This window comes from Shewanella sp. 4_MG-2023, from assembly GCF_030548015.1.
GTDB lineage: Bacteria > Pseudomonadota > Gammaproteobacteria > Enterobacterales > Shewanellaceae > Shewanella.
The window spans coordinates 115,344-173,014 of record NZ_JAUORL010000004.1 but is presented as its reverse complement, the minus strand read 5'-3'; the positions used below and the strand labels follow the sequence as shown (position 1 = coordinate 173,014).

Annotated in this window: 49 protein-coding genes, 1 tRNA gene and 1 other RNA gene (2 of these 51 cut by a window edge); 24 read left to right on the top strand and 27 right to left on the bottom strand. The window is 41.9% G+C overall.

All coding sequences use genetic code 11. The annotated features are described in order from the left end of the window. A protein-coding gene (gene purF, locus Q4546_RS03600; protein WP_102476956.1) for an amidophosphoribosyltransferase crosses the window boundary here: on the top strand, positions 1-565 show its final stretch. Its footprint begins 947 nt before the window's first position; 565 of the gene's 1,512 nt are visible here — the last part of the coding sequence; its start codon lies beyond the left edge, outside the window; it ends in the stop codon at positions 563-565. 171 nt (positions 566-736) lie between these two features. Here the strand turns inward: purF and Q4546_RS03595 are convergent, their stop codons facing one another. Continuing rightward, on the bottom strand, positions 737-2,698 hold the full coding sequence (locus Q4546_RS03595; RefSeq protein ID WP_303445696.1) for a hypothetical protein: 1,962 nt from the start codon (positions 2,696-2,698) through the stop codon (positions 737-739). 403 nt (positions 2,699-3,101) lie between these two features. Here Q4546_RS03595 and Q4546_RS03590 point away from each other — a divergent pair, with 403 nt between their 5' ends. Next, positions 3,102-5,087 carry a DNA topoisomerase III gene (locus Q4546_RS03590; protein ID WP_303445695.1) on the top strand — a complete coding sequence of 662 codons (1,986 nt, stop codon included), beginning with the start codon at positions 3,102-3,104 and terminating at the stop codon, positions 5,085-5,087. Between the two features lie 284 nt (positions 5,088-5,371). On the opposite strand, the gene Q4546_RS03585 is transcribed toward Q4546_RS03590, so the two are convergent. Next, positions 5,372-6,670, bottom strand: a complete 1,299-nt coding sequence (locus tag Q4546_RS03585; protein ID WP_102437441.1) for an alpha/beta fold hydrolase — start codon at positions 6,668-6,670, stop codon at positions 5,372-5,374. A 269-nt stretch (positions 6,671-6,939) separates the two neighbouring features. On the opposite strand from Q4546_RS03585, the gene Q4546_RS03580 reads away from it, so the two are divergent. From Q4546_RS03580 to Q4546_RS03535, 10 genes are all read left to right on the top strand, one after another. Beyond that, positions 6,940-7,584 carry an MBL fold metallo-hydrolase gene (locus Q4546_RS03580; RefSeq protein WP_303445694.1) on the top strand — a complete coding sequence of 215 codons (645 nt, stop codon included), beginning with the start codon at positions 6,940-6,942 and terminating at the stop codon, positions 7,582-7,584. 342 nt (positions 7,585-7,926) lie between these two features. Beyond that, positions 7,927-8,970: an XdhC family protein gene (locus Q4546_RS03575; protein WP_303410783.1), complete on the top strand. Its 1,044-nt coding sequence runs from the start codon at positions 7,927-7,929 to the stop codon at positions 8,968-8,970. Beyond that, positions 8,970-9,602 (top strand): nucleotidyltransferase family protein, encoded by a 633-nt coding sequence (locus Q4546_RS03570; RefSeq protein ID WP_102476963.1) that lies wholly within the window; start codon positions 8,970-8,972, stop codon positions 9,600-9,602. Before Q4546_RS03575 ends, Q4546_RS03570 begins: the two co-directional genes overlap by 1 nt. Before the next feature lie 3 nt (positions 9,603-9,605). Next, positions 9,606-10,070: a (2Fe-2S)-binding protein gene (locus tag Q4546_RS03565; protein WP_076537112.1), complete on the top strand. Its 465-nt coding sequence runs from the start codon at positions 9,606-9,608 to the stop codon at positions 10,068-10,070. Positions 10,071-10,072: 2 nt separating this feature from the next. Further along, entirely contained in the window at positions 10,073-12,316 is a 2,244-nt protein-coding gene (locus tag Q4546_RS03560) for a molybdopterin cofactor-binding domain-containing protein (RefSeq protein WP_303445693.1), read from the top strand. 295 nt (positions 12,317-12,611) lie between these two features. Continuing rightward, entirely contained in the window at positions 12,612-14,132 is a 1,521-nt protein-coding gene (locus tag Q4546_RS03555; protein ID WP_303445692.1) for a pepsin-like aspartic protease, read from the top strand. Then, positions 14,129-14,695: a GNAT family N-acetyltransferase gene (locus Q4546_RS03550; RefSeq protein WP_303445691.1), complete on the top strand. Its 567-nt coding sequence runs from the start codon at positions 14,129-14,131 to the stop codon at positions 14,693-14,695. The genes Q4546_RS03555 and Q4546_RS03550 overlap by 4 nt, the downstream gene beginning before the upstream one ends. A 68-nt stretch (positions 14,696-14,763) precedes the next feature. Further along, a complete protein-coding gene (locus Q4546_RS03545) occupies positions 14,764-15,564 on the top strand; it encodes an SAM-dependent methyltransferase (RefSeq protein ID WP_303445690.1) in 801 nt (266 codons plus the stop codon). 48 nt (positions 15,565-15,612) lie between these two features. Beyond that, positions 15,613-15,903: a hypothetical protein gene (locus Q4546_RS03540; protein WP_303445689.1), complete on the top strand. Its 291-nt coding sequence runs from the start codon at positions 15,613-15,615 to the stop codon at positions 15,901-15,903. Positions 15,904-15,953: 50 nt separating this feature from the next. Continuing rightward, entirely contained in the window at positions 15,954-17,675 is a 1,722-nt protein-coding gene (locus Q4546_RS03535) for a GGDEF domain-containing protein (RefSeq protein ID WP_303445688.1), read from the top strand. A gap of 145 nt (positions 17,676-17,820) precedes the next feature. Here the strand turns inward: Q4546_RS03535 and xthA are convergent, their stop codons facing one another. From xthA to Q4546_RS03490, 9 genes are all read right to left on the bottom strand, one after another. Next, positions 17,821-18,630, bottom strand: a complete 810-nt coding sequence (gene xthA, locus Q4546_RS03530; RefSeq protein WP_102476971.1) for an exodeoxyribonuclease III — start codon at positions 18,628-18,630, stop codon at positions 17,821-17,823. Then, a complete protein-coding gene (locus Q4546_RS03525) occupies positions 18,630-18,929 on the bottom strand; it encodes a YciI family protein (protein WP_102437429.1) in 300 nt (99 codons plus the stop codon). The genes xthA and Q4546_RS03525 overlap by 1 nt, the downstream gene beginning before the upstream one ends. A gap of 18 nt (positions 18,930-18,947) precedes the next feature. Then, the gene (locus Q4546_RS03520; protein WP_076537104.1) at positions 18,948-19,493 is read right to left on the bottom strand and encodes a septation protein A; all 546 of its coding nucleotides are present in this window, start codon (positions 19,491-19,493) and stop codon (positions 18,948-18,950) included. 295 nt (positions 19,494-19,788) lie between these two features. Continuing rightward, positions 19,789-20,619: a tryptophan synthase subunit alpha gene (trpA, locus tag Q4546_RS03515; RefSeq protein ID WP_198590468.1), complete on the bottom strand. Its 831-nt coding sequence runs from the start codon at positions 20,617-20,619 to the stop codon at positions 19,789-19,791. A 4-nt stretch (positions 20,620-20,623) separates the two neighbouring features. Beyond that, complete coding sequence (trpB, locus tag Q4546_RS03510) at positions 20,624-21,829, bottom strand: tryptophan synthase subunit beta (protein ID WP_102437427.1); 1,206 nt, start codon at positions 21,827-21,829, stop codon at positions 20,624-20,626. A gap of 73 nt (positions 21,830-21,902) precedes the next feature. Next, complete coding sequence (gene trpCF, locus Q4546_RS03505) at positions 21,903-23,354, bottom strand: bifunctional indole-3-glycerol-phosphate synthase TrpC/phosphoribosylanthranilate isomerase TrpF (protein WP_102437426.1); 1,452 nt, start codon at positions 23,352-23,354, stop codon at positions 21,903-21,905. Next, positions 23,354-24,394: an anthranilate phosphoribosyltransferase gene (gene trpD / locus Q4546_RS03500; protein ID WP_102437425.1), complete on the bottom strand. Its 1,041-nt coding sequence runs from the start codon at positions 24,392-24,394 to the stop codon at positions 23,354-23,356. The genes trpCF and trpD overlap by 1 nt, the downstream gene beginning before the upstream one ends. After that, positions 24,394-25,029: an aminodeoxychorismate/anthranilate synthase component II gene (locus Q4546_RS03495; RefSeq protein ID WP_102437589.1), complete on the bottom strand. Its 636-nt coding sequence runs from the start codon at positions 25,027-25,029 to the stop codon at positions 24,394-24,396. The genes trpD and Q4546_RS03495 overlap by 1 nt, the downstream gene beginning before the upstream one ends. A 38-nt stretch (positions 25,030-25,067) precedes the next feature. Continuing rightward, positions 25,068-26,618 carry an anthranilate synthase component 1 gene (locus Q4546_RS03490; protein WP_303445687.1) on the bottom strand — a complete coding sequence of 517 codons (1,551 nt, stop codon included), beginning with the start codon at positions 26,616-26,618 and terminating at the stop codon, positions 25,068-25,070. A gap of 475 nt (positions 26,619-27,093) precedes the next feature. Between Q4546_RS03490 and Q4546_RS03485 the strand changes: the two genes are divergently transcribed. The 8 genes from Q4546_RS03485 (at position 27,094) to Q4546_RS03450 (ending at position 32,906) form a co-directional block, all read left to right on the top strand. Continuing rightward, positions 27,094-27,954 (top strand): PHP domain-containing protein, encoded by an 861-nt coding sequence (locus Q4546_RS03485; protein ID WP_102437423.1) that lies wholly within the window; start codon positions 27,094-27,096, stop codon positions 27,952-27,954. Beyond that, on the top strand, positions 27,951-28,571 hold the full coding sequence (locus Q4546_RS03480; protein ID WP_076537094.1) for an L-threonylcarbamoyladenylate synthase: 621 nt from the start codon (positions 27,951-27,953) through the stop codon (positions 28,569-28,571). Before Q4546_RS03485 ends, Q4546_RS03480 begins: the two co-directional genes overlap by 4 nt. A gap of 241 nt (positions 28,572-28,812) precedes the next feature. Then, on the top strand, positions 28,813-29,601 hold the full coding sequence (locus Q4546_RS03475; protein ID WP_076537092.1) for a ScpA family protein: 789 nt from the start codon (positions 28,813-28,815) through the stop codon (positions 29,599-29,601). Between the two features lie 33 nt (positions 29,602-29,634). After that, positions 29,635-30,222, top strand: coding sequence for an SMC-Scp complex subunit ScpB (gene scpB, locus Q4546_RS03470; protein ID WP_102437419.1), 588 nt, complete (start codon positions 29,635-29,637; stop codon positions 30,220-30,222). Then, complete coding sequence (gene rluB, locus Q4546_RS03465) at positions 30,223-31,095, top strand: 23S rRNA pseudouridine(2605) synthase RluB (RefSeq protein WP_076537086.1); 873 nt, start codon at positions 30,223-30,225, stop codon at positions 31,093-31,095. A gap of 244 nt (positions 31,096-31,339) precedes the next feature. After that, complete coding sequence (locus tag Q4546_RS03460) at positions 31,340-31,675, top strand: hypothetical protein (RefSeq protein WP_102437417.1); 336 nt, start codon at positions 31,340-31,342, stop codon at positions 31,673-31,675. A 132-nt stretch (positions 31,676-31,807) separates the two neighbouring features. Beyond that, positions 31,808-31,898 (top strand) — tRNA-Ser (locus Q4546_RS03455). Positions 31,899-31,985: 87 nt separating this feature from the next. Next, entirely contained in the window at positions 31,986-32,906 is a 921-nt protein-coding gene (locus Q4546_RS03450) for a hypothetical protein (protein WP_303445686.1), read from the top strand. A gap of 393 nt (positions 32,907-33,299) precedes the next feature. On the opposite strand, the gene Q4546_RS03445 is transcribed toward Q4546_RS03450, so the two are convergent. The 3 genes from Q4546_RS03445 to Q4546_RS03435 form a co-directional block, all read right to left on the bottom strand. After that, positions 33,300-34,424 carry a dipeptidase gene (locus Q4546_RS03445; RefSeq protein WP_102436120.1) on the bottom strand — a complete coding sequence of 375 codons (1,125 nt, stop codon included), beginning with the start codon at positions 34,422-34,424 and terminating at the stop codon, positions 33,300-33,302. Positions 34,425-34,848: 424 nt separating this feature from the next. Beyond that, positions 34,849-35,328, bottom strand: coding sequence for a VOC family protein (locus Q4546_RS03440; RefSeq protein ID WP_303445685.1), 480 nt, complete (start codon positions 35,326-35,328; stop codon positions 34,849-34,851). A gap of 242 nt (positions 35,329-35,570) precedes the next feature. Next, positions 35,571-36,005 (bottom strand): SirB2 family protein, encoded by a 435-nt coding sequence (locus tag Q4546_RS03435; RefSeq protein WP_277869077.1) that lies wholly within the window; start codon positions 36,003-36,005, stop codon positions 35,571-35,573. Positions 36,006-36,682: 677 nt separating this feature from the next. Between Q4546_RS03435 and Q4546_RS03430 the strand changes: the two genes are divergently transcribed. The 3 genes from Q4546_RS03430 to secF all read left to right on the top strand — a co-directional run bounded on the left by Q4546_RS03430 (position 36,683) and on the right by secF (position 40,011). Beyond that, positions 36,683-37,168 (top strand): hypothetical protein, encoded by a 486-nt coding sequence (locus Q4546_RS03430; RefSeq protein ID WP_303445684.1) that lies wholly within the window; start codon positions 36,683-36,685, stop codon positions 37,166-37,168. Positions 37,169-37,312: 144 nt separating this feature from the next. Then, positions 37,313-39,106, top strand: a complete 1,794-nt coding sequence (gene secD, locus Q4546_RS03425; RefSeq protein WP_303445683.1) for a protein translocase subunit SecD — start codon at positions 37,313-37,315, stop codon at positions 39,104-39,106. Beyond that, entirely contained in the window at positions 39,106-40,011 is a 906-nt protein-coding gene (secF, locus tag Q4546_RS03420; protein WP_102436110.1) for a protein translocase subunit SecF, read from the top strand. The genes secD and secF overlap by 1 nt, the downstream gene beginning before the upstream one ends. Before the next feature lie 117 nt (positions 40,012-40,128). On the opposite strand, the gene panP is transcribed toward secF, so the two are convergent. The 7 genes from panP to Q4546_RS03385 all read right to left on the bottom strand — a co-directional run bounded on the left by panP (position 40,129) and on the right by Q4546_RS03385 (position 51,783). Then, positions 40,129-41,778: a pyridoxal-dependent aspartate 1-decarboxylase PanP gene (gene panP, locus Q4546_RS03415; RefSeq protein WP_102476376.1), complete on the bottom strand. Its 1,650-nt coding sequence runs from the start codon at positions 41,776-41,778 to the stop codon at positions 40,129-40,131. A gap of 132 nt (positions 41,779-41,910) precedes the next feature. Beyond that, a complete protein-coding gene (locus Q4546_RS03410) occupies positions 41,911-43,071 on the bottom strand; it encodes a glycerate kinase (RefSeq protein WP_303445682.1) in 1,161 nt (386 codons plus the stop codon). Positions 43,072-43,355: 284 nt separating this feature from the next. After that, positions 43,356-43,931: a hypothetical protein gene (locus Q4546_RS03405; RefSeq protein WP_303445681.1), complete on the bottom strand. Its 576-nt coding sequence runs from the start codon at positions 43,929-43,931 to the stop codon at positions 43,356-43,358. Positions 43,932-44,136: 205 nt separating this feature from the next. Further along, a complete protein-coding gene (locus tag Q4546_RS03400; RefSeq protein WP_303445680.1) occupies positions 44,137-46,224 on the bottom strand; it encodes an MtrB/PioB family decaheme-associated outer membrane protein in 2,088 nt (695 codons plus the stop codon). Between the two features lie 12 nt (positions 46,225-46,236). Beyond that, entirely contained in the window at positions 46,237-47,226 is a 990-nt protein-coding gene (locus Q4546_RS03395) for a DmsE family decaheme c-type cytochrome (RefSeq protein ID WP_303445679.1), read from the bottom strand. Between the two features lie 82 nt (positions 47,227-47,308). Then, positions 47,309-49,342, bottom strand: a complete 2,034-nt coding sequence (locus Q4546_RS03390) for an OmcA/MtrC family decaheme c-type cytochrome (RefSeq protein WP_303445678.1) — start codon at positions 49,340-49,342, stop codon at positions 47,309-47,311. Positions 49,343-49,590: 248 nt separating this feature from the next. Continuing rightward, on the bottom strand, positions 49,591-51,783 hold the full coding sequence (locus tag Q4546_RS03385) for an OmcA/MtrC family decaheme c-type cytochrome (RefSeq protein ID WP_303445677.1): 2,193 nt from the start codon (positions 51,781-51,783) through the stop codon (positions 49,591-49,593). An 806-nt stretch (positions 51,784-52,589) separates the two neighbouring features. Here Q4546_RS03385 and ffs point away from each other — a divergent pair. After that, positions 52,590-52,686: signal recognition particle sRNA small type (gene ffs, locus Q4546_RS03380), an RNA gene on the top strand. Positions 52,687-52,802: 116 nt separating this feature from the next. On the opposite strand, the gene Q4546_RS03375 is transcribed toward ffs, so the two are convergent. The 6 genes in view from Q4546_RS03375 to dinG are tightly spaced (at most 55 nt apart) and all read right to left on the bottom strand, a layout consistent with a single transcriptional unit that may run on beyond the window. Then, on the bottom strand, positions 52,803-53,126 hold the full coding sequence (locus Q4546_RS03375) for a late competence development ComFB family protein (RefSeq protein ID WP_303445676.1): 324 nt from the start codon (positions 53,124-53,126) through the stop codon (positions 52,803-52,805). Between the two features lie 55 nt (positions 53,127-53,181). Further along, positions 53,182-54,087: a histone deacetylase gene (locus tag Q4546_RS03370; RefSeq protein WP_102436092.1), complete on the bottom strand. Its 906-nt coding sequence runs from the start codon at positions 54,085-54,087 to the stop codon at positions 53,182-53,184. Beyond that, a complete protein-coding gene (locus Q4546_RS03365) occupies positions 54,087-54,815 on the bottom strand; it encodes a DUF2057 domain-containing protein (protein ID WP_102476368.1) in 729 nt (242 codons plus the stop codon). The genes Q4546_RS03370 and Q4546_RS03365 overlap by 1 nt, the downstream gene beginning before the upstream one ends. Positions 54,816-54,824: 9 nt before the next feature. Then, on the bottom strand, positions 54,825-55,490 hold the full coding sequence (locus tag Q4546_RS03360) for a primosomal replication protein (RefSeq protein WP_102436088.1): 666 nt from the start codon (positions 55,488-55,490) through the stop codon (positions 54,825-54,827). Beyond that, positions 55,487-56,260, bottom strand: a complete 774-nt coding sequence (locus Q4546_RS03355) for a TSUP family transporter (protein ID WP_102436086.1) — start codon at positions 56,258-56,260, stop codon at positions 55,487-55,489. Before Q4546_RS03355 ends, Q4546_RS03360 begins: the two co-directional genes overlap by 4 nt. A gap of 8 nt (positions 56,261-56,268) precedes the next feature. Next, positions 56,269-57,671: the 3' portion of an ATP-dependent DNA helicase DinG gene (dinG, locus tag Q4546_RS03350; protein ID WP_102436084.1), read on the bottom strand. 673 nt of this gene lie beyond the right edge of the window; the window shows 1,403 of its 2,076 coding nt (coding positions 674-2,076); its start codon lies beyond the right edge, outside the window — the gene reads right to left on this strand; its stop codon occupies positions 56,269-56,271.

The following is a 57,671-nucleotide window of genomic DNA, read 5'->3' as shown; positions in this document are numbered from 1 at the left end:
GCCATATCGCCAAGGTTTTGTTAAAAACCGCTATATTGGCCGTACTTTTATTATGCCGGGTCAGCAAGAGCGTAAGAAATCTGTTCGCCGTAAGCTAAACGCGATTAAAACTGAGTTTACTGGTAAGAACGTATTGTTAGTTGACGACTCAATTGTTCGTGGTACCACCTCTGAGCAAATCATTGAAATGGCTCGTGAAGCTGGGGCTAAGAAAGTGTATTTTGCTTCAGCAGCACCTGAAATTCGCTTCCCGAATGTCTACGGTATTGATATGCCAACCACCAATGAGTTGATTGCTCATGGCCGTGATGCTGATGAAATCGCTAAAATCATCGGCGCCGATGGGATTATCTTCCAAGACTTATCAGACTTGGTTGAAGCCGTTGGAATGGAAAATCCAGAAATTAAGCGCTTTGAAACCTCAGTATTTGATGGTCATTACATCACTAACGATGTTGACCAGGCGTACTTGGATCACCTGACTCAACTGCGAAATGATGATGCCAAAGCCAATAATAAAGACATTGGTACTAACTTAGAAATGCATAACGTTTGTCATCCTTAAACGATACTTTCTAAGTAACTGATTAAAGCCAGCTAGCCGCTGGCTTTTTTGTTTTTCTTTTCCTTCAGTAATCGAAACTAGTACTACAGATAAAAAAATGCCTGAATCACTTCAGGCATTTTGCTCGGTTTATTGATGATGAGTCACTATCAAATTACTAATATAAATATATTAATAATTATGAGCTTCTGCTAGTCGTGCAGGGGAGTGACACACAGAACATGATTCAGTGATAGGCGCTGGGTCAAATACGGCAAAGTCGCCACTTTCACCCGTGTGCGTATCAGCTTCTGGAGTGATAGCCACATTGAAATCACCACCTTGTTGTATCATGTGATTTTTCGCAGCATCACCAGTATGACAAGTGGCACAGTTAGCAGAAATCGCCGTGATACCGTAAACACTGCTTTCATCCATACCGTTTAACACAACTGCTGGTGCTACATCTTCAAGGTCAATCATACCAGTGTGACAAGCTTGACAATCAACCGGCATGTTTCTGTCGGTTGTTGGCATGTCATTTAGACCACGGTCTTGCTTGTATGCTCCAAAGTGCATGTTGTGAACCAATGGTCCCCACGCCATCGCGTAGTCTCCTATAGTTCCATCTTCCTGTGTTTTACCTGGAGCCCAGTTATAAGCAGAGTGACATTGCGCACAGCCGTCGCCACCTAAGTCAAAACCACCACGTTGACCACCATGACCTTGTAACCCTTCAGTGTGACAAGTTAGACACTTCATGCCATCAGAGGTTGTACGACGGACATCTTTGATGTTCGATACTGATATAGGTGCACTTGCCCCATTTTCAGCTCCCCAACGAGCAGTGTAGGTAATGCGACCATCTACACCACCGAATAACACTTCACCTTCTACATAGGGTAGCGCGTGTTCGATGATATAAATTACCTCACCATTTTCACCAGCCATAGCGTCCACTGAACGTGCCACATGACCTTCGTCACGGCCTGGAAGCACTGCTTCGCCATTCTTAACTACTGTTGCCCAGCCACGTGGAGATGCATCGGTAATAGCTAGAATATCAACTGGCTTACCTTCGCTATCCGTAGCGGTTGCAGTTACTTCAATCGCAGTTTTATCTTCGCTACGAACAACTGAAAATACTTCAAACTTGTAACGGTTTAATGCTTCATCACGCGCCTTACCATTTTCATGATCATGTTGGAACGAATTGTGACAGGTTGCACAATCAAGGTCAGTAAAGTTACTGTGATTAACAGCTAAATCTTTATCTGCATCTTGTAAATCAGCATGACAAGTTGCACAGCCATTGAGTGACGCAGTAAATACCACATCGTCAATGTGACAAGTTGAACAACGGTATTTATCCATTGAATAACTTGTACCCAATGAAGCGTGGCCAGAAGATATTTTACCGCCTTCACCATCAGCTAATTTGCCATGCCCTAGCATTGCCATGGTGTTTTGAGCCCAGCCGCCATCTTTTTGTTCAGTTTGAGTGTGACAAACTAGACATGCTTCAACAATAATAACTTCTTGGTCATTGTCTAATGCATGGTGATGCTGATGCCAGCCCCAAGTTGCGTTGCCTGTAGCATCTTCAAACTCACCGTGACAGGCGACACATTTAGCATCATCTGTGGTGCTCACTTGTGCATAATGATCGTTCTTAGTAAACATCACACGCTTAGTACGTGGCATACCATTTTCGCCATTACCTGGTCGAATATAGCCAGTACCAATTGATTCAGATGTCGCAGCTTCATGTGGCATAGATAAGTTGTAGATACCGTCACCAGCATGGGTCAAGGTACCTGGTGCGTTATCATCACCCGCAACCCAAGTCACATCAACAGTGTCAGCAAGTAAACCTGCTTCATTTTTGATTGTTGACATTAACTGGACTTTATCTAAATCTTCTACTGGAACCCCATCTTGGTTCTCAACCGAAAATTCAACATTAACTAAGCCATCGGCATATTGCCATTCCATCACTTTTGCTACTGCTGATGTGGTCACTACTGGTGGTACCCAAGGTGCACCGGGGTCACCAGGTAGACCATCGTTTCCATCTTTACCATCATTACAAGCACTCATCCCCAGTGCAGTAGCCACAAGTAAAGCAACACGACATTTGCTCATTAATTTCATCTCATACTCCAAAATGTTTTTCTTACCTCTTAATGGGTAATTGGAGCGTAATGTAAAGATTGCTTGGCAACTGTTGACTAGATCACAAACTAGGGGTATTACTAGTTTAATTGTTTATATTCAATAGTTTGAATATAAACCTCCTAGCTGAACATTCTGAATTAAAGCTTAATCTCCCGATGTGTTTTTGCATTAAGATCACAAATTAAAGTAAATTTTTATTGGTTGTTTTTGGTTAAATTTAGCGCCTTATAAGCGTGGTTTTTAATGCTTTGGCCTAGTGTTTTGAGTAGCAGCTCATCATTCTAAGAAACCTGCCATTGCATTAACAGTTGCACTTATTTTTGCTATTCGCTAAATTACACTGTAATTTCATACAGTGTTTTAAAAGTCTAATAAATCTATGATCCTCTATATTGCTGAAAAACCCAGTCTAGGCCGTGCAATTGCCGATGTATTACCAAAGCCGCATAAAAAAGGTGATGGTTTTATCATGAGCGCCAATGGGGATTGCGTGTCTTGGTGTATAGGGCATTTGTTAGAGCAAGCAGAACCTGATGTCTATGATCCCGCTTTTAAATCATGGCAATTAGCCCATTTACCCATAGTGCCGAGTAAATGGCAGTTAAAACCTAAAACTAATACGCGCTCACAGTTGAGCATCTTAAAAAAGCTCATCAAACAAGCATCGAGTTTAGTTAATGCTGGCGATCCTGATAGAGAAGGGCAGCTGCTGGTGGATGAAGTCATTTCCTATGCAGGTGTAAAGGCCGACAAGATTGCTCAAACCCAGCGTTTACTTATTAGCGATCTTAACCCTTCGGCGGTAAAACGCGCCTTAGGGCAATTGCGCACTAATAAAGAGTTTGTCCCCTTATCTACCTCAGCCTTAGCCCGCAGCCGCGCAGATTGGCTATATGGCATGAATATGACCCGCGCTTATACCATTCAAGGCAAAAAAGTAGGTTATCAGGGAGTATTGTCTGTTGGTCGAGTGCAAACCCCGGTACTGGGGTTAGTGGTAAGGCGAGATGAAGAAATTGCCAATTTTCAGCCCAAAGCTTTTTATGAAGTATTGGCGCATTTACTGACCGATAACCAAGAAGGCTTTTCGGCTAAGTGGAAACCCAGTGAAGCATGTCAGCCATATATGGATGAAGAGGGGCGAGTGCTCGCCAAAGGCTTAGCAGAAAATGTGGTGGGGCGGATAACTAACAAGCCAGCTGAAGTGACCAAACTTGAATCAAAAAATAAGCGTCAGAACCCCCCATTGCCTTATAGTTTATCCAGCCTGCAAATCGATGCCGCCAAACGCTTTGGTATGAGTGCCAAAGAGGTGCTTGATACCTGTCAGAGTTTATATGAAAGGCATAAATTAATTACGTATCCGCGCTCAGATAGTCGCTATTTACCTGCAGAGCAACATGGCCTTGCACCCCAAGTTATTCGCGCAGTATTAAGTAATGATGCAGGCTTAATCGCTAAAGCGGATACACCCAATGCCAAGCTCAAGTCCAAAGCTTGGAATGACAGTAAAGTTGATGCTCACCACGCGATAATTCCCACTGAAAAAAACACTAATTTGGCAAACTTATCAGCCAAAGAGTCGCAGTTATATTCTCATATTGCACGGCAGTATTTAGCCCAGTTTTACCCCGCCTATATTTATGATGAAACCCAAGTTGAAGTGACCATTGCGGGTGGCTTATTTACCACTAAAGCTAAGCAAGAGTTATCGTTAGGTTGGAAATGTTTGTTTGCGAAAATGCAGGGTAAAGATAATGCAGATGGCAGTGATGACGAAAATTTAGCGACCTTACCGCCACTGAAAAAAGGTCAACAACTCCATTGTGAGCGTGGCGAATTGCTTGAAAAAACCACTCAAGCGCCAAAACACTTTACTGATGCGACTTTGCTTGGCGCCATGACAGGGATCAATCGCTATGTCACTAACCCTGAAGTGAAGAAGATCCTAAAAGACACCGATGGCTTGGGCACCGAGGCAACCCGAGCAGGCATTATTGAATTACTGTTTAATCGCGGTTACTTATTAAGGCAGGGTAAATCAATCATTGCCACCCCAGTTGGCGTTGGCTTGATCCATTCATTACCAGAAACAGCCACCACACCGGATATGACTGCGCTGTGGGAAAGTAGCCTTGATGCCATAAGTCAAAAGCAGCTTAGGTATGATGCCTTTATGGAGCCATTGTTAGCGCAATTACAGCAACTGATTGAGCAAGCTTCAAATCAATTACCTACAGCTCTTGAGGGGATTAAAGGGCCTGGCTATAAAAAACGCCGCTCCAGTAGTGGCTATAAACGCAAAGGTGCAGCAAGTAAAACCTCTACGGCTAAAACTTCCCGTAAGCGCAGCTCGAGTAAATAAGCCGATAAAAGAGAGTTTGTATGAATAAATCATGGGATACAGGTATTGCATCGCTCGCACTCGATTGTTCTTAAAGGGAATAGCGGAATTTCAGGCAAAAAAAATGAGTAAACCGAATCAGGGTTTACTCATAAAAATTCACTAGTTCACAACATAAAGGGCGGAACAGGTTAGATTATGGCCGAACTTACTTAACTGAAAATTAATTTAATCTGTCGACGTGCTGTGGAGTGTGATCGACTTCAATATTAATCAATTTAAAACTGAACATTAAATTACATTTGTTATCGAATGCTATCCTTTCGGCTCAATGAAATGAGTTTATCTAAAATATGCTCACCATCCATACGAATGCCATTATGCTCATATTCTGATGTTAGCCAATAGCTGAGGTTATTCACTAGCTGCGCAGTTTCAAGGCTGTAATTCATATCAACATACATATCTTCACTGTAAATAGCCGCAGTGACCGGGACGGTGTTTTGCAGTAACACGTCCACATCGTATAAATTGCTCCAATCTGATTTTTGCGCAATTAATTCTGCCACCTCTTTGAGAGGCTTTAACTGATTAAATTGTTCAAAGAACCATGGATAAATCATTTCGCCAGTAAACAGTAAGCGCTGCCCTTGTTGATAATTGAATTTAGGGAACTGCTCTCTGACTCTATGGGCTGACCAATTAGCCCCTTGTTGATGAAACTGCTGGCAATAGATCGATTCATGCAATAACGCGAAAATTGGGTTGGTGTTGTAATCCAAAAATTGACTAAATTGATGCAAAAATAGCGGGTTTATTGTGCGACCTTGGGCAGTATCGATCATGGCTTGCTCAAGTAAGTAATAGAGGGCTTCAGGGCCTTGCTCCATACCTATATTAACCCCGAGCAGCTGTAGCATCTCAACGGTGAGTTTTTCGCCTGTGGCAAGGTAAACGTCATTATCAGCAATATAGTCAGCCAGTTCTGCTGTTAATGACTCAGCATCTTTGAAACGATGATAAAAATCAGCGTTTTTGGCAAGTACCCGTTTATAGGTTGCTTGATAGACGTCATCTGCTTGACGGGTTAATGATGGAATACCACCTGTGATAAAGGCTTCAGTTAGTGCTTGTGGCGCTGCGCTTAAATAGCGTAAAACACAAAAGCCGCCAAAACTTTGGCCTAAAATACTCCATGGCTGATTATTTGCTAATTGAGCTCTAATTACTTCAGCATCTCGAACAATGTTATCGGCTCTAAAGTGGCACACATAATCGGCTTGTTCTTGCGCGGTTAAATGCGCCAGTGTGGCGCTATTTAGTAAGCTTGAAAGACCGGTGCCGCGCTGATCAAGCAACAGCACTCGATATTCTTTTAGGGCGCGTTTTATCCAGCCACTATTCTCAACAGGGCGCACTGCACCAAAGCCCGGTCCACCTTGAAAATACACTAAATAGGGTAAGGATAAATCTTGGTTTTCTGTACTGACGATTTCCCGAACAAAAATTGATAATTGCTCACCTTCGGGCTGCTGATAATCTAATGGAACGCTAAAAAAGTGTTTTGTGGAAACGATCCCAGAAAGAATACTGTCAATTTGCATGGTGTGCCTGTGAAAATAGGATTCAGAAAGGTAGTATTGTATGAAGGTTAGTCCTTGGTCACAATGAAAATATGATGCTAATTAAATGAAGTGGTGATGTTAAATTATTCATTTGTTTGGGCAGCGATGCAAGCTCAGTAAAAATGCTTGTGTTCAAACCAACTAATTGGTTTTATTTTTTGATTCTTATAGATAGATCAAACATTTTATTAAGCTTTAACGCATAATAACTTGGTCGCGATAATTTTCTCAATTTGAGGATAGAAGTAATGAAGTACCAAATCATTCCAGTCACCCCGTTTCAACAAAATTGTAGTGTTATTTGGTGTGAAAAAACCAAACTGGCAGCCGTTGTCGATCCCGGTGGTGACATTGAACGTATTACTACTGAAGTTAATAAGTTAGGTCTGAGCTTAGAAAAAATCTTATTAACCCATGGTCATATTGATCATGTTGGCGGCGCGAAAACACTGGCTAATCAGCTTAATATTCCTATCATTGGCCCACATATCGCTGACCAATTTTGGCTACAAGGGCTAGCAAAGCAAAGCCAGAACTTTGGTTTTGCGCATGTTGACTCGTTTGAGCCTAGCCAATATTTAAATGAAGGCGATGAAGTGACCATTGGCGAAGAGCGTTTATCGGTGGTGCATTGTCCCGGTCATACTCCAGGACATGTGGTGTTTCACTCTAATAAATCAAACCTTGTATGGGTTGGTGATGTGCTATTTAGAAGCTCCATTGGCCGCACTGATTTTCCGCAATCGGACCATCAACAACTAATCCACTCAATTACACAAAAATTATGGCCTTTAGGGGAAAAAGTAACCTTTATACCCGGTCATGGTCCTATGTCGACTTTTGAAGAAGAGCGTCAGCATAATCCATTTGTTGCTGATCAATTATTGGGCTAGGCTCAAGCGTATTCATTTAGCTGCTGGGAATATTGCCCGGTGGCTTACGCAGCAAGCTAGCAGTGTAAAGTAAAATACACTGCTAGCTAAATTGGCATAAACCGTTACATTTTATCTTGCACCAGCTTCACATCCCTTAAACCAGCGACTAGCCTGACTTGCTGGTTCAAACATAGTTATTACTGCCCTTAAATTAATACAGTTAATACTTTGGTAAGTGCCATAAGGCTTTGCATTGTTTAGCGGCTTTGCTAGCTTATAGTCACTTAAAGCACTTATGCTGCTTTGATTAATTACTGCTGAGCGGTGTTTTCATATCAATCAGCATGCTGGCAGGGACTCATGGCACATCATTTATTATCATTGTTAGACACTTGGGCTGAAAAACCGCAACAAGACTGGACTTTAGCAGTCATCACTTCTGTTGAAGGTTCTTCATACCGCAAACCTGGCGCCATTATGTTGTTTGACCCTTTGGGGAAAACCTTAGGCATGTTAAGTGGTGGCTGCTTGGAAGCAGACTTACGTCGTCACGCACAAAAGTCCATACAAACCCAGCAAGTTCAGCAATTAACCTATGACGCCACTGATGAAAATGACACCAGTTACCAACTAGGTTGTGGTGGTTTGGTCAACATTATGATGGTGCCGCTATTAGGTGATAATCATTACCTCGGCTTAGCCGAGTTACATCACCAGCTGACGCTAGGTAAAAAAGGCTCGTACCAATTATCGATAGTTGAGCATCATAGCTATGCTGGCCAAGTCGTAGGTAAGTTCGTTGCTGATGACATAGCTTACAAGCAAACTGCAGCAGACATTATTACTGGTATTGTTACTGACGTGAGTTCTGACAATAACCTCAACTTGTTACGTATCCCAGTCAGAAGCCCATTTCATTTAGGGGTGTTTGGTGGCGGGTTGGATGCACAGCCTTTGGTGGCTATGGCGCAGCAGCTTGACTGGCAAGTCAGCGTATTTGATAGTCGCTCTGCGTATGCAAGAGGCTATGATTTTCCAGATGCTAAGATTTGTAAAAAACCACTAACGCAGATAGATTTGTTAGAAATACAACACCTTGATGCGGCCGTAGTTATGAATCATAACTTGGATATGGACGCTGCAGCATTAAGCCTATTGCAAGGAACAAACCTCGCTTATATCGCGCTTTTAGGGCCAACTCATCGAAGAGATAAGGTGTTGCAAAAATGTCAGCTTTCAACTGATGATTTTAGTGGCTTTTTCTCAGCCCCTGCAGGGCTGGCATTAGGCGGAGAGCTACCAAGTTCTGTGGCCTTAAGTATCTTGTCTCAATGCCACGGGGTATTACATCACGGACTTAAGCGGCAAGGTGAGTTAAGTAATCTTGATAAGGTCATGCTTTGATGAATTTATTTTCTACTCCCCCTAATGTGGTCTCCGTGATGTTAGCCGCAGGGGGTAGTACTCGCTTTAATGGGGCAAAACTTGCCGCAACGTTAAGCGCTGATAATAACGCGCAAAGCTTAATTCAACAGAGTTATGCAATATTGAGTAAGGCGACAACCGAGTTAGATCTATCGCCACCAGTTTTGGTACTTGGCGGCCATAAAGACCTACTTAGTCCATTACTCGCCAATGACATTGAGATATTAACCAATCAAAACTGGCAATCAGGTTTGGCAAGTTCAGTGGCTATGGCGGCAAGTTATGCCCAATCACAACAGGCTGATGCATTACTACTGACATTAGCAGATCAAGTTGCCATCTCTCATTCAGATTATTTAAGCCTGTATGGGCTTTTTTGCCAATTTGGTAAAACCACTGCGGCTTATTACCAGCAAAGCCCCGGTGTACCAGCCATCTTTCTCGCCAGTGACTTTGAAGCATTACAGCAACTTGAAGGCGACAGTGGTGCGAAAAAAATATTAACACGACATTTAGAACAGCAACAATTGACTGTTTTGCCATTAGCGCAAGCGGCAATTGATATTGATACTCAAACCGATCTCAAGCAGTGGTTGGTCAACAAGGAGTAAGTTATGACACAACAAACACAAACGTTGCAGGTAAATGGCAAAAATTTTAGCCTTGATGCCGACCCGAATATGCCCATTTTATGGGCGCTGCGCGATATCTTAGGCTTAACTGGGACTAAGTTTGGTTGCGGCGCTGGCTTATGCGGCGCTTGCACTGTTCACCTTGATGGCAAACCGGTTAGAGGCTGCCTGACCAGTATTAAGCAAGCTGCAGGTAAGCAAATTACCACCATTGAAGGCCTTGAAGCTGACAAGTTAAAAGCTGCTTGGGTTGAACATAACGTACCGCAATGCGGTTATTGCCAAGCTGGGCAGTTAATGTCGGCGGCGGCATTATTAACCACGACAGCCAATCCCACAGAAGCACAAATTGATAAAGCGATGACCGGTAATATTTGTCGTTGCGGCACCTATCCACGTATTAAGGCAGCTATTTTTACTGCCGCTAACAGCAAAGCGGAGGCGTAATTATGACTACCTTTACCGCAGTAGAAAATATGAGTCGCCGTGGGGTGTTGAAGTTATTTGGCGCCGTAGGAGGTGGGTTAGCCCTTGGAGCATCTGGGCTTGCTTGGAGCCCGATGGCCATGGCAGAAGGCAAACAAGCGCAGCTAAACTTGTTTATTGCCATTGGTGAAGACAATAAAGTGTATTTGACCTGTCACCGCTCTGAAATGGGCCAAGGGATCAGAACGGGTATTCCTCAAGTATTAGCAGATGAGTTAGAAGCTGACTGGGAACAAATCGTCGTCGTGCAAGGCCTCGCTAACGAAGAGTTTGGCAGTCAAAATACCGATGGCAGTCGCAGTATTCGTAAGCATTATCAGCGAATGCGTCAAATGGGCGCTACTGCCCGAGTCATGCTTGAGCAAGCTGCTGCGAATGAGTGGAAAGTAGCGCCATCGCAAGTGTATGCCAAGGCGGGTAAAGTCCATGATAAGTCCTCCTCAAAGTCGTTAAGCTTTGGCGATTTAGCGCTAGCAGCAAGTGTATTAACTATGCCAGCACTTGATAGTGTGCCTTTAAAGCCTGCTTCAAAATTTACCCACATTGGTAAATCTCCAGCGATTGTGGATATGGACGACATGATCAGCGGTAAAGCGGTGTTTGGTTATGATATTAACGTTGAAGGCATGGTTTACGCCTCAATCACCCGGCCACCGGTTTTAGGCAGCGATGTTGCATCTATTGATGACAGCGCAGCAAGGGCGGTTGCAGGAGTGCTAGATGTTATTCAAATTCCTATTGCCAAAGGCGCGCCGTTATTTCAAGCCCTTGGCGGGGTAGCTGTTATTGCGAGTAACACCTGGAGCGCAATTCAAGGTCGTAAAGCATTAAAAGTAACTTGGACCGAATCAGCTAATAGCAGTTATGACTCTGATGCAGATTTAGCTCAGCTAGTGACTCGGGTTGGTCAACCTGGACAAGTTATTCGCCAATTGGGTGACAGTGTTACTGATTGGAATAAAGACAATAGCTTATCAGCGGTGTACACAGTGCCGTATCTCACCCATGCGATGATGGAGCCACCTGTAGCGGTCGCTTCAGTTACCAAAGAAGGTTGCGAGCTGTGGGCATCAACTCAAACGCCCCAAAGCACTCAGAAAAATGTTGCCGGCACTTTAGGGCTTAAAGACGAGCAAGTTAAAGTGAATGTCACCCTACTTGGTGGTGGTTTTGGACGTAAATCTAAGCCCGATTTTAGTGTAGAAGCGGCGATATTATCTAAGCAACTGAATAAACCAGTAAAAGTCAGCTGGAGCCGTGAAGATGAAATTCAAAATGGCTATTACCATGCAATTAGCGCTCAGTATTATCAAGCTAAGTTAGATAGCAACAAAGTGCCGCAGGCGTTACTGGCTCGCAGTGGTTTCCCGTCTATTAGTTCAACCTTTGCTGAAGGCGTTGATATGCCATCGGCTGGCGAATTGGACTTGGGCTTTTCTGATATGCCGTTTAATTTACCTCAAATTCAATTAGAGTCAGTGAAAGCCACGGCTCACTCTCGTATCGGTTGGATGCGCTCTGTGTGTAATATTCAACACGGTTTTGGTATCGGTAGCTTTGTCGATGAACTGGCGGTCAATGCTGGTAAACCTTGCATTGCAATGTGGCGTGAGCTGCTCGGTACGCCACGCTATGAAAAGCTTGAGAACCAAATCGTCAAATACGGTAACTATGGTGAAACCTTAGATGATTTTCCCATCGATATTGGTCGTTTTCTTGGTGTTATCGATGCGGTAGAAAAAGCGATGGCGAAACACCCTAAAGTCAAAGACGGTCAAGGCTGGGGTTTTGCAGTGCATCGTAGTTTTGTCAGCTACGTGGCGGTTGCGACATTAGTTGAAGTTAACGGCGATAACCTCAAGGTCTTAAAGAGTATCGCCGCCATTGATGCGGGTACAGTGGTTAACCCTGATAGAGCGCACTCTCAAACAGAAGGTGCGGTTATATTTGGTTTAAGCCTCGCGATGATGGGCGAGATTAGCTACAAAGACGGTAAAGTGGAGCAATCAAACTTCCATAACTATCGGTTATTACGAATGGGGCAATCACCTGAAATTGAAACCATTGTCGTGGCATCAAGCGAAAAACCCGCTGGTGTGGGTGAGCCCGGTGTGCCGCCTGTGGCGCCAAGTTTAACCAATGCGATTTTTGCTGCTACCGGTAAGCGCTATCGTGATTTACCACTGAATAAAGTGTTAAAAATGTAACTTTAGCCAGCAAGTTTAAACGCCCAAATTGGTGATAGAATTTGGGCGTTTTTTTGTAAGTATTTTTAATAACAAAGTATAAATAACACTGAAATTTGCAAGACCAGCACAGGCTTTATTGAAGTGAGCACATATTCGATTTAGAAGGTCAACAGTGACGCTTTTTGTAAAAAGGGGCCATGCTAATGTTTTGGCTAAGAGTTAATTAAAACAAGTAAGGTAATTTTATTTAATATAAGCTAAAGCTAAATTATCGATTTTAAAAGTAAATCTCAACAGCACAGGACTGCGACACATGACAGCAACACATCCATTGGCCTTACCTCTCATCAATATTTATGCAAAAGGCGGTTACACAGTAAAGTTACATATTGGCAGTCAACAAACGGAAGTGAACTTAATTGTTGATTCAGGTAGTAGCACATTAGTTGTCGGTCAAGTCGCTTATCACCCCGAAGATGATACAGATTTAACGGCCACCAGTTTTGCTCAGGAAGTGACTTACGGTATCGGTGGTTGGGACGGGCCTGTCATAAATACGAATGTCACCATAGGCAATGATACATTTTCATTTACTTTGAATCCGTGTCCTGTAGCAGTGGTGTCTTCGCTGGCACAACGCAAAACATTTGGCGAAGCCAATGGTATTTTAGGCCTAGCTTACTATCAACTGAATTCAAGCTATGACCTGCATGATTATTTAGTTGAACGTAATGTTTCCCCGCCAGTTACCTATCCTTGGCCATTTTCAGAAGAGGATTCAGTTTGCCCAAATGAGACTCATCACCACACTGATGAACATCAGCACTTTAGTAGCAATGATTTAACCCGCTTTAAGGCTTTTTTAAAAACTCAACCAGAGCAGGATATTTTGCCGTATTTTACCCAGTTAGAAACTCAAGGATTATGTGCAAACAAGTTCGCTTTTTACTCTCAACGATCCAGTGTGCATGTGGCGAGTGCAACGCCATCAAAAGCATCACTTGCTGCAGATCCTTTAAATCAGGGCTGGTTAATTCTTGGTGGTGGTAAAGAGCAAACACACTTATATCAAGGTCAATTCAAGCACATAAAGGTTGAACATAACGTGCACTATAATGTCACCTTAGTTGGGATTAAAGTGGGTGACTTTGCGCAAATTAATGCCGCCGATCTTAAACCTGAGTTTGCCTACTACTTAACCAATGCAATTATCGATACCGGCACTAGCGGTATCATGTTAACGGATGTGTTATTCGAGGGGTTAAAGCAGAACTTACACACGCTGACTCAAACTGTAGCGGCGTCCACACCAAACAAACACATTGGCATTCCACAGGATTTTTTAAGCTTAATTGCGCCTTTTACCGATCTTGCAGCGCAAGAAGTAGGGATCGATGCCGAATTACTGGATTTAACGCAGTGGCCAGATATTGAGTTTATTTTTGCGGGTCATTCTGAGTGTGATGGTCATGGCGGTGCGCCAGCTTCTCATACTCACTCTCAAACTCAAACTCATACTCAAACCAATAGTCACCAACCAGAACCCATCACATTAACTTGCAAGCCCCATGATTACTGGCAACTTAATAGTCCTTTACAAGGTAAAGCGTGTTTCAAAATTATTGGCAAGTTACCTCAGTGGGGTAATCAGTCATTAATTGGCTTACCGCTACTCAACAATTACTACGTTATTTTTGATCGGGAGGAGCATAAAACTGGAGTGATACGCTTTGCTGAGCAAGCCCCGTTTGAATCAAAATTAGTGCAAGGGGTCGCCAATCATTATGCGCAATTATTAACCGGTGCTTCTAAATCAGCAGGTGCAGTTAAATGAATTACCGCTTTAATACTCAGCGCCTGTCGATGCGATTAATACAGCAAGGCGATTTTGACATATTTGTGCAGCTTTATTCCGACCCTAAGACAATGCGAAAAATATGTGCCCCTTTTGAGCCGCAGCAAATCAAGCAATTTTTCGAAACTGCCATTCAAAATAACCTTACTTCAATAAAACAATCTTGGGTTTGGGTCATCGAACACAATAACCAAGCAATCGGTTTACAAAGCTTATTCGCACAAAACAATCAATCGAACCACGCTGATATTGGCATTATGTTATTAAGACAATATAACGGTAAATTACTTGCTGAAGAGGCGACTGTCGGGTTAATTAACTTTGGTTTTAGCACTGTTAAATTCGAACGAATTTACGCTCAATATGACAGTAGCAATTATGCAACCCATAGAAGTACCCAAAAATTGGGGTTTATTATCGAACAGCCAAAAGCTGTTAGCGCAGATAAAAAAAGCACTAAAGATAAAACCCAATACATCAGTAGTTATGTCACCGCAGAAATTTGGCAGAAATCACTGCCAAATCATATTAATACCTGTTAAATTGTTATCATCAAGGTAACATTGAAGTAACATTAGCTGTAATTATTAAGGCGTGAGAATACACTCCAATGAATGGATCTTTAGTTTGCGTAGGGTTAGGAATGACGCTAGGGGCGCATATTTGCCCTATTAGCAAGAGCCATATTGATAAAGCCGACGTGGTATTTTCTGGTGTCTCTAACGGTATTGTCGAGTTATGGCTTAAAGAAATGCACCCCGATGTCCGAAGCCTACAAGTCTTCTACGATAAAGGAAAGTCTCGCCACATTACCTATAAACAAATGGTTGATGCCATGCTCGCACAAGTCAGAGCGGGTAAAAAAGTCGTTGGCGCTTTTTACGGCCACCCAGGCGTATTCGCTCAAGCTCCCCATGTTGCAATCGAACAGGCAAAACAAGAGGGGTTTGATGCCAAGATGATCCCTGGCATTTCTGCTGAAGACTGTTTATATGCGGATTTAGGCATAGATCCGGGTCGTGTTGGTTGTCAGCATTTTGAAGCAAGTCAATTTATGTTCTATCAACGTAAAATTGATGCATCTGCTTACCTCGTATTATGGCAGGTGGGCGTTGCTGGGGATAAGTCTTTACAGCGACTTGAGACAGGACAAGCCCATAAGCAACTGTTAGTTGAACTGTTACTTGAAACATACCCCGCAGACCATTCGGTAATATTATATGAAGCGGCAGTGTTACCGATTGATAAGGTTCGCCAACAACGCATCCCAGTTAACGAATTAGCCCAAGTTGCTATTCATCAACATACCACATTGGTGATCCCGCCTTCAGAAAGTATGAAAGTTAATACCAAATTACAAACCCGACTGCTTGAGCTAGAAGCTCAATTAAGTCACCACCAAGCAAGCTAAATTGTAAATATAAGCTGGATTTACAAGACATCATTTTAAGGAGAAAACATGTCAAACATTATTCAATTACTCGAGCGTATGGGCCAAGATGCGGACTTACAAAATCCACTTTCATTAGCGGATGCGATTTCAACCTCTAACTTAACTCCCGAGTTAAAACTGGCTTTATCAAATAATGACATTACTAGCTTAGAAAAACAGCTCGATATTTGCCCTGATATTGTTTGTTTAATGGTCCCGGCTGAAAGTGACAAGCCGACAGAGGATGACAAACCTGCTGATGAAAGCCAGCCAAAAGATACAGATAACACCATTTCAAATATCAAACTGTCAGCTTAAATAGCTATCAGCATAACTTACAGGCGAAAATAAAAATGGATCTAAAGTTGATGAAAAAGTTTGTTTTTATTTTCGCGCTATTTATTTCAACATCGCTAAACGCAAATTACATCGATGATTTGTTGGTTAAGGCTGATAATCTACGCAGTAGTCACCCAGAAACGTTTCAGACAATATTATCAGAACTAGAACAAGCACAGCTGTCTCAGCAACAACAAGACCATTATCAATACTTGCTGGCTTATCAAAAATCATTTAAAGGTGACTTTAAAGGCGCGATAGCGCTTTATACCGATATTGTTGATAACGCTGAAACATCCACGTCGATTAGATTTCGGGCAACGATATCACTGGTTAACATCTATGCTATATCGAAAGATTGGAATCAAGGCCTAAAGCATCTGCTCATTAGCCAAAGCTTATTGCCCGATATTGTAGATAACGAAAATAAACAACGTGGATTACTCATTAATGCCATTTTTTATAATCAAATTGGTCAATATGAGCTAGGTGAAGAATATGCCAGTAAGCTATCTGATTACGTCACAAAAGGCCGTAATCACTGCATGGCGGCGCAGCTTTCATTAGAAGCTAAATCTAAGCTCAATTTACTTGACTACGACAGTCCACTTTTTAATGATGCCATTGAGTCTTGCGAGCAGGCCCAAGAGCCTGTGGTGCTGAGCGCGATTTATACCTCTAAGGCTTCATTATTAATTAAGCAAAATCAGCATCAACAAGCGTTAGCACTCTTGCAGCAACATCAATCGATGATTGAGCAAACCCAGTACACCCCCATTTTATCTTATTTCTATAGCTTCCTTGCTCAAGCCTATTTCGACTTAGGTGAAAACCAGCAGGCTAAAAAAATGGCTTTAAAGACATTAACTTATACTGAAACTTTAGGCAGTTCAGAACCAGAAGTGATTGCTAATAAAATATTGTATAGCCTTGCTGAACAAGCGAATAACCCCATTGAGGCGCTTAAATATTATCAACAATTTGCCGAAGCGGATAAGGCTTACTTGAATGATATAAAAGCCAAACACTTAGCTTATCAACTCGCAAAACATCGAGCTGCCGAGCAACAAAATAATATTGAGTTTTTACGCCAACAAAACAATTTATTATTGCTAAAACAAAAGATTGATACCGTTGAATCAGAAAATAACCGTTTATTTATCGCACTGCTCATTTTGTGTGTCACCGTATTACTAGGGATGATTTTCAGAACCAAATCGACGCAAAAGAAACTGCGTCATCTAGCGCAAAATGATGGCCTAACCGGATTGTTTAATCGTCGCTATTTCACTCAACGTGCCACTATTGCGATTGCCAGATGTAATAACCTCAAGCAGTCAGGCAGCTGTATATTGTTTGACTTAGATAGGTTCAAAAACATCAATGACAGTTATGGGCATAAAACAGGGGACTGGGTATTAAAAATGGTCGCTTCAGAGTGCAAAGAAATAGTCCGTAATAAAGATATTTTTGCCCGTGTTGGCGGTGAAGAGTTTTGTTTGTTTTTGCCCAACTGCAGCATAAGCGATGCATTAGCCATAGCTGAAACCTACCGAGCCAAACTTAATGCAATCATCACTGATGAAACAGGGTTTAATTTTGAGATAAGTGGCAGCTTTGGGGTGAGTGACTTCAGCACTTCTGGTACCTCATTAGATAAACTGATTGCTGATGCTGACCATGCCATGTATCAAGCTAAGAAATCTGGCCGAAACAAAGTTTGTGCATCAACTGAAACTTATGCTGATTAATCTAGGCATCAATAAAGCCACCTTGGTCATTTAAAGCGAGGCAGTTATCAAAAAGCCTAACTACTATATACTCAAGGTGTAGTTAGGCTTTTTAGGACAAGACATAGGAATGCCAACCTTAAGGTTTTACATTCGCATCAGAAAACTAGTCTGAAAAAGTACTCCAAATCGGGGCGTGATCTGATGGTTTTTCAATAGCGCGTAAATCGTAATCTACGTCTGATTCAGTCAGCCTTGGCAACATAGATTTGGTCACCATCACCACATCAATACGTAAACCGCGGTTATCAACAAAGCCCTTACTGCGATAATCAAACCAAGAATAACGCTCAGTGCGATCTGGGTGTAATTCACGGAAACTATCAACAAAGCCCCAGTCTTTTAATGTCGCTAACCATTCACGTTCTTCAGGTTGAAAACTGCACTTACCGCTTTTAAGCCAACGCTTGGCGTTCACTTCACCAATACCAATATCTAAATCAATCGGTGAAATATTAATATCACCAATAATCGCGATATCTTCATCTGGGGTGTGGTTATCGGCAAGGTGTTGCATTAAGTCTTGGTAGAATTTGCGTTTAGCAGGGTATTTAGTCTCATGGCTGATGTTCTCCCCTTGTGGGAAATAGCCATTTATCACCGTTAGAATACGGCCATTAGCTTGAGTAAACTTACCCATGATCATCCGGCGTTGGGCATCTTCTGCATCGCTACTAAAACCTTTAATGACTTCAACAGGTTCAGCTTTTGACAGCATAGCCACACCGTAATGGGCTTTACCACCGTGATAATGTACGTGATAACCCATTGCTTCAACGTCAGCGACTGGAAATGCTTCATCGTGGACTTTGGTTTCTTGCAGGCCAATAACATCAGGCTGGTGGCTGTCGATTAACGCTTGCAGCTGATGCAAACGTGCTCGAATACCATTAATGTTAAATGAGACTATTTTCATTAAACCAGTACTCTTTTAAATGGCTTAACGATAACTTTTTCATAAACGCCCGCTGCAATATACGGGTCTTCATCTGCCCAAGCTTGTGCAGCGACTAATGACTCAAAATCAGCAACTACTAACGAACCGGTAAAGCCTGCTTCACCAGGATTTTCGTTATCAATAGCAGGATGAGGGCCTGCAACAAGCAAACGACCTTCGCCAGCCAATGCTTCTAGGCGCGCTAAATGAGCAGGGCGGACAGCCATGCGCTTTTCTAAACTGTTTTCAACATCTTGTGACGAAATCATGTACCACATAAGTAAGTTTCCTTAAGTTTATTTTGCTTGTTCAGACTCATCATGTTCCATATGTTTATACAGATACACAACGGTAATAACAGTATTGACCAGTGTTAATGCACTTAAGCCAAAGACTTTAAAGTTGACCCAGGTTTCTAGCGGCAAACTGAAGGCAACATAGATATTAGCCAAACCACAGGCAACAAAGAAGGTAACCCAATACCAAGTGACGTTGGCCCAAATGTTATCAGCACACTTCATTTCTTTGCCAAGCATGCTTTTTAAAATTGGCTTGCCAATTAACTGGCTGACAAGTAATGCGATGGCGAAGAAGGCATAGACTATGGTGACTTTCCATTTAATGAATGCGTCATCATGGAACACTAAGGTTAAGGTGCCGAAAAAGGTCACCATGGCAAAGGTGATTAAATGCATTTTTTCGACTTGTTTATAGAGCAAATAAGTCACGATAAGCTGCACGGCTGTGGCAGCAATTAGCGCACCTGTTGCAGTATAAATATCATAAAATTTATAGACGGTAAAAAAGATAACCAATGGCAGAAAATCAAGCAGTTGTTTCATTAGATGCAATAACCTAAAAGTAAGTGTTAGCAGTCCGTTTGCTAAAGGAAAATAATGGCTCAAAGTGTAGCAGTTACCGCAGCTGATCTGAAGTTGATTCGCCGTCGTTCGGCTGAACTTGGGGAAATTTTGATAAGTTTTTATTGATCGTTGAGGATCGGTATTGGCGCTGTGTATGTTTGGCCCCATTAATATAAAAAAATGCCGCAATCCTATTGGATTACGGCATATTTAGTTTCAATGTTTTGCTTTAATTAACGTCAGCTTATGTCCGTTGACTTGTAAACTTACTCAATTAGCCCTTATGCGTCGCCGCTTTCATATTACGGGTAAATTCAGCTAACTGTTGTAGCAATGCCGCTTCATCGTGCTGGTTTCGCTCAATGATTTTCACTACAGCAGAACCTGAAATTGCGCCAGCAGCGCCAGCGTTAATAGCTTCACTGACTTGGCTTGGCTCAGCAATACCAAAACCTAATAATGGTGGCGGTGCATTATATTCAGCCAGTTTAGCGAGTATTTGATCAATGGGCTGGCCAGCTTTTGACTCTGTTCCTGTTACCCCAGCACGAGATAACAAATAGGTATAGCCTTGACCTTCAACGCTGACCATTTTTAAGGTGTCGCTATCAGCATTAGGCGGGGCGATAAAAATTGGTGAGATCCCGTGTTTTTTAGCAGCTTCACTAAAGGGAGCTGACTCTTCAACGGGCACGTCCGCAATTAGCACAGAATCAACACCGGCTTGTTGCACTTTGCTATAAAACGCATCAATGCCATTAGTAAACACAAGGTTTGCGTATAACAATAAGCCAATAGGCATATCTGGGTATAACTCACGCACTTGGGTGAGCAGCGCAAAGCAATCAGCCACTGTGGTGCCAGAGTCTAGGGCACGTAAGTTTGCGCCTTGGATCACAGGGCCATCTGCTAATGGATCTGAAAACGGAAAGCCTAACTCTAATGCGTCAGCGCCGTTATCCACTAGGGTTTTAATGATGTTAAGTGATACTTCAACCGATGGATCGCCTAAGGTCACAAAAGGCACAAAAGCGCCTTGTTTTTTAGCGGCTAATTCAGCGAAAGCAGCTTGATAACGATTGGTATTATTTACAGACATGTTGATTTCCTTATTTCGCAGCATCAGCTGAAGCACGTTGTTCTAGAATGTCAGAGACGGTGAAAATATCTTTATCACCACGGCCCGAAAGGTTAACCACTAAAATGGTTTCTTTGGTTGCCTCTTTTGCTAATCGTACGGCATAAGCGATCGCGTGAGCTGACTCTAATGCTGGGATAATCCCTTCAGTGCGAGCCAATAACTGGAAACACTCTAAGGCTTCATCATCGGTTGCTGACTCATATCGAGCGCGGCCAATTGAATTTAAATAAGCATGCTGTGGACCAACAGATGGGAAATCAAGACCTGCTGACACTGAGTATGATTCTTCAATTTGGCCATCGCTATTTTGCATTAGCGGCGCTTTCATCCCAAAGAAAATACCAGTTTTACCGTGCTTTAACGGCGCGCCGTGCATTGGGGTATCAATGCCTTTACCTGCCGGCTCAACGCCAATAAGCTCAACGTCTTTTTCATCAATAAAGTCAGCGAACATGCCAATGGCGTTTGAACCTCCACCGACACAGGCAATCACGGCATCTGGTAAACGGCCTTCTTTTTTAAGAATTTGCTGTTTAGTTTCTTCACCAATCATGCGCTGAAATTCACGTACAATTGTCGGAAATGGATGCGGCCCAGCAGCTGTGCCTAATAAGTAATGTGCTTTGTCATAACTTGCAGACCAGTCACGCATGGCTTCATTACAAGCATCTTTAAGGGTACCTGAGCCTGAGGTGACAGGGATAACTTCTGCGCCCATTAACTTCATTCTAAATACGTTAGGTGATTGACGCTCAACGTCTTTAGCGCCCATGTAAACTTTACATTTAAGCCCTAATAACGCACAGGCTAATGCCGATGCAACGCCATGTTGGCCTGCTCCGGTTTCTGCAATAATTTCTTTTTTACCCATACGTTTTGCCAGTAATGCCTGACCTAATACTTGGTTAGTTTTATGGGCGCCGCCGTGGAGTAAGTCTTCACGCTTTAGGTAAATTTTTACCATTGGGTTAGGGCTTAAATTACGGGTTAATGTCAGCGCAGTTGGGCGGCCAGCATAGTTTTTCAGTAAATCAGTAAACTCTTTTTGAAACTCAGGATCTTCTTGAGCATCAACAAAGGCAGTTTCTAGTTGCTTAAGAGCAGGGACTAGAATTTGTGGCACATACATGCCGCCATATTCACCAAAATAAGGGTCTAACTTAAGCTTTGTCATGGGTATTCCTTAATGATTCTGTTTAATTTTGTTGTTTAGCAGGCGCTTTGCCATTCAGTCTTGCCTAATGGCACTAATTCTTTCTAATGGCGTTAAAGGCTAAATTAATTTTGTGTGCATCTTTAATTCCGGGCGCAGATTCAACCCCTGAATTAACATCTAAGCCATAAAAGCCTTGCTGGTTGGCTTCAAATATATTTTCGGGTGTCAGCCCACCTGCAAGCATGGCGTTATCTCGTTCAGTCGCTGTTATAACTGATGAATCGAGTAACCCTTGCCAGTTAAATGTCTCGCCGGTGCCGCCAAATCCAGCACTATTTTTACTATCGAATAAGTATCGGCCACAGCCTTGTGCTTTATCGCCAACGGTATTGGTGCTGCTGTCTACGCTCACCGCTTTCCAAATTTGGCAATCAAGCTTGGCGCTTGCGAGTAATTGTTTTAGCTCGCTTATGTCGGCGCTGGTTTCATTACCGTGTAATTGCACTACCTTTAAACCAACAGCCTTGACGGTTGCAACGATTTCAGCATTGGCTTGATTGACAAATACGCCGACAAAATGAAGTCCAATGCCTGCTTGCTGGCTTTGGTTAACAAGGTCTGCCGCGTGTTCAACGCTGACATGACGTGGCGATTTTGAATGAAAGATTAATCCGCCAAATACCGCGCCCGCTTGAGCTACCACGCTAATGTCTTCAAAACGGGTTAAACCACACACCTTATTATTGCCAAAAATGAGCTGACGACAGGCTAAATCAATATCATCTTGGGCCATAATTGAGCTGCCAACAAGGTAGCCATCAACCAGTGGATTTAATCGCTTAACTTGTTGGTTGGTGTAAATGCCAGACTCACTAATAATAACTCGGTCAGCTGGAATTTGCGGCGCTAAGGCTTCTGTCATGGCAAGGTCGGTACTTAAGTCACGCAAGTTACGGTTATTAATACCGATAATAGCGGCATTAAGTTCAATTGCTCGGTCTAACTCTTGTTGATTACTGACTTCAGTTAAGGCATCTAAATTGTATTTTGCGGCTTCAGCGGCTAAAAGCTTGTATTGCTCATCATCAAGTACTGACAACATTAATAGCACTGCATCGGCGCCTTGATGAGCCGCAAGCTTGATTTGGTATGGGTCAACAAAGAAGTCTTTGCATAAAATAGGTTGGCTAACGCGAGCGCGTACTAACGGAATATAGTCGATATCGCCTTGGAAAAACTGCTCATCGGTTAATACTGAAATACCGGCGGCATATTTGACGTAAATGTCGGCAATGGCTTCAACATCAAACACAGGGCGAATGAGGCCTTTAGAAGGGCTGGCTTTTTTACATTCAAAAATATAACCGGCATTGGGTGCCTTAAGCGCATCAAACAAACTACGGTCTGAAATTTTTGGCTGTAAGCTGGCTTCAGGGTAGCGCAATTTTAATGAGGCAATATGCGCTACTTTGGTATCAACAATCTTGGTTAATACGTTTGATTCTTTATCCGCTGTATTAGCGCCAGAGTTAGTGGTAGTCATTATTTCGCATCCTCTTGTTGGCTTGCTGCAGCGAGTTGGGTTAATACTTCATAAGCTTTACCACTGTTGATGGTTTCAAGTGCTAACGCTGTGCCTTGCTGTACCGTGTCACACACACCGCTGACATAAAGCGCACAGCCGGCATTAATGGCGACAGCGTCACGATGAGCAGGTTGGCCTTCACCTTTTAAAATTGCTTGGGTGATAAGGGCATTGTCACTTGGCTCACCACCTTCTAGTGCTTTAATTTCTGCAGGCTCAACACCTAAGTCTTGTGGGGTTAATTTATAAAAACGAATTTTGCCATCATTAAGCTCAGCTACTTGGGTTTCGCCATGTAACGCAACTTCATCTAAACCGCTGCCATACACCACCATTGCACGTTTCACGCCTAAGGCATTAAGCACATTGACAATCGGCGCGATTAGTTTCGGTGAATACACCCCAAGTAACATGGCTTCAGGTTTTGCTGGATTAATCAGCGGGCCTAGAATATTAAAAATGGTGCGAGTTTTAAGGGCTTGCCTTACAGGCACAGCATGTCTTACACCGGCATGGTAATGGGGCGCAAACAAGAAACATAAACCAAAATCATCAACACATTTACTGGCAGATTCAGGGCTCATGGTTAAGGCTATGCCGCAGTGCGATAGCACATCAGATGCGCCCGATTTACTCGATACGCCGCGATTACCATGTTTAGTGACTTTTGCTCCTGCAGCTGCAGCAACAAAAGACGCGGTAGTAGAGATATTAATGGTGTTATGGCCATCGCCACCTGTGCCAACAATATCGACTACGCCTTGGCTTAACGACGATGCGCTTCGTGGGAAAGGTTTAGCCGCTCGACGCAGCGCATCTGCAGCACCTGTTATTTCATCAATGGTTTCGCCGCGCATTTTTAGCGCCACTAACATGCCCGCCATGGCGACGGGATCCATTTCGCCAGCAACAATAGCACTAAATAATTGCGCACTTTGGCCGCGAGTAAGGGCATTACCTTGGTATAGCGAGTCTAAAAGTGGTTGTAGCTCAGCCATTACAGGGCTCCTTTAACTGGTGAATCAACACTAGCTGACGTATCAACATCTGCAGATGTTTGAGTTAGGTAGGTAAGCGTTTGCGTTAATAAGGTGCTGCCTAAAGTGGTTAATATTGATTCTGGGTGAAATTGAAAACCCACCACTTTATCTTGAGGATGCAAAATTGCCATTGGCATATCATCTGTACTGGCAATGACCTCTAAACATGCCGGCACTTGAGTGGCGACTAAGCTGTGATAACGGGCAACGGGCAGAGGTGAAGGCAGGTTAGCAAATACACCTTCGCCATTATGAATGGTTGGACTGGCTTTACCATGAACGACAAAAGGAGCGCGTTCGACTTTACCGCCGTAATGCTCAACCATGGCTTGATGACCCAGACAAATTCCCAACATAGGGACTTTACCCGCCACTTTTGCAATAAGCTCCATCATGCAGCCTGCTTCGTGAGGCGCACCGGGGCCGGGAGATAATACTAATGCGGCTTTACCGTTTTCGCTTATTAGCTTTTCTGCTAAATAATCAGCACTGACATCATTACGATAAATCATCACTTCAAAGCCTAAGCAGCGGAATTGATCCACCAAGTTATAGGTAAATGAGTCGAAGTTATCGAGTAAATACAATTTCATATTATTGTCTTGCGTGGCAGTTGTGTTTAAAAGAGTGCTCATAGTCCGCCTCCCATTTTAATTGCTGAAATAACGGCTTGTGCTTTTTGACGGGTTTCGTTGGCTTCAGCTTGGGGATCGGAGTCAAACACCACACCCGCACCAGCTTGAATATGGGCAACATCATGTTTTACAAAGGCTGAGCGGATCACAATACAGGTATCCATATCACCTAAACCATTAAGGTAACCGACAGCGCCGCCATAACTGCCACGACGAGCTTGTTCAGCTTGTCTAACTAACTGTGAAGCACGAACTTTAGGCGCGCCAACTAAGGTGCCCATATTCATACTTGCTTGGTAGGCATGTAGCGCGTCTAAATCTTCGCGTAATTGACCTGTCACCCGACTCACCAAATGCATCACGTGAGAGTAGCGGTCAACTTTTAATAACTCGGCCACTTTACGACTGCCGCTTTGACTAATACGAGCAATATCGTTACGGGCCAAATCCACTAACATTAAGTGCTCAGAGAGCTCTTTTTTATCAAGGCGCAGTTCAAGTTCAATACGGCTATCTAAATCAAAATCAATCTGGCCATCGGCAGTTTTACCACGTTGGCGGGTACCCGCAATAGGGTAGATTTCAACTTGATTGGTGGCGGCTTCATATTTAAGGGCACTTTCAGGTGATGCGCCAAATAAAGTGAAATCAGGACCACGAAAGTAAAACATGTATGGACTTGGGTTAGTCAGTCTTAATGCGCGGTATGCACCTAGAGTATTAGGGCAAGGCAAGCTAAAGCTACGTGAGGGGACAACCTGGAAAATATCGCCAGCAACAATGTGCTCTTTTAAATCAACCACGGTTTGTTTAAAGGCGTCATCGCTGATATTGACTTGAGTCGGGGCATCAATACTGACCAATGGCGCAACTGCTGCCAATGTTTGGCAATTGGCTTTAAGCTGAGTAACTCGCTCAAGCAGTGACGAGGCTTGAGCTGCACTGTCGAAAAATTGATGAGTAATAATGTCGGCTTGCTGGGTTTGGTGGTCAACCAAGATTAAGGTTTCAGCTAAATAAAATAAGTAATCAGGGCAATCGTTGTCGGCATTAGGAACATCAGGTAGCGGCTCTACCGTATCAATCAAGTCATAGGCCAACACACCGCCTAAAAATAAGTCCTCAAAAGTATCACTTTGATCAGTTTGTATGTGCTGGACAAACATTCTTAAACCATCAAGGGGTGAGGTGGACTTTAAGCGGGCATCTTCATCTTGTAGCTCTTTGGCTTTAGCAAGATGAATGGTAATAACATTATCTTGGCGTTGTTGCTCACTGGATTGGAAAAAGTTACTGATTGGCGTAAGTAAGCTGGCGCCGTTATCAGTTAATGCAGTAAAGGTGAGCTGGTAACCATCACAGCGGACCATCATGGCTGCATGGGTCAATACAATACTTTTAAGATGATCTTTGCTTTCTATTTCTGCTGACTCTAACAACATAGTATGCGGCGCATTAGCAGTAATATGCTGATAAAGACTAAGCGGGTCAGCGTGATATGCTAAGGTCTGCTTTTGGGTTACCACATGGGCAAATTGATGTTCCATAATGCTTATTGCGCCTCGCTTATAGTGTGCTTTTTCATACTCTGTTCTCTTCATTTTAGCTTGGATTGCGTTAGTTTTATTGGAGAGTGCAAGCCGTAAATAGCAAAAAAGCCCACATCTCTGCGGGCTTTTTAGTAAAATCTTGTGTTATTTAAATAACCACAACGCTTCACACCACCCGTTAATTTGGGAAGTGCCACCACCAACTGATGTTTAACGCGTTAAAGTTTGTCATTTAAAAAGGTTCTCTTTATGTCATTTGCAGGTCATTTCACTGCGAAGTCATTTATAATGGGTTTTATATTCTGTAACTAGCTATAGAAGACCTTAGCTGGCTTATAAAGTCAATTGAATATTTCTCAAATTTATTATTTTTTTACAACTAGCGACTAAAGCAGTAGCAATTTGATGTATATGTAGCAAATAAACGCTAGATGGCTAAGCATTCTAACAAAGTTTAAAGTACAATAACCTAATGATAACAGACTCCCTATTGGCCGATCTTCACAGCCACACGACCGCATCTGACGGCGTACTCACTCCTGCTGAACTTGTTGAACGTGCCATTGATAAAGGCGTGCAAATGCTCGCTATTACTGATCATGACACCGTTGCTGGATTGGCTGAAGCGCATCAATACAATAACCAACATTCCACGCCATTAAAACTGATTAATGGCGTTGAAATTTCAACTCGTTGGAATAACTTTGATATTCATATTGTCGGTTTAAATTTGGATATTACCGATGCTGCGCTACTTGCGTTTTTAACAAACCAACGTGAATTACGTGAGCAACGGGCTAAAGACATTGGTATTCGTTTAGCTAAGGCGGGTATTGAAGGTGCGTATGAAGGCGCACAAAAATTTGCAGCAGGCGCAGCTATCAGTCGAGGCCATTATGCGCGCTGGTTAGCTGAAAAAGGCTATGCCAAAGATATGCCGAGTGTTTTTAAACGGTATTTAGCCCGCAATAAAACCGGTTATGTTCCCAATAATTGGGGCGATATGGCCAGCGCGATTAATATTATTCACCGTAGTGGTGGCGTTGCGGTATTAGCTCACCCAAGCGGGTATAAGCTATCTGCTAAATGGCTTAAAAAATTAGTCCGTGAATATAAAGAAGCGGGCGGTGATGCGATGGAAGTCGTATTAGGACAACAAAGTATTGATGATAGAGCCAACTTGGTCGCATTAAGTCATTTGAATAACCTAATGGGGTCAATTGGCAGTGATTTTCATTTTCCAAGTAATTGGATTGAGTTGGGTAAAAATTTATTCCAACCTGCTGGAATACAGTGGGTGTGGCAAGCAGAATCTTGGACGGAGCGAACATGAGCCAATTTTTTTATATACATGATGAAAACCCGCAGGCGAGATTAATTAGCCAAGCGGTTAATATTTTAAAACAAGGTGGGGTGATTGTTTATCCTACCGATTCAGGTTATGCACTGGGCTGCATGATCGGTGAAAAAGATGCCATGACCCGTATGGCGCGCATTCGTAAGATTGATAACGACAATAATTTTTCGTTAATGTGTCGCGATTTATCAGAATTAGCCAATTTCGCTCGAGTGGATAATCAAGCTTACCGCTTATTGAAAAGCTGCACTCCTGGGCCTTATACCTTCATCTTTAAAGCCAGTAAAGAAGTGCCGCGTCGACTACAATGTGACAAGAAAAAGACCATTGGTATTCGTGTGCCAAACAATTTAATTGCACTGGCATTATTGGAAGCGTTAGAAGCGCCAATTATGTCTACCAGTTTAGTGATGCCAGATGCAGAATTTGCTGAGTCTGATCCTGAGCATATTCGAGATATTTTAGAGCACAATGTCGATGCTATTATTCATGGTGGTTACCTTGCTGAAAATCAAACCACGGTTATAGATATGTCTGAAGGCGATATCGATATAATTCGTCAAGGCGCCGGCGATACCAGTATTTTTGAATAACCCTTGCAACGGTTGAATGCACAAGTTTGATTGATAGTGGTTTCAACCACAGTCAATAGTGCGTATAATCGCGCGTTTGGTAATTTCTCGCTAAAATTAGATGCAGATATTTTCTGAATACTTAGTTGATATAAGTTTAATCTTTGTGAAATACAACAGATATAGCCAAACAGTAGTAATGTAGTTTAATAAGTTATTTGACTTAGAAAGCTGATTTTAATCATTAAATTAAGGGACGACAATGCAAGGTATCCAGAAAAGTTTACCTTTAGCGGTTGTTCGAGGCGAAGCGTTTGACGCAATGCCTAATGATTTATTCATTCCTCCTGAAGCCCTTGAGGTGTTTTTAGAAACATTCGAAGGCCCGCTAGATTTATTGTTGTACTTAATTCGTAAGCAAAAACTCGACGTTGTTGACTTACCAATAGAAAAAATCACCAGCCAATATTTAGCTTATATTGAAATTTTAACCGAAGCGCGAATAGAGCTTGCCGCTGATTATTTAGTCATGGCAGCCACATTAGCCGAGATAAAATCACGACTACTGTTGCCTAAAATGGCAACCGAAGAAGACGATGATGAAGATCCTCGGGTAGTGTTGATTCGTCAATTGAAAGCTTATGAAGTTATCAAACAGGCATCAGCTGATTTAGATGAACTTCCGAGGCTAGAGCGAGATGTATTTTTAGCGAAAGCGACACTCTCGCCCAATGTAAAACCAATGGTGATGCCACCTGAAGTGTCTTTAGTTGATATTGCTCAAGCATTTTCAGAGGTACTCAAAAGAATTGATGCCAACGAACATCACCATGTAAAACGCGAGCTATTATCGACCCGTGAACGCATGAGTCAGATATTAGCTTTACTATCGACCGAGCATTATGTGCCATTTACTGATTTATTTGACATTAGTGAAGGCCGAGCTGGCGTGGTAGTGAGCTTTTTAGCTTTAATGGAACTGGTTAAAGAGCTATTGGTTGATTTGGTTCAAAACGAGCCGTTAACCCCCATTTATGTCAAAGCGTTTTAAGCTGCATTGCACAAGATACGATAAAGGATGACCATGCAAATAAACATGATTCAATTAAAACAATTAATCGAAGCCAGTTTATTTGTGTTGGGTAAACCACTAACCGTAAAAGCATTAAAAGACACAGTATTAGTGAAATTTGATGTCTCTCGAGCACGCATTAAAGAATGCCTCGATGAATTACAACAAGATTATCAAGAGCGTGGGGTACAACTGGTCGAAGTGGCTGGTGGTTATCGCTTTCAAACCCAAGAGCTGTTAAGTGAATTCTTACAACCATTGTGGCAAGAGAAATCCCCTAAATATTCACGTGCGACCTTAGAAACCTTAGCAGTAATTGCATACAGGCAACCAGTTACTCGCGGTGATATTGAATATGTAAGAGGTGTGGCCGTCAGCAGCCACATAATAAAGAGTTTAGCTGATAGACACTGGGTAAAAACAGTGGGTCATAAAGAAGTGCCTGGGCGACCGGCACTCTATGCCACCACCAGTGAATTTTTATCTTATTTTGGCTTGAAAACCCTAGCAGACTTACCGTCGCTATCGGATGAAGAGTCATTGCAGGCGTTATTTGAGAAAGTCTCAATGGCGTCACAACAAACAGAAGAGTCGAACTAGATGAGCGAAAAATTGCAGAAAGTCTTGGCCCGTGCAGGCCATGGCTCCCGTCGTGAGATGGAGGCATGGATTGCTGCAGGCCGTGTTAGTGTAGACGGAGAAATTGCCAACTTAGGTGATCGCGTTGAAGCAGAAGCTAAAATCCGTATCGATGGCCGTGCTATAACCATCAAAACCGAAGATGACATTATTTGTCGTGTGTTGGCATACCATAAGCCAGAAGGTGAAATTTGTAGTCGTAAAGATCCTGAAGGCAGAACAACGGTTTTCGAACGTTTACCGACAATACGTGACTCACGTTGGGTAGCGGTAGGGCGTTTGGATATCAATACTTCAGGTTTACTGTTATTTACCTCTGATGGTGAACTAGCTAACCGTTTAATGCATCCATCAAATGAAGTTGACCGTGAATATGCGGTGCGCACATTTGGTGATGTACCTGAAGCGGCAGTTCAACGTCTTCGTAAAGGCGTGACATTAGAAGATGGTCCTGCCAACTTTGATACCATCAAAGCTGCTGGTGGTGAAGGCCTTAATAAATGGTGGCATGTGACCCTAAAAGAAGGGCGTAACCGCGAAGTTCGCCGCTTATGGGAATCACAAGAAGTGCAAGTTAGCCGTCTTATCCGTATTCGTTACGGCATGGTTGAGCTACCTAAGTCACTACCTCGTGGCGGTTGGGTTGAACTGGATATGGAGCAAGTAAACTACTTGCGCCAAGTTGCAGGTCTAGAGCCTGAAACTCGCACCATGTTAGGTACTGATAAACACAGTGTCGCTCGTGCTAAAGTGAAAGGCGCTAAGATCCGCCGAGCCGTGCGTAAGCACAAAACTACCGCAGCGCGTCCTAAATCAAACCGCCAGCGTAGTTAATACGTTTTAGTACGTGCTTGTTTGACACAAAAGGCCACACTATGTGGCCTTTTTAATACCTAAAACCTCTGCCTACTTATTAAAACACCCGTAATAAAGCATTATTAGTTAGTCATTTCGTGGTGTTTTGCTATTAATCTCATAATTCCCTATCGCTAACTTGAAACTGTGATATCTGCTAACTATATTTAATGTTGATGATTTTTTTATCAATTACGTACACTTACAGTTAAGGGAGTATTCAATGAAAAAGTTAATCGGTGCCATCTTTGTGTGTCTTATCTATGGCTGTGCTTCATCGCCAGCAACCTGGAAAGGAATGTCAGAAAGAGATATTGCAGATTGGAAAGCGATAGGCTTTGATGCAGCTAAAGCTCAAAAATGGAGTAAGAGCGGCTTTAATGCTGAACAATCACAGCAATGGAGCGAAGCGAGCTTTAATGTTGAGTCAGCAGCTGAATGGTCAAAAGAGAAATTTAATCCAGAAGAAGCGGGTACATGGAAGCAGTCAGGGTTTGAATTAGAAGATGCCATAGAAGATCGAGCTAAAGGCCTAACCCCAGTAAAAATGGATAACTAGTATCAGATCGCAAATAGTGAGTACGAAATGGCAGCACAAACCACAAAATTGCTGCCGAAATAGTCAAACAGAAAGATAATGACAATTTATGCTTTACACCAGACAGTGAGATAGCTATTATCTCGCTCGTTCGGAGAGATGGCAGAGTGGTCGAATGCACCGGTCTTGAAAACCGGCATGGGTTTGTAGCCCATCTAGGGTTCAAATCCCTATCTCTCCGCCATATTAAATACGAGAAAAGCCGTTGATTATCAACGGCTTTTTTTGTTTCTGGCGTTTGAGGGGCTTTCTGAGAGGATTGACTCAGACAATGTACCTTTATAGAGCTCCCAATAGCGTGTACTTCACACGTATCTGTTTAGCCAAATCGTTACGCGATAAAGGCTTTCCTTTTGATATTAAAGTTTCTTTGTTGACTCGTGACAGAGCACAAGCGGTTATTCGTAATATCGATGTCGCAGGCACACTGAAAAAAATCATCAATACCATAGACCATCAAACCTGTATTAATGACTTTATTCGTTATGTTGATGAAGTGATTAACAGTCTTCGCAGTGAATTTGAGAAAAACAAGTCAACCATCAGTACAAAGCCAGCAAGTTATAGCATCCCCATCAGAGACACTAAGCTGTCACAACACCGTGAAACCACGGCTGTCGCTCAAGCAATGTCCGTGGTGACGTTACATGATGCTCTAGCAGGTTTTGTTACTTCAAAAGAGAAGTCAGGCATTAGACCACTCTCTATTAAACAACTTGAACAGCGAACCTGTCACTTCATTAAATTACTGCCGACAATCGGTAACCGGTCATCAAAAAGCACCCAAGCTATTTGCACTAACGATATTACCTCGGCCGATGCCATGAAGTACCGTGATGAGCTACTCACACAGGGTAGAAGTTATAAAAGCAATAAAGAATACTTAGCGGCCGTATTTCAGTTTTTTAAGTGGTGCAAGTTAATGAACTACTGCAGCCATAACCCTTTTGAAAATGTGACAGTAGGGCAAAAGCCCAAAGTTAAAACCAACCAAGAAAGAGACCGTTGGGATACGAGTGATTTAAAAAGGCTAATACATTCAGCCGGATTTAAAGCTTCAACAGTGGACTTTAAGTGGGTTACCCGATTGATGCTTTATGGCGGCCTAAGGCCATCAGAGGCGTGTCAGTTAAAGCCCAGTTGTAACCCTCCCTTATATCGATCATATTTTAAGAGAGTTTTCTTTATTTAACCGCTCATATAGCTTGGGCGGTAGCAAAGAATGTCGTAGCAAGAAAGGGGATTAGGTTGGATGTATTCCACAAAGGGTTCACCGTTAAACACTTATAGGCCTTGAAAGGATTGACTCAGACAATGTACCTGCTTTGTACATGAGCAGAACCGCCCAAACGTGAAGTTCACATCTATTTGTTTAGCAAACTCCTTATGCAATAAAGGTTTTCATTTCTTATCTGTGGCTGAACAAATACCCGTGGTTCAGTCTTAAATAATCGACAACAGCGTGATTTTGTACCTCAGAAATGTCTAAATTCAAATTAGCACCGCCAGTCTTTAGACTGAGCTGGCAGTGCTTTTTACGACTCAATATTTAATCAACTAACATTAATCAACTAACATTAATCGACTAACGCCACACCTGATCAAATACTCGGTACATATTACCACCCAAGAATTTGCCACAATCCTCTTGGCTATATCCATTTTGTAGCATTTTATCAATCAGTGCCGCTACAATTTGGTAAGGTGCTGGAGTAGGGAAGCCCTTTGCACCTGCTGCTGCACTATAGCCGCCATCAGGGAAAACAGCAGCGCCCATTGGGGTTTGCATGATTGAGGCAGTAAAATTAATATTGGGAATATAGTCTGAACCAAAACCCACGTGATCAATACCAACTAGGTTCACCATGTAATCGACATGACGGAATAGCGCGTCTGTGGTAACAATATCTGGGTTAGACGTGTCCATAAATGCGCCAACCATATTGATTGAGCATACACCACCACTCTCTGCGATGGCTTTGATTACTTCGTCAGATAAACTACGTTGATAATTGGCCATGGCTTTTGCACCTGAGTGCGAAGAAATAACAGGTTGGCTACTGCGCTCTATAGCATCAAGCGAGGTACGTTCGCCTGTATGGCTAACATCTACCACCATGCCGTAACGGTTATAGCTATCAATCAGCTTTTTACCAAAGGCGGTCAAACCGCGATTTTCAGGTTCAAAGCAACCATCTCCTACTTCATTGCGATTGTTGTAAGCTAAAAGACAGTAGCCATAACCTAACTCACGCCACAAAGCGACACGGTCCACATCGCCACCAAATATCTGGGTGCCTTGGTGAGTAAAAAATAGCCCAAGCTTGTCCTCTTTTACCGCATCATCAATGTCTTTTGTTGTACGGATAATTTTGTAGCTGTCTGGGCGTTCTCTCATTTTATTAAGATAAAAATCTGTGCCTTTCATGATGCCATCGACAGAGGCGTCTAACGAGTCCGCAGATGGACATGCTGCAAGTACTTTAAAACCAGCAGCCTTACAACGGTCCATTTCATCGTGAAATTCTGGCGCTTCAGGTGAAGACCACTGACTGGGATATAGTGCAGAAAATAGGGTATCAATGGTCATAGAATCACGGACAATATTGACAGCTTTTTCTGATGCGGGATAAAACTGTTTACGCTGTGGGATATTGGAATAATCTTTGATTTCAAATTCAGGTAGCTCAAGGGTTTTGTTATTAGTCATAATTCGATTCCTATAGTGTTTGCGCCTTTCAACATGTTCAATAAACGCTGAACTTGTTTAAGATTTAACTATAGTAGTCTCATTATCGTTGGAGTATTAATCGTTTATGTATGATCAAATCCTCAACTACTAGGATCCTGTTAACATCACCTTAAGGACTGACATGGTTTAGTCATACCACCAGACGCCGCATGGCTAGATGATATTCACTTTCAATATCTCGATAATAGGTTGTTAGGTTTTTTTCATTAGGTGAGTCCCGCAGGTTCATCGTTAGCTGCAACAATACCTAAAGCTAGCTAAGGAGGTTTTCTTAGCAATGTGGTCATTGCTCAAAGATGATTTGTGCCAAAACGAGGTTGTTTATTACAAAAAAAATCAGCAACAAGCCTTGGTTAGTTGCTGATTTTTGGCTATTTAATTTCTATTCAGAAGAATAAGTTTCTGAATAAGAATGAGAATATAGCTCAAATAAGTTTCCAAATGGGTCTTCTAAATACACCATTTTGTAAGGCTTATTATCATCTTCTGGATGGTAGCGCATGATGTCCATTCTGACTTTGCCACCGAATTTTTCAACTCGCTCGATAACGCCTTCAAAATCATCTGTTTCTAACGAGTAATGGAAGATACCGATTTTAGTGAAGTCGACAGTATGTTTTTGTTCACGGTCTTTCATTTCAAATAATTCAAAACCGATGCCATCTGACGTGACGAGGTGAGCAATGTTGAAGCCTTTAAAACCTTCACCAAATACCGCAATACACATTCTACCAATGGCAGTTTGTTTTTCTTCTATGACCTCAGACTTACCCATAACCGTTTCAAGACCTAATGCCTGGGTATAAAACTCGACGGCTTTATCCATGTCACCAACCATAATACCTACATGACTCATTTTCATGATATTTTCGCCTTATACGTTAATTGCTAAGCTGTTGCTTGTTCGTTTTGATAGCAGAAGTATATGGCGAGCTGATGATTTAATGAAATTATCAAAATTTATAAAGTTAATAATATTATGTTATGAAGTTGACTGGACTGCAATGTAGTTAGCATTAGGAATGTTTGGGCTGGCATAAAAGCAAAAAAGCTAAGCAGACGCTTTATGCCGAGCCTGCTTAGCTTAGTTATTTAAACAATGAGCTAGCAGGTTGCTGTTAACATTGCGTAACCTAGTTCAATGTATGCATTAGCATCTTCAACCCCTTTGGTTTTTAGATGATGAGCAAAACCCAGTCTGGCACTCATTACTATCCAAAACGTGGCACTGATAAAGCCTATAATGCGCCATATATTTGATTTTGCCCATTTAAGCGCAAACGTAATTGAGAGTACATACAGCACAAACCCCGCTAGTTTTGATGATGCCCAACCATTAACGAAGGGGTATAAATTCAGTGGATTTACAATAACAAGGTAAAGGAATGTCGCGATAAACAACGTATATAAGATGTGTGGCCCTGTCTTAAGTAGCTTTATATTGACCTTGTCAGAGCCTTTCATAGTTAATAGTAAGTTAATGATAAAAAAGATAAAGGTGAGCGCGATTATTGTTAGGTGGGTATGCTTAACTATCATGTACATACTGGTGTTCCTTTTAGTATTTTTGATTTTACTAATATAGCTTGCTTGTTATTTGAATTGATATATTTATTGTTAATTATAATTGCCCATTGGTATTTCTAATTAGTAACTTGATTTAAGGTAAAGTTTTACCATCTGAGAATACGTAAAAAGAGATAATTAAGATCAGTCAGTGATAGGAATTCAAATCGAGATGTGTAGAGAATCGAATAGATGACCAAAAATAAATTAAGCGCATCATTTGTTTTTTTTGCTATATAAACAATAGTTTGCCTAGCATTGTAAAGCTCTAATTTGGCCGTTAAGGCTTTATCAATATCCGTCGCCCCCCGTGAACAGAGCAAAGCGAAAGTCGCGGGGTCGTTCGTTGGCTAAGCCCCCGATCTCTACGCCGTATTCAATACGAAAGGCTCATCAGTAATGATGAGCCTTTTTCTTAAGTTCGCTTTGTTAAATAACCTGGCTCAATTCTAATAGAAGTTTATCAAGTTAAATTAAGATTAATGTCAGCCTATCCTTATGATTTTAAATTGGTTTAATTGTATTTTTTATTGTAATTAGTATGCAGGGGTAAAGACTTGGATATTAGCTGATGTGGCATTGTCCTTTTGTATTTATAATGCTGCTCCATATAACTATTTGTCACGCTTTTATCATTAAGGATGAGAATCTTGTTGGTTCGTAGCTTAAAAATAATGATGCTATTGATTTTGTCGTTGAGTGCATACTCAGTAACGGCAGATGAGCAGTCGGTTATTTTTAATCACAAGATGGAAGTCCAAAAAGTTCAGCTCGACGTTAATATTGATATAGCAATGACAGATTTAGCTTTAGAGCTAGATGACGGTGTCAGTGCAACAATGACTTCACCTGCTACAGAGCAGCCTTTAGTTGATAATATAGATAATTTTAACTTCCTAAATGAGCTAAGAAGGGTTGTTAGCAGTGATAATCGTGCAGGCTTAGGCAAGATCCCTAACTATTACTTACTGGTTGCTTTTATGGAGCCAGTGTTATTAGATTCTGCCTCCACAGCCATTGCTACTCCAAAATTTGTTGAGCACTGGACAAGTAAAATTACCCGCTCCACTTCTCGAGTTTCAGGCTGGAAAGACGGCAATAGCCTTTACAGCCATTACCATATCCGTTTCGCATAAATTTCTGATTTTCGCTTAGTCCAACATTTGTTGGATATTTTTAGTGTCTACAATTTGCTCCTTTAATCTAACTGATAATTAAATCTCGTTAGTGATAGCTGGGTAATTGTAGCTACTGTAATTTGTGATTACAGAGATATTTATATGAAAAAATCACCCAATAAAACACCGATAAACCGTTATGCTACATGGAAATATGTGGTGTTAATTATCACCCTAATGATCATGAGCCTCAGCGCAATACCGTCTTTGTATGGAGAGAATGCAGCGCTACATATTAATCATAGTGACACTCAAACAATTGATGCAACCGACGTTGCTCGTTTATTACATACTGCAGATATTTCGACCTTAGCTATTTCACAAGAGGGCACTAATCTTGTGGTTGTACTTGATGATGACAGCCAACAATCAGCAGCGAAATCAATCGTTGAACAATCACTTGCAAGCGATTCAACCGTTGCATTAGCCATGGAGCCTGCAGCACCTGACTGGTTAACCAGTATGGGATTTAAGCCTATTAAACTCGGTTTGGATTTACGCGGCGGGGTGCAGTTTCTGTTAGATGTCGACATGGCGCCAGTTTATGCTGCTCACCGTCAAATGATTATTGATGATGTTGGTCAGGAAGTCAGAGGTGCCCGTGGTAGACAGGTTGATCAACGGGTTGAAATTAGTTTTCGAGACAGCCAAGATTTACCCAAAGCCGAGGCGTTCATTAAAGCCAGTTTCCCCGACTGGCAGATGAGCAAAAAGGCCAACATACTAGTGCTTAATCAGCGTGCTGATGCGCTCGAATTACTTCGAAGCACCACGGTTCAGCAAAATTTACAAATCATGCGCAGCCGAATAGAGCACTTGGGTATCACCGAGGCGTCAGTGCAAAGGCAAGGCGAAAACCGTATTCGAATCGAACTTCCCGGTGTACAAGATCCTGCTGCGGCCAAGCATGTTATTGGGGCGACGGCTTCTTTATCTTTCCACGCGCTAGTTGAGCCGCGTTCTGCAGTATCACTTTCTATTGCTGATGATAATGGCATGCCAATATCCATCGATAGAAAAGCGATTCTGGGTGGTGAACATATCATTGATGCCAGAGCTAGCTTAGGTGAAATGGGGATAGCTGAAGTGAATTTGTCATTAGATTCAGTTGGTGGCCAAAAGATGTCGCAATTTTCTAGGGCAAATATTGGTCAGCCGATGGCGACAGTTTATAACGAATTTATTCAAAATCATGATGGGGCTAGCATTCAAGAAAGTAAGGTCATTAGTGTAGCGACCATACAAGCGCAATTAGGTAGCCGTTTTCGTATTACTGGGGCTGGGAATTTGGCTGAAGCTCAGCAACTTGCGCTGTTGTTAAGTGCAGGCTCATTGACGGCGCCAGTAACGATTGTAGAGGAACGTACTATTGGGCCATCACTTGGGGCTGAAAATGTTAAAAATGGATTTGCTGCTCTGGCATTAGGCCTTGCATTAACCTTAAGTTTTATTGCGTTATGGTATCGGCGCTTAGGTTGGGTGGCTAATGCGGCATTATGTTTTAACTTGGTGATGTTGCTCGGGTTAATCGCGTTGATCCCTGGGGCGGTATTAACGATGCCGGGTATTGCAGGTTTAGTACTAACAGTCGGCATGGCGGTGGATACCAATGTACTTATTTTTGAGCGAGTTAAAGATAAGATGAAACAGGGATACAGTTTTGCACAGTCAATCAATAGTGGTTTTGACAGTGCTTTTGCATCTATTTGGGATGCAAACCTCACCACTATGATTGTCGCCATTGCGCTTTATTCCATTGGTAATGGCCCGATACATGGCTTTGCTTTGACCTTAGGTTTAGGGTTACTCACGAGTATGTTTACCGGCATTTTTCTTTCAAGAGCCATCATTAATCTAATTTGGGGACGTGATAAGCGTCGTATGGTGAAAATATAATGAAGTATTTATTAAATGAGAAGTTTACTCAATTTCGCTTAGCGCTATCCGGATTATCAATTTTACTCTTGCTGGTGTCAGCATTGTTTATTGGATTTAAAGGTTTTAATTGGGGTTTAGATTTCACTGGTGGCGTGGTTGCTGAGGTGCAATTAGATCAACAGTTGCAAGCAAATGATATTAAGGCGTATTTAGATCAAACCTTAGGGCAAGATGTGCAATTGATTAAATCAATGGAAAGCGGTCAATGGACAATTCGATATAACCATGAAGGCGTGAGTGACACCAGTATTGCTGAGTATTTATCACCAATCAGTGAAACCATAAATATTTTGAGTAGCAGTATTGTTGGTCCACAGGTAGGGCAAGAAATGGTCGAGCAGGGTGGTTTAGCTGTGCTTGTATGTATGCTGTTGATTATGTGCTACTTGAGTATTCGCTTTGATTGGCGTTTAGCCTCAGGAGCTTTATTGGCATTGATTACTGACATCATTATTGTGTTGGGTGTGTTTGCGGTATTTCAGTTGGAGTTCAATTTAACTGTTTTAGCTGCTTTATTAGCAATTTTAGGTTACTCGCTTAATGACTCAATCATTATCGCTGATAGAGTGCGAGAGGTGATGCGGTTAAAACCAAACGGGGAAACCGATACCATCATCAATGATGCTGTTAAAGCGACTTTTTCTCGCACCATGGTGACCTCGGGCACAACACTGGTTACCGTGTCGAGTTTATGGCTTGTTGGCGGTGCGAGTTTACAAGGATTTTCTATCGCATTATTTGTCGGAATTATCTGTGGAACTTGTTCATCAGTCGCTTTGGCGGTGACGTTACCCCAGCTATTTGGTTTATCTCCTAAAGATTATATTGTTATCCCTATTGATATCGAGGACAGCTACTCATGATCAAATAATCAAGCATGAGTGGTTGTTCGCAACTGGACCTTAATTAAATTGCCCATATAAATAAGCCCACTTGATTGTGGGCTTATTTTTGAGCGTCTAAGAATAAAGCAAGCTTAATCAGTAGGCTTTTGCTATTGATAATAACTGCGGTAAAAATTCATTATCTAATGTGGCAATCTCGGCTTGCTCACTTAACACATCATGTAAAATTTCATGGGTAGTAAGCGGGTTTGCTAATACCACTCTAAATACCGTGACGATTTCACGGTGGTATTTAGCCGGTTTTATTCTCGTACGTGAGACAAATGATTTACCTTGTTCACGTTGGTGCTTTTGAATAAAGCGGGTTAAGCGGTCAAGCAGGTAATTACAGCGCTCTACAGTATTTATATCATCATTAGCTAATGCTTTATCAATTGTTAGTTGAACAGTCTTAGGCACGTAACGGTAGGTTAAAATACATAATTCAGGCTCTGTGATGAGCTCAAAATTTTCATCTGCAGCAATGTGCGATGCGAAATAACGGGCCATTTCTAGACCGTTGTTGATTAAAATTTCATAACCGTCACCACCGATGATCTGTAAACAAGCATGCACTAGCATTGCCATGCCAGGTCGTGAGCCTTCGAGGGTTTGACTACCTAAATCTTTAGAGCCTACTCGCAAAATATACTCGGCATGATGAGCAATGGCATGTGCAAGCTCTGGGTCTTTAAATAACACCATGCCCGCACCCATAGGCACGTACATTTGTTTATGGGCATCAATAGTGACCGAGTCGGCTAATTCAATGCCATCGAGTAAATAGCGGTATTTGTTCGACAGTAAACTGGCCCCGCCCCAAGCTGCATCAACATGAAAGTGGCATTGGAGTTCAGTGGCGAGTTTTGACAGTTCAACTAGTGGGTCGATATTACCGGTTTCGGTGGTGCCAGCAACACCCACAATGGCCATTACCTTAATATTGTCATCGGCGAGCTTTAATGCGGTTTGACGCATGGCCGCTACATCGACTTTATTGTCCGCAGTGGTGGGGATACTGATGATGTTGTCTCGACCAATACCCAGTAAGTCAGCGGTTTTACCAATAGAGTAATGGCCGCGCTCAGACACTAAGATGGCTAAATCGTCATATCCATAGTGTTTCAGTGCTTTAGGTAATCCTTCACGGTTAATGCCTTTAAAATTACCATCAGCTTTTAGTAACTGGTTTCGTGCTATCCATAATGCGGTGATATTGGCCACCGTGCCACCAGAGCAAAATGCGCCAAGGGAGTAGTTAGCGCTGTGCATCCATTGCTCATAAAAGTCAGTGTCTTGGCTGTAAATTAAGTGATGCATCATCCCCAGCACTTGGCGCTCTAATGGAGTGAATGCTTTAGATGTTTCGATTTTGACTAAGTTCTGATTCAAGCCCACCATCATTTTAGATAAGGGTAAAACAAAGTAGGGCAGCGCTGATGTCATATGACCGATGAAGCTCGGCGCCGAGGTATGCACCGAGTGTGCTACCAGATTTTGCATTATTTCGTCAGTATAATCAGATACAAAACGAGGCGAATCAGGAATTTGAAACGCTTTAAAGTCAGTTTCAATAAGTGATAATGGCTTTTCTAATGCAGCAATACTCTTACCTAAAAAGCCCGCTAAGTCTTCAGAAAGTTTCTGCTCGATAATGCTTAAGGTTGAGTCAGCATCTTCAGGTACGGTAAAAATACGCAGAAGACTTGCCTCTGATGCTTGTGCTATGCGGTCGTGTTTGGTCATTAACTGGTGCCATCATTTTTATTCTTGGGCCAATAATGTGCTAAATATATTGATATAAGCGCTTTCATGGCCATTATGAGGGCTAACTTTACTGCAAGGATTATTTCGCAGCAAGTTTTTAACTCAAACTGACTATTTACTCAGCGACAACTGATAAATTGCGGCGATATTCTGCGCAGTATTCGCCAGGTTGTCATGGGCGTTAGCCAGAATATCATCCAGTGGTGCTAATGACGGAATAATAGGAAATATCGCTGTCATGCCTTGAGCTAAAATTAGCTCGGCGCCATCACCAAAGCAGCCAGCAATGCCAATGACAGGTACGTCTTGATGTATACCTTGTTGCAGCACACCCATTGGGGTTTTACCGCCTAATGTCTGGCTGTCCATGCGTCCTTCACCTGTGATGACGAGATCGGCGTCAGCGATAGCATCTGCAAGCTTCACCGTGTCAATGACGATATCGACCCCCGGCTTTAGCTTGGCATTGAGTAGTGTCATCACCCCATAGCCCATACCGCCGGCCGCGCCTGCGCCAGGAAACTCAGCGAGCTCAGTTGTCGTTGTAAGTGAATGAGTTGCACAAACCACCTTGGCAAAGTGAGCTAATGCAGCATCAAGTTCTGTAACCATCTGCTCATCAGCGCCTTTTTGAGGACCAAAAACAGCGGATGCGCCATTAGGGCCGCATAGCGGATTATCTACATCACAGGCCACCTCAATTTTACATCGCGCCAGTAACGGGTGAGCTGATGTGTTATCAATTTTTGCAAGCTCGGTTAACCCCAAGGCGCCATAACTGATAGGGTTATTTTGTGCTGTAAGCAATTTAAAACCTAATGCCTGCGCCATACCTGCACCGGCATCGTTTGTCGCACTGCCACCTAAACCTAAAATAATATGTTTTATACCTCGGTCTAAAGCGTCTTTTATTAGTTCACCCGTGCCATAACTTGTCATTAGCATAGGGTTACGGTTAGCACGTTCCACGTAATCTAGGCCAGATGCTGCGGCCATCTCAATCACAGCGGTCGCAGTTTGAGCATCTTGATTAATGATGCCGTAATGAGCGTTTACAGGAGTGCCTTCGGGGCCTGTGACTTGCAAGCTGATAATTTCCCCTTGGGTTGCATCAACCATAGCCTGCACCGTACCTTCGCCACCATCGGCCATCGGCACTTTACAATACTGAGCATCAGGAAATACTCGCTTAAAGCCTGCTTCAATGGCATTAGCAACACCTAAGGCGCTGAGGCTTTCTTTGAAGGAGTCTGGCGCAATGACAATTTTCATAGGTGTCCTACCTGTAGTAACTTAGTGATTGGCGTTTAAACCTGAGCTTATGAATAAATTAGCAGTAAATGCATGTTTGATAAATGCTTAAAACGAAGCAGCTATTGAAAAATTTTATTATTGCTATTGGATAAGTGGATATTAGCCATAAAGCTGGCTTTGATAGGGGCAGGACTTGGGGATAGGACTTAGGCCAGGAGTAAAAATGAAAATGGGCACTCATCTCATGATAAATGCCCACAAATATATAATTCAGCTGAAAACCACCAAAGTGTAAGTGATGGTCAGGCGACGGAAATTTGGTTAAACAACTGGAATAGCCAATAGCCCAATAAACCGTAGCTGGTTAACAGTGTCAATATGGTCGAAAACTTTGCCACTGGCGCAATAGGCGTTTGTTTTAAGGCTAAGTGGCACAATACAATAGAAAACAGGCTGATTGGGGCAACAATAATGCTTAAAGGCAAAATAATAATCGCCCCTGTTAGTAGTATTAACGCCGATTGCATACAAGGCACTTTTTTATTGGTTAACAACAGTGGCGCTAATGCTGCACCAAAGGCCAATAACACAGCGCCCAAATATAGAATAAATTGTGCCAAGGATTGATACTCGACAATAAAGCCAATTAACGCAATAAGCGGAAACACTAAGCTCAGTGTGACATGCTTTTGGCTAACACTTTTTTGCACGTATAAGCCTGCAAAATAGCAGCTAGCTTGCGCGATAGCATTAACGCAAGTAAAGGCCATTAAAGCAATGAAGATAAGAATGCTGTTATTGGTCATAACGGTCGAACTGGCGGCAAATGCCGGAAATGCAACCAGTGAGCTAAGCAGAACAATTGATGTTTTTTGCATAATAATTTGGCTATTTCTACTGTATGAAATCAAAGATAGTGGCACTAGCAGTAAATTTTAATCGACTATTAGTGTAATAGCTTTTGTTAATTTAGTAATTGCAGGTTATTTGTAGTTTATTGATAGCTACTGCACAAAACGTTAAATTTCTGGCAAAAAAAAGCCTGCTATATTGCGATAGCAGGCTGGTATTTTTTACTTAGTTTTATAATTTGTAATTTACACTTAACATAATCATATGTGCTGTGTAGTCATGGCTATTACTGCCAAAACTCATTACATTCCAAATGGTATCTGGTTGGATATCATTGGCTGCATCATTATCTAAGTACTTTTCAATTTTGTAGTCTAAACGGACAGCCATTTTGTCAGTGGCTTGGTATTGACCATATAAATTGACGTTGTGCACTTTAGCAAAGTAGTCACCGTAGTTGCCAGTAACATTTTGGCGAACTTGAGTCGTACTGTCAGATTCTGAATAGGTGTAATCTAAACCTAAACGTAAACGGCTATCCATTAAGTTGTTGTAACTTAAATTTGCACCGACAACATCGATAGTATCTTCGATATCCGCTTCCCAAGTTGGACCTGAGAATGTGCTACTACCCGCTTGTTGTGACTCAATGATTTGATAATTATAAAATGCATTTAGCATCACATCTTTATTAAACATGTAGTTGAAATTGATATCGTAACTGGTGTCTTTCGACTCAGTTAGGCCAATTTCAGTGTCTGTATAATCATCAAGTGCGTAACGCGCGCCAAAATCGATGGCTAATGCTTCGAGAGGGCTATAGCTCACTCGCGCTTCAACCATACTACGGTCACGATCAGCAATGTAGTACTTGCGTAATAAGTCGTTATTTTCTGAAGAGGTCCACTCAGACGCTTGGTAATCAGAACCATCACGGCTGCCAAAGCTACCTTTAACCCACATGTCCCATTTATCAAAACTGTTTAAACGGTAACGGGCCCAAACTGTGCTTTCTTCAGTGACTTCACGCTCTGAATAACTACGCTCATCACGGTTATAATCAACTCCTGCATCGAGCTTCATTCCGCGAGTAATGCGGTAATCTGCAGCAATCTTAGCTCTATGAGTCGTTTGATCGTATGGCGTGTTATAAGCCACTTGACCGTTGACATCATTGATGCTGATTTGAGTCCACTCTTCGATGTTGGTGTTGTTGTCGCGATCTGAGTAGTCGTAGCTACCAGTAACACGAACTTCACGGTTGATACGCTTAGCTGCTTTTAACGTTAAGCCGGTGATATCAACTTTGGCATCAATTGATTCCGTTGGTACGCTGTAACCATAGCCTGAGGTGACTAAATCTTGATCTTGAGTCATTTGACCAAACATCAAACGGCCACTGATAGCTGCGCCATTTTCATTGTATTGACCTAATAACGACACAATATGTGATTCGTTGTCAGGGTCTAATGACATATAACCACGGGTTTGGCCACCAAACGTTGGGTTAAAGGCATTGTCATAGCTTAACTGGGCATTATCATTTTTAAAGATAGAACCGTCATAGTTAAGGCTAGTGAACCAGTTAGCGCCTCTAAATTTAATACCCGCATTGATGGTATCAGTGGTGTAATCAACAGGCTCTGCAATCATCATAGATTGATTGAAAAAGCTACCCGATGCCGTTTTGGTGCCGGTTTTTTCTTCACGTTGATAATTCACATAAGTAGTGAATAGTGACTCAGTTTGATATTCAAACCCTAAACCTGCACGTTCACGTTTAAGTGATAATTCAAACGGGTTTAAGCTGTTACCAAGCTCAGTCATACCATCGGTAGAACCGGCAGTAACCCAGCCATCAGGCAAGGTTAAATCGTTGCCACCAATACCACTGTAAGGTGAAACTAGGCTGTTCGAATCATAAGTGGCAATAGAGCGGTAGTTTAGGTTGAAATTATATTGACCTAATTTGCCAACATTCACATCTAAACGACCATTGTCTAGGCCTAAATCGGTAGCTTCTACTTTGGCGCGGTAGCCAGATTTACCGATATAGTTAATATCAGCATCGACTTTAGGGGCAAACTCGTTGCTGCTGCCAAATGCATTGGCAGAGTGAATATCATCTTCGCTGTTATACGCAACGCCTACACTCACACTACCGGTTACGCCAGTTTCTACAGCACAACCTTTACAAACCCACTTGTCATATTTGACTTTGTCTGTGTTGGCATTACCGACACCGTAACCATCAGCGGCCATTGCAAAGCCTGCATTGGCTACTAGCGCTAAGGTGATTAAGTTCAGTTTAAATTTCATAGTCGTACATCCTTAACGCTGAAGTAATTTGCCAGAAGGGTGGTTTGAACCATGTACTTGGCTATGACAATTTAAACAACTGCGGCCACCAGTAAAGGCATTATCACCAACATTAGAACCCATTCCTGTGTTGCCTAAGTAAGCATTGCTAGCATGACCATCGCTGGCATGACATTGCTGACATAGCTGAGGAGCACGAGTTTTTAGCATTCCTTCGTTAACTGAACCATGTGGGTTATGACAACTTACACAGTTTTCTGTCACTGGTGCGTGTTCCCAAAGTTTTGGACCACGTTTTTCAGCATGACATGAGTAACATGTTTCATTGACACTTGGTTTAACAAGATCTGAATCAGCCATGCTGCCATGTGGGTTATGACAATCACTACAGGTCATTTGGTCAAACTTCATTGGATGACTTGAGCGTTTGTTCATGTCGGTTTTAACTTTAACATGACAACTAGTACAGACTTCCATTTCAGTCTTTTTAGACAAAATAGGGTCATTTGCAGTATGAACATTATGACAAGATGCACAAGCAACATCAGCATTATCATGATGGCTAGTGTTCCAAGACATACGCTTGTCGTCTAAGTGACAGCCCATACAAACACTGTTTTGCTTTTCAGGTGCTAAGGTTGAGTTAGGGCCAAAAGCAATCATTGGCTCATTACCACCACGGTTATGCTTACCCATTGGGCCATGACACGCTTCACATTGAAGGCCAGCCATTGGGCTTTTTGATGAGTCAATTGCGCCATGAACACCTTTAAAGATATCCATTACTTTTTCTGAACGCTTATGACACATTAAGCATGAGTCAGCGCCTTTAGGTGAATAACTACCTTCTTCGAACTTTTTATCAAGTACGGCTTCAACTTCGTCAGGTGTCATTTTTGCATCCCACTTCGACGCATAAGCCGAGTGAGACATCCCAAGCGATAGCAAAACAACTGCCATAAATGTCGGGATTAAAGTGTTTAATTTCATTTTGATTTTCATAGTGAGGCTTCCCAATCTATCCATGATGTTGATGTGATTTATGTAATCTAAGGGAGAAGCAAGCTTCTCCCTTAAGGGTAAATTACATCTTCACCGCGGTGTGATCGAAAATAGTAGGTGCGTGACAGAAGAAACAGGTTTCTAACTGAGCAGCATCATTCGCCTCTTGGTAAGGCCTATTAACTAAACCGCCTTGGCTTTGAGCATGATTCTTGATTTCTTCAAAGCCATGACAAGAAGCACAAGTTGCTGTGATTGGAGTGGTGTATCCCTCATTAACAAAAGGATACTCGCCATTACCTGCAGTCGCTAAAGCGCCTTTAAGCTTGAATGCATCAAGATTAAAGTCGTTATGACACTGAGCACAATCTTTGATAATGCCTTGTTCACCGTGAACGCTATGAAGTTTCATTTCAAGTGCACCTTGGTTGAAACCTACTGCATATGAGCCATCTGGAGTATGACAAGCAGCACAAGCATCAACACCAACAATAGGCATATCGTTAACATCTGTAGTGTGAGAAAGTTGCTCAGACATCACGAAACCAGCATGCTGTTTACCCTTGTGAATTTCAAACTCAGGGGTATGACATGATGCACATGCAGTAAAATTAACTGAATCTACATGACGCATGCTAGCGGCTGAGCCTGATAAAGTTGCAAAGGCTAAATCAGCTTTCATTGCAGTGTAGAAATTGTCATTCAACCATTTCTCACCATTGTCATTGGTATCCATGTTTTCATCGATCACGACTTTAGAACAATCGACAAATTCGCTATTTTCAGAACACATTGACCAACCAACAAAGCTAAATGCTGTTTCGTCATCGCTTCCTGCTGTGCCAAGTTTAAGATCTGCGCTAGTGGTATATACTAACTTACCATCTTCAATAGTAGCTTTTGTGTCGTCAACAACACCGTTCATGATTGCATTAATAGAATCTTTACCGTAATAGCCCAGTGTTACATTATTGGGGCCAACGTTGGTAATAATTTCAATGCGCTGAACCATTGCTGAAATGGTATTAAGATCGACATTTTCACCGTTTGAATCTACAACTTGGATACTGATAGTTGCATTTTGAGTTGTAGGATCTATTGCTGAGTCAACATTGATACCATATTGGTCCATCAACGCTTTTTTCTCGACAAAATCACCAGTGTGAATTTCTTCAGTCCAGCTGGCATTGTGACACGCGATACAGTTTGAATTATCAGACTGTTGTGGGTGACCTTGGCCTGCTTCGAAGTCGATGCCAGTGTGACAACTCGAACAAGTTTCCATGGTTGGAATACGTGTCCAGTTACCCCATTCAGGTAACTCTTCTGATTCAATGTGACAGCTTTGACAGTTGTCTTGAACTATGTTGTTTGCAGTTTCAGCACTCTTGTCCATATTACGGCCATACATTTTATTGTTGTTATGAACGTTGTGGATTAAGTGGTTAAAGCCAACTTGTACTTTACCTTTATCAGCTGCCATTTCATCAGTATGACAAGAGGTACAGGTATCAAGAGAAGTGTAACTATGGTAAATGCTTTCGCCTTCAGCATGACATGCTTGACAAGCTTCGGTGCTCACTACATTTTTAGTATATTTTGCATCGTAGCCTTCACCATCGAAATCTTGAGTGAATTCAGTACGAGGAACGGTTGTAGTACCATCTAATAAAGTACCTGCACTTGCGATTAAGTTATAACGCTGAGTTAGCTCTGGGTTAAAACCTTCAGTTTCGATTGTGAAACTATAAGTACCGTTTTTATTATCGGTAAATTCATTTTGAGAGCCAATAAACTGCCACTGAGCGCTGTTACCAGCACCTGTTGCCCCAGCTGGAACAAGTTGTACGGCTTTTTTAACTTCAAAAGCGGATAATCCGACTACTGCTTCATCATCTTCATTAGTCGCAAAAACCTTAAGCGTTGGGTTATCACCTTCATACGTTACTGAAAGGACTTCAAGCTTAAGTTGTTGAATAGCTTCAGCTGGTTCACCGCCAGGAAGGCCAGGGATACCATCTTTACCATCATCTCCGTCACTACCACAGCCTGTTAAGGCAACTGAAAAGCTAGCAGCAAGGAGTAAAGCAATTTTTGTATGTTTTGTGTTCATCATATTTTCCCTAAAGAGGTAATACATTGAACTTATTGGCAGTATTTTCTGCGAAGAAGCCACTATCATCACTAGTGTTTTCCTGTTCTCAATTAAGTCAATGTTGGAAAATGTATTCCTAGTAACTAGATTACTGCACCTAAGCAAAAAAATCTTTAAAGCTTAGGTGATTATGTGACCCTGTTCTAAGTATTCCTAAAGTGGTATTTAGAAATAAAAAGAGGAGACACAGTCTCCTCTTATATTAACGATTACTTATAATTAACTGGGTGAACCGTATCGACACCAAAGGCTTTACCTTCGGCATGACAGGTTGCACAGGTTTCAGAACCAGGGACATATGTACCTTCAGGATCATTTGCTGCACCACCTTCACTACGGATATGAGAAACGAGTGAGTCTTTAACACCATGACAACTAATACACGTTGCTGCGATTGGAGAAAACTCTACACGCTCTAGCTCGGCATCAGTAGTTTGTGTCGCTGGCACGCCAGCTGTATCCATACTTAACTGACCTTTGTCATGACAGGTTGCACAATTACCATAATGTTCAGGGAAGGTAATTCTGTCTTCACCACCAACTTCTTGTCCTTTACGCTTGTTGGCATGTAAAGAGTGAATGCGAACTTTAAAGTCAATGTGTTCAACGATTGATTTACTACTAGAGTAAGTGGCGTTATGGCACATTTGACATTCAGCTTCGAAGTTGGTGTAAGAACCGTTGTGCTTCATTTTACCTGTACCAAATTTGGCTAGGTATTTATCATCATGACAGTTTGCACATGTTTCGTTGCTTACTACAACACGACGAGCATCTACATCTTCTTCACCAGCTAAGTTGAATGGGACTATGTCACCAACAAGCGTTGCTGGGTTACCTGCTTCATCTGAGCCAGTTCCGCAAATTACACCTTGTAAGCTATCACGGTCAACGCACATTTTAGTTGTGATTACAGCTGTCGACGCTAACGCTTCATCAGCAGTTAATTCAACATCAGTAGCAACATAGGTAAATACATTACCTTCAGTTGAAGTCGGCGCTTGAGTTAGTAAATCGATTTTTTTGTAACCGAGCACGAAATCATTTTCATTACCAAAGCCAAGCATAAGGTTGCTTTGAGTTAGTCTTTCATCTGCATCAGGACTAGTTACACTTTCTTCGTTTGTGTCTTCAATATTAACTGCAAAAGTTAGTTCTTGTGCTGCGGCATCATAACTTACACTACTCGCAACTAAAGTGGCTGAATAGCTGTCTTGTGCGTTTTGTTTTGCAACTGCATCAGTAAAGTGATGTGCTGCACCAGCCATTCCTTCATCAGCATGACAAGTAGAACAGTCAGTAGTTTCGATATATTTACCGTGCATATCAGCTTTTATTTGAGCAGGATCTGTTGAGTCACTATGACACGAACCACATGCTAGTGCCGTGTGATGCTTAAAATTAGCGGCATCAACAGGGCTGTTGTCGCTATTTTCAATGTGACATGCTTGACAGTCATACAAATCAGCAGGGAAGGTCACTTCACTGTAATCATGAACACTGCCATTGTAACCAGCAACTAAATAGTCACTCTTATGGATTTTATGTGCCATGTAAGCAAAATCTAAAGAAGCGCCAGTTTCTGGATCTGCAGAGTAATTGTTATGACAAACTTGACAATTTTCTAGTGCAATTCGTTTACCGCCATGCATTGCTAATTTAGGTGCCCAAGCATGTCCGTAATTGTCACTATGACAACGAAGACAAGACTCTTCTAAGTTATTAACAGTGCGAGTTTCTTCTGGGCTTACTTGCTCACCAGTGATAGGAGAGAAATCAAAGTGAGTGTTAACGAGTTTATCTGCACTGCCTTCAGCTCTTAATTCCATAGTGATACGGTGAGTAAGAGTTTCGTCATAGGCTAGATCTAGCCCTTCTATGGCGTCGATACTGTTTAAGTTAACTTGGAATGTATAAGTGTATTGACCAACAACGTCACCAGCAGTTAAACATTCTTGCTTACAGCTTGTTTCCACAGATGCTTGAATCTGAGTACCTGCTTTATCTTCAAACCCTGGAGGAATAAATTCAGCAACAGGTTCAACTACATTGTTAATATAGCTAACCCATTGTGGGGTTTTGTAACCTTTGCCACTCTGTGGGACAAGTTTAGCAATACCCATACCGAGACTATCGACATTGTCATAAGTGGTAAGATCTGTAATGGGAGTACCATTAGCATCACCAAGTTCAAAATGAACGCTGATTGCACCATCAAGAATTTCTGTTGACGTGATATCAACTTGAAGACTTTTAGCCTTATTGATCGTGAGACCGACTACTCCATCTTCACCATCTTCACCGTCTTTACCATCACTGCCACAGCCAGTCAATGCAAAAGCTAATAGCCCCGCACTGAATACCGCTTTAGCAGTCGTATTTAAATTAAATTTATTCATCATTTTTCCCTGCAAGAGATTTATTTTCACTTGATCCTTCATCATAAAATCAAGCGTATGGATACTATCCAAACTTATTCGAAATAAGTTTTACTATTTTAACCACTTGTCTACGTCGCCACCGTGATTAAGATCTTACTATTCCGAAAGGAGTACTTCTAAATTCTGCAATTTACAACTCGTTGTTTTTAAGTTGTTAAACTGCCGATAATCAGTAGTTGCTCTCTGTGGGTGTTTTTTGTTGATTGACGCCAAAAACCCAGTTTGGTATCCAATTTCAGTAAGCCCTAATGTCTGCAATGATTTTGGTAATGCTCTACTCACTACTAAATAGATTGCTAAAATTGCCATTACTAATAATAAGTGATTTATGTGAAGTTTGGGTTAAATGTTGAACTCATTTTGTGATTTTTAGTGAGTTGTGGCGTTTATTTGTTAAAAGTGTGATCTCGATCTGATTGTGATTTGAACCTTTGAGGGTAGGTATAAAGTAAGGCCCAATAAAGAGTCAATTTAAAGCATTCTTAAGTTGTATGGTCTTTATTAGCTGGCTTATGTTGTGGTATTGAAATCATGGTTAATTGTTTCAATATTACCGATAGGAAAGTTGCTAAAAAATGAGCTATTGATACCGGATCGAGTAAAGCTTGTTCAATCGAGCCGTTAGTTGATAAAAGTAAGCGAATTTAGCTTGAACATGACAAGTGCTTAGTGGATAATCCTGTTGTTCTCGTTAAGCAGGGTTCGTTTAGATGTTTAAGAATATTAAATATTTTAATTATTTGCTTAATTAGAAATCTATGGTGACCTTAGGGTCCCCTCGCAATGATAACTTGTGAACTCGGCCAGGCCTGGAAGGGAGCAACCGCAGCAAGTGACTCGTGTGCCGAGGTGTGGCTCTAGGGGAACCTCCAATCTCCTCATTATCCTTAGATTTTCCCTTTGAATATTATTTTTAATAATTATCTATAGCCATAATCTTATGAATTTTTTGGCAAAAGTTTTGTTGTTTAAAATATGTGCTATATGTTTGGCTTTTTATTGATAGCGGGTATTGAAGCAGCGACTTCTGCATCTTCCACTAGCTTCTTATGAAGGTTAGCTTTTAAAAATTGTCGTGACTTTTCAAGTGCGCTATGGATCTCGTTTTTCATCTGTTGCAGTTCTGCATAATCTTCAAAAAAATAAGTATCAACGAGGTGTCTTATGTAGCGAACTGGAAGTTGATTTAAGGTAACGCAGCATAAATCAGCTAAATACTCCTCTGGTAGCTCTTCGAGTAAGCCTTCGTCTCTTAATATTTCCATTAAAAGCACTTCATAGTAATTACGAATATCAACTTGCATCCTTGACTCCCTATAGAATGAAATTTAACTTGTTTATCTGATTATCATTAGTGTGCTACCAGATTGCCTTGGCTGCAATAAAAAGTTGGCTATGTCTTTGAGTTAGTGCTTGCTCGTTGCGGCTGTAACCGCCTCCGATCACCGCTGCAATCGGGATTTCTGCCTGCTTAGCTTGCTGTAAAATAAATGTATCTCGGGCCAATATGCCTTTGGTTGATATGTCTAAATAGCCTAAATCATCATCTTGGTGAATATCAACGCCGGCATCGTAAAGGATAAGATCTGGCTGATGGATGCTTATGAGGTATGGGATCACTTGTTTGATAACCGATAAGTATTCATCGTCGAGAGTGTGTTTATCAAATTCTATATCGTGATGGGAGCGTTGCTTTCTAAATGGGAAGTTTTTTTGGCAATGAAGCGAGCAAGTTATTATGTTGTCTTGGGTTTGAGACAATGCCGCAGTGCCATCGCCTTGATGTACGTCACAATCGATAATAAGCACTTTCGTGGCTTTTTGCTTAATAAGCATTTGCTTGGCTGCAATCATTAAATCGTTAAAGACACAGAAACCACTGCCAAAGTCATAATGAGCATGATGATAGCCACCACTTAAATGTAGGGCAATACCATGGTCAATTGCCAAATTAGCGCTTAGCACTGTGCCATTGACCGCGTGAAGGGTGCGGTTAACCAGTGATTCGCTCCAAGGAAAACCGATACGGCGCAGCACTTTATTAGTAAGGGTGTTATTGATAAAGCCATCAACATAGTCACTTTGATGGGTTTGTTTTAACACTTTAATATCGATGGGGCTTGGCTGATGAAAATCTTGCGGGATAGCGAGACCTTGTTCAAGTAAATATTGCTGTAAACGTTGATATTTACTGGTAGGAAACCGATGCTTTTTAGGTAACGCCAGCTTGGAGTAGCTGGCGTGATAAACGAGTGGAATAGTCATTAAAGCTGTTTAATAGCCCAACTCATGAACTCTTTGCGTGTTTGCTCATCAGCTTGTAACCACCAATATTGCAGCATTTGCTCAGGATGAGTTGCCGCTTTATCTGTTACAGCCGATGTCGTTGCGGAAGCTGTCGCAGTTTGAGTCACAGGTGTGCTAGCAACTACTGCGGTCGAGGTCACGGCCGCTGTTGTGGCAGTTGCAGTGTTTACTGCGGCTGGAGCGACATTGCTACTGGTTGCAGAAGCTGCTAATGCGTCAATATCATCACCTTTATTACTGCCAAATAACCCGCCTAAAAATGAACCTTCTTCAAAATCGGTTTGGGTAATTGTGTAATCGACTTTGCCATTATCTTGGCGTGAGATAATCACTTGGGGATCTTTAGCAAAGCTTTTAGGGCGTTTTACAAATTCTCCGTCTGCGGGCTTAAGAAAATACTCATGATCGCCATCGACTATAATAGTGACAATAAAAGGCGCTGATTTTATAAAGCTTTGGCTATCGCTGAAGTCATCTTCAATCATATCGTGGTAACGGATGGCTATTTTATGGGAGCCATTACTAAGGTCTAGATCTGATTTATGGGTAAACTTATTGGTATCAATTTCTTTGCCGTCCAATGCTAAATACTCAAACGACATTGGAATGGTTAAATTTGCCGCTAAAGCTGATGTTGATGTAGCTAAAGCAAGTAAAGTGGCACTTAGCGTTCGGGTAAAATTCATTGTTGCTCCTTAACGATTTAAATTTCTATTAGGTCGTTCAAACATCTGGATTCTTTCCTCTATATAACTAATTGCTTGACGACATTTTCCTAAGCGTCGATGTAGAGAGAGAATTTCATTTTGTAATCTGATTTTGTCAGTACTATGACAGTTTGCAAGTGCAGATTCCATTTCTGCTATTTTTTGTTCAAAGGTTGTAGCCCAATTCAAATGTTTGTTCAGCTCTTGATAAATTTGGTGGCTGTTTTTCATTACATTACTGGCTATCCAGCCAAAGCCACTGTCTGAATGTTGTTGCTGTTGTTTTTTTGCATAGCGTGCACGGCTATTGTCACGTTTTTGCTTTTCAGTATTCACATTCAGGTTGGTGGTCACTAAGGCTCGTCTTAATGCGGTAAAGCGATCTTGAATGCGCTGGCAGCTAAGCTCAATGATTCTGACATCAAGTTTGAAAGAAAGTTGCTTTTCTAATTGCTGAATGTCTTTTTTTAATTGGGCAATACAAGGGCTTAATTGGGCACCTTGTTGAATAAATAATTGTGAATTAAATCGTTCAATATCTTGCAGCATTTTCTTTTGTTGCGCAGGTAATTGCTGATCGTGATGTAAGGCATCTTGTTCTAATGAACTGAGCTGCTGTTTTAATTGGTAAATGAGTTGGTTGGTGTTTCTCATAGCCAAGCCGTCCAAGCTAAATGTGCTGCAATGGATAATACAGTAATGATAAATAGCGGTTTGATAAAGGGAATACCAAATCTTATAGCAGATTTAGCCCCAATAAATGATCCCGCCATCATACAAACACCGATCCACAAACCTAATATCCAATCCACTTCGCCTAATAAGGCAAAAATGACTAATGCGGTAACATTACTCACTGAGGTCATTAGCCTTGCTAAGGCGCAGCTGTTTAATAATGGCAGCTTATGCAGCCTGATGCTGGATACTGTCCAAAATGCGCCAATACCGGGGCCTGCAAAACCATCATAAGCACCTAAGGTCATTCCTTGCACTATTTGTTTGTTTTGAGATGGCAACCCGGTGGGTTGATTGATGATAGTTTCGCCCATCGCTTTGGGACTTATAAGGGTGTAGATTGCAATCCCGATAATGATCAGCGGTAAGATTTTTTCGAGCCAAGCAGCATCAATAAAATAAACTAAAAAACTGCCGATGATGGCACCTATAAAGGTCGTCAAAAATGCAGCCCGCCAGAAGGAAGGTTTAATGAGTTGTTGTTTGTAGTAGGTATAACCTGCAGTAATAGAGCCGAAACAGGCTGCGAGCTTATTGGTACCCAATGCTAAATGGGGTGGAACGCCCATCGTTAGCAGTGCAGGGATAGAAAGCAAACCGCCACCGCCAACAACGGCATCTATAAAACCTGCAACAACACCAATTATCGCCAGAATGACCCAATGACTAGGGTCTAACAAAAATTCCAAAAAAATACCTATTCAATAACTTTACGAAATGGCGGTAGGGCATCGAGTAACGATTTACCGTAACGCTTGGTAATTAGGCGGCGGTCTAAAATAGTCACTCGGCCATAATCGTCTTCTTTGCGCAGTAATCTACCACAACTTTGGATTAATTTACGTGACGCATCTGGAATGGTTAATTGTAGGAAAGGGTTGCCACCTTTGCTTTTTATATATTCCGCATGTGCTTGTTCAACTGGTGATGTCGGCACTGCAAAGGGCAGTTTGGTGACAATCAGGTTGGTAAGGTAATCCCCAGGTAAATCTAATCCTTCTGAAAAACTGCCTGTGCCAAAGATAATACTGGCTTTTCCGGCATCACAACGGGCTTTATGTTGAGTTAGCACCTGTTGTCTTGGCATAGTTCCTTGAACAAATAACTGCTCTTTAGGCATTTTACCAATAATTTGATCTGTCACCTTTTCCATTTGCCAATAAGAGGCAAACAGCACCAATGTTGCCATTTCATCTTCAACTAATGCCAATATCTGCTCTGCAAGCTCATCGGTAAAGGCTTCATCTGTAGGCTCATTCTTCATTTGAGGAATAAATAATGTGGCATTATTTTGATAATCAAATGGCGATAGTAACGCCAAAAAGCGGCTGCCATCATTTAATGATAACCCGACTTGATGGGCAAAATGATTAAAATTATTCAGCGCCCGCAGTGTTGCGCTGCACAATACAACACCTGCGGCTTTTTGCCACAGCATAGATTCGAGCATGAAACCCACTTCAATAGGAGACGCACAAAATAAATAATCCTGTTGTTTACCTGTGATCAGTTCAGCCCAGCGCGCCATGGGCGCACCTTTTTTTGAGTCTTCTTTAGCGAGCATTTTCCATAATTTATGCAAGTTTTCTAAACGCTGGGAAATAAAGCCTGCTTCTGAAAGCACTGTTTCTGATTGATGTTTAGGTAACTCACCATCTTTTATCGCTTCACTTAAAACGGTTTGAATTTTATTAAATTGCTTTAATGCAGAATTCGATGCTGAAGCTAAGTTTTCGGCCTGTATGAGTAATGACTCTGGTAATTTGCCATTTTCAAATCTTAAACGGGTTTCTGGGTTGGCAAAGAGCTGCGGCTGGGTATCACAAAAATGTGCCACTTGATTAAGCTGGCTAACCAGCTCATTAATGTGATCTAGCATCGCTTGCACTGGTGCAATAATATGAGTGGTTTTTAATTGGTTTTGTAATTTAGAGCAGGTTTTACCTGCCTTTTCTAGCCAATCAGCTGTGCCGCGAAGACTTGCTTGGGCGCTGGAGAAATCTCTGGCAACTGTTGGCAGATGATGCGCCTCATCGATGACATAAAACATCTCTTCAGGCTCTGGTAAAATAACGCCGCCGCCCAGTTCTAAGTCGGCAA

Excerpts from the sequence above, each read along its gene's own strand:
- panP (WP_102476376.1), bottom strand. The coding sequence starts at position 41,778 with ATGACCAAACACGACCGCATAGCACAAGCATCAGAGGCAAGTCTTCTG.
- xthA (WP_102476971.1), bottom strand. The coding sequence starts at position 18,630 with ATGAAAATAGTCTCATTTAACATTAATGGTATTCGAGCACGTTTGCAT.
- Q4546_RS03405 (WP_303445681.1), bottom strand. The coding sequence starts at position 43,931 with ATGCAAAAAACATCAATTGTTCTGCTTAGCTCACTGGTTGCATTTCCG.
- secF (WP_102436110.1), top strand. The coding sequence starts at position 39,106 with ATGAAGTATTTATTAAATGAGAAGTTTACTCAATTTCGCTTAGCGCTA.
- Q4546_RS03485 (WP_102437423.1), top strand. The coding sequence starts at position 27,094 with ATGATAACAGACTCCCTATTGGCCGATCTTCACAGCCACACGACCGCA.
- Q4546_RS03370 (WP_102436092.1), bottom strand. The coding sequence starts at position 54,087 with ATGACTATTCCACTCGTTTATCACGCCAGCTACTCCAAGCTGGCGTTA.
- Q4546_RS03575 (WP_303410783.1), top strand. The coding sequence starts at position 7,927 with ATGGCACATCATTTATTATCATTGTTAGACACTTGGGCTGAAAAACCG.
- Q4546_RS03375 (WP_303445676.1), bottom strand. The coding sequence starts at position 53,126 with ATGCAAGTTGATATTCGTAATTACTATGAAGTGCTTTTAATGGAAATA.
- trpB (WP_102437427.1), bottom strand. The coding sequence starts at position 21,829 with ATGACAAAGCTTAAGTTAGACCCTTATTTTGGTGAATATGGCGGCATG.
- Q4546_RS03435 (WP_277869077.1), bottom strand. The coding sequence starts at position 36,005 with ATGATAGTTAAGCATACCCACCTAACAATAATCGCGCTCACCTTTATC.
- trpD (WP_102437425.1), bottom strand. The coding sequence starts at position 24,394 with ATGGCTGAGCTACAACCACTTTTAGACTCGCTATACCAAGGTAATGCC.
- Q4546_RS03495 (WP_102437589.1), bottom strand. The coding sequence starts at position 25,029 with ATGAAATTGTATTTACTCGATAACTTCGACTCATTTACCTATAACTTG.
- scpB (WP_102437419.1), top strand. The coding sequence starts at position 29,635 with ATGCAAATAAACATGATTCAATTAAAACAATTAATCGAAGCCAGTTTA.
- secD (WP_303445683.1), top strand. The coding sequence starts at position 37,313 with ATGAAAAAATCACCCAATAAAACACCGATAAACCGTTATGCTACATGG.
- Q4546_RS03410 (WP_303445682.1), bottom strand. The coding sequence starts at position 43,071 with ATGAAAATTGTCATTGCGCCAGACTCCTTCAAAGAAAGCCTCAGCGCC.
- Q4546_RS03490 (WP_303445687.1), bottom strand. The coding sequence starts at position 26,618 with ATGGAACATCAATTTGCCCATGTGGTAACCCAAAAGCAGACCTTAGCA.
- Q4546_RS03480 (WP_076537094.1), top strand. The coding sequence starts at position 27,951 with ATGAGCCAATTTTTTTATATACATGATGAAAACCCGCAGGCGAGATTA.
- Q4546_RS03535 (WP_303445688.1), top strand. The coding sequence starts at position 15,954 with ATGAAAAAGTTTGTTTTTATTTTCGCGCTATTTATTTCAACATCGCTA.
- Q4546_RS03590 (WP_303445695.1), top strand. The coding sequence starts at position 3,102 with ATGATCCTCTATATTGCTGAAAAACCCAGTCTAGGCCGTGCAATTGCC.
- Q4546_RS03525 (WP_102437429.1), bottom strand. The coding sequence starts at position 18,929 with ATGTGGTACATGATTTCGTCACAAGATGTTGAAAACAGTTTAGAAAAG.
- Q4546_RS03445 (WP_102436120.1), bottom strand. The coding sequence starts at position 34,424 with ATGACTAATAACAAAACCCTTGAGCTACCTGAATTTGAAATCAAAGAT.
- Q4546_RS03390 (WP_303445678.1), bottom strand. The coding sequence starts at position 49,342 with ATGATGAACACAAAACATACAAAAATTGCTTTACTCCTTGCTGCTAGC.
- Q4546_RS03440 (WP_303445685.1), bottom strand. The coding sequence starts at position 35,328 with ATGAAAATGAGTCATGTAGGTATTATGGTTGGTGACATGGATAAAGCC.
- Q4546_RS03540 (WP_303445689.1), top strand. The coding sequence starts at position 15,613 with ATGTCAAACATTATTCAATTACTCGAGCGTATGGGCCAAGATGCGGAC.
- Q4546_RS03560 (WP_303445693.1), top strand. The coding sequence starts at position 10,073 with ATGACTACCTTTACCGCAGTAGAAAATATGAGTCGCCGTGGGGTGTTG.
- Q4546_RS03585 (WP_102437441.1), bottom strand. The coding sequence starts at position 6,670 with ATGCAAATTGACAGTATTCTTTCTGGGATCGTTTCCACAAAACACTTT.
- rluB (WP_076537086.1), top strand. The coding sequence starts at position 30,223 with ATGAGCGAAAAATTGCAGAAAGTCTTGGCCCGTGCAGGCCATGGCTCC.
- Q4546_RS03450 (WP_303445686.1), top strand. The coding sequence starts at position 31,986 with ATGTACCTTTATAGAGCTCCCAATAGCGTGTACTTCACACGTATCTGT.
- trpCF (WP_102437426.1), bottom strand. The coding sequence starts at position 23,354 with ATGACTACCACTAACTCTGGCGCTAATACAGCGGATAAAGAATCAAAC.
- Q4546_RS03395 (WP_303445679.1), bottom strand. The coding sequence starts at position 47,226 with ATGAAAATCAAAATGAAATTAAACACTTTAATCCCGACATTTATGGCA.
- Q4546_RS03385 (WP_303445677.1), bottom strand. The coding sequence starts at position 51,783 with ATGATGAATAAATTTAATTTAAATACGACTGCTAAAGCGGTATTCAGT.
- Q4546_RS03545 (WP_303445690.1), top strand. The coding sequence starts at position 14,764 with ATGAATGGATCTTTAGTTTGCGTAGGGTTAGGAATGACGCTAGGGGCG.
- Q4546_RS03580 (WP_303445694.1), top strand. The coding sequence starts at position 6,940 with ATGAAGTACCAAATCATTCCAGTCACCCCGTTTCAACAAAATTGTAGT.
- Q4546_RS03400 (WP_303445680.1), bottom strand. The coding sequence starts at position 46,224 with ATGAAATTTAAACTGAACTTAATCACCTTAGCGCTAGTAGCCAATGCA.
- Q4546_RS03520 (WP_076537104.1), bottom strand. The coding sequence starts at position 19,493 with ATGAAACAACTGCTTGATTTTCTGCCATTGGTTATCTTTTTTACCGTC.
- Q4546_RS03475 (WP_076537092.1), top strand. The coding sequence starts at position 28,813 with ATGCAAGGTATCCAGAAAAGTTTACCTTTAGCGGTTGTTCGAGGCGAA.
- Q4546_RS03460 (WP_102437417.1), top strand. The coding sequence starts at position 31,340 with ATGAAAAAGTTAATCGGTGCCATCTTTGTGTGTCTTATCTATGGCTGT.
- Q4546_RS03365 (WP_102476368.1), bottom strand. The coding sequence starts at position 54,815 with ATGAATTTTACCCGAACGCTAAGTGCCACTTTACTTGCTTTAGCTACA.
- Q4546_RS03360 (WP_102436088.1), bottom strand. The coding sequence starts at position 55,490 with ATGAGAAACACCAACCAACTCATTTACCAATTAAAACAGCAGCTCAGT.
- Q4546_RS03550 (WP_303445691.1), top strand. The coding sequence starts at position 14,129 with ATGAATTACCGCTTTAATACTCAGCGCCTGTCGATGCGATTAATACAG.
- Q4546_RS03555 (WP_303445692.1), top strand. The coding sequence starts at position 12,612 with ATGACAGCAACACATCCATTGGCCTTACCTCTCATCAATATTTATGCA.
- Q4546_RS03565 (WP_076537112.1), top strand. The coding sequence starts at position 9,606 with ATGACACAACAAACACAAACGTTGCAGGTAAATGGCAAAAATTTTAGC.
- Q4546_RS03595 (WP_303445696.1), bottom strand. The coding sequence starts at position 2,698 with ATGAAATTAATGAGCAAATGTCGTGTTGCTTTACTTGTGGCTACTGCA.
- Q4546_RS03570 (WP_102476963.1), top strand. The coding sequence starts at position 8,970 with ATGAATTTATTTTCTACTCCCCCTAATGTGGTCTCCGTGATGTTAGCC.